49 protein-coding genes and 1 pseudogene (1 of these 50 running past the window's edge) are annotated in these 57,671 nt (G+C 52.2%); 20 read left to right on the top strand and 30 right to left on the bottom strand.

From position 1 onward, the window contains the following. The 3 genes in view from GF617_RS12540 to cecR are tightly spaced (each overlapping or abutting the next) and all read right to left on the bottom strand, a layout consistent with a single transcriptional unit that may run on beyond the window. Positions 1 to 858 carry the 5' portion of an ATP-binding cassette domain-containing protein gene (locus GF617_RS12540; RefSeq protein WP_203451788.1) on the bottom strand. 882 nt of this gene lie to the left of the window's left edge, so the window shows 858 of its 1,740 coding nt (coding positions 1-858); the start codon lies at positions 856 to 858; its stop codon lies beyond the left edge, outside the window. Then, entirely contained in the window at positions 851 to 1,846 is a 996-nt protein-coding gene (hlyD, locus tag GF617_RS12535; RefSeq protein WP_203451787.1) for a secretion protein HlyD, read from the bottom strand. The genes GF617_RS12540 and hlyD overlap by 8 nt, the downstream gene beginning before the upstream one ends. Continuing rightward, a complete protein-coding gene (cecR, locus tag GF617_RS12530; RefSeq protein ID WP_181622756.1) occupies positions 1,843 to 2,520 on the bottom strand; it encodes a transcriptional regulator CecR in 678 nt (225 codons plus the stop codon). Before cecR ends, hlyD begins: the two co-directional genes overlap by 4 nt. Before the next feature lie 249 nt (positions 2,521 to 2,769). Between cecR and rhlE the strand changes: the two genes are divergently transcribed. Next, positions 2,770 to 4,167 carry an ATP-dependent RNA helicase RhlE gene (gene rhlE, locus GF617_RS12525; protein WP_181622757.1) on the top strand — a complete coding sequence of 466 codons (1,398 nt, stop codon included), beginning with the start codon at positions 2,770 to 2,772 and terminating at the stop codon, positions 4,165 to 4,167. Between the two features lie 96 nt (positions 4,168 to 4,263). Further along, entirely contained in the window at positions 4,264 to 6,441 is a 2,178-nt protein-coding gene (gene dinG, locus GF617_RS12520; protein WP_203451786.1) for an ATP-dependent DNA helicase DinG, read from the top strand. Here the strand turns inward: dinG and GF617_RS12515 are convergent. From GF617_RS12515 to GF617_RS12495, 5 genes are all read right to left on the bottom strand, one after another. Beyond that, positions 6,428 to 6,928: a fimbrial protein gene (locus GF617_RS12515; protein WP_203451785.1), complete on the bottom strand. Its 501-nt coding sequence runs from the start codon at positions 6,926 to 6,928 to the stop codon at positions 6,428 to 6,430. The genes dinG and GF617_RS12515 overlap by 14 nt on opposite strands. Continuing rightward, positions 6,925 to 7,893 (bottom strand): fimbrial protein, encoded by a 969-nt coding sequence (locus GF617_RS12510; RefSeq protein ID WP_203451784.1) that lies wholly within the window; start codon positions 7,891 to 7,893, stop codon positions 6,925 to 6,927. Before GF617_RS12510 ends, GF617_RS12515 begins: the two co-directional genes overlap by 4 nt. 22 nt (positions 7,894 to 7,915) lie before the next feature. Beyond that, positions 7,916 to 10,459, bottom strand: a complete 2,544-nt coding sequence (locus GF617_RS12505) for a fimbria/pilus outer membrane usher protein (protein ID WP_203451783.1) — start codon at positions 10,457 to 10,459, stop codon at positions 7,916 to 7,918. A 30-nt stretch (positions 10,460 to 10,489) separates the two neighbouring features. Continuing rightward, a complete protein-coding gene (locus tag GF617_RS12500; protein ID WP_203451782.1) occupies positions 10,490 to 11,164 on the bottom strand; it encodes a molecular chaperone in 675 nt (224 codons plus the stop codon). A gap of 69 nt (positions 11,165 to 11,233) precedes the next feature. Next, positions 11,234 to 11,770, bottom strand: coding sequence for a fimbrial protein (locus GF617_RS12495; protein ID WP_203451781.1), 537 nt, complete (start codon positions 11,768 to 11,770; stop codon positions 11,234 to 11,236). A gap of 274 nt (positions 11,771 to 12,044) precedes the next feature. Here GF617_RS12495 and ybiB point away from each other — a divergent pair, with 274 nt between their 5' ends. Then, positions 12,045 to 13,007, top strand: a complete 963-nt coding sequence (ybiB, locus tag GF617_RS12490) for a DNA-binding protein YbiB (RefSeq protein WP_203451780.1) — start codon at positions 12,045 to 12,047, stop codon at positions 13,005 to 13,007. Positions 13,008 to 13,124: 117 nt separating this feature from the next. Here the strand turns inward: ybiB and ybiJ are convergent, their stop codons facing one another. The 3 genes from ybiJ to mcbA all read right to left on the bottom strand — a co-directional run bounded on the left by ybiJ (position 13,125) and on the right by mcbA (position 14,335). Next, complete coding sequence (gene ybiJ / locus GF617_RS12485; RefSeq protein ID WP_181622765.1) at positions 13,125 to 13,385, bottom strand: DUF1471 family protein YbiJ; 261 nt, start codon at positions 13,383 to 13,385, stop codon at positions 13,125 to 13,127. A 285-nt stretch (positions 13,386 to 13,670) separates the two neighbouring features. Then, a complete protein-coding gene (locus GF617_RS12480; protein ID WP_203451779.1) occupies positions 13,671 to 13,937 on the bottom strand; it encodes a DksA/TraR family C4-type zinc finger protein in 267 nt (88 codons plus the stop codon). A gap of 131 nt (positions 13,938 to 14,068) precedes the next feature. After that, on the bottom strand, positions 14,069 to 14,335 hold the full coding sequence (gene mcbA, locus GF617_RS12475) for a DUF1471 family periplasmic protein McbA (protein WP_203451778.1): 267 nt from the start codon (positions 14,333 to 14,335) through the stop codon (positions 14,069 to 14,071). A 243-nt stretch (positions 14,336 to 14,578) separates the two neighbouring features. Between mcbA and rlmF the strand changes: the two genes are divergently transcribed. After that, positions 14,579 to 15,496 (top strand): 23S rRNA (adenine(1618)-N(6))-methyltransferase RlmF, encoded by a 918-nt coding sequence (gene rlmF / locus GF617_RS12470; RefSeq protein ID WP_203451777.1) that lies wholly within the window; start codon positions 14,579 to 14,581, stop codon positions 15,494 to 15,496. Between the two features lie 33 nt (positions 15,497 to 15,529). On the opposite strand, the gene ybiO is transcribed toward rlmF, so the two are convergent. The 6 genes from ybiO to rhtA form a co-directional block, all read right to left on the bottom strand. Then, complete coding sequence (gene ybiO, locus GF617_RS12465) at positions 15,530 to 17,743, bottom strand: mechanosensitive channel protein (protein WP_181622769.1); 2,214 nt, start codon at positions 17,741 to 17,743, stop codon at positions 15,530 to 15,532. A gap of 136 nt (positions 17,744 to 17,879) precedes the next feature. Beyond that, positions 17,880 to 18,602 carry a glutamine ABC transporter ATP-binding protein GlnQ gene (gene glnQ, locus GF617_RS12460; protein WP_181622770.1) on the bottom strand — a complete coding sequence of 241 codons (723 nt, stop codon included), beginning with the start codon at positions 18,600 to 18,602 and terminating at the stop codon, positions 17,880 to 17,882. Continuing rightward, complete coding sequence (glnP, locus tag GF617_RS12455; protein WP_181622771.1) at positions 18,599 to 19,258, bottom strand: glutamine ABC transporter permease GlnP; 660 nt, start codon at positions 19,256 to 19,258, stop codon at positions 18,599 to 18,601. Before glnP ends, glnQ begins: the two co-directional genes overlap by 4 nt. Positions 19,259 to 19,344: 86 nt before the next feature. Then, entirely contained in the window at positions 19,345 to 20,088 is a 744-nt protein-coding gene (glnH, locus tag GF617_RS12450) for a glutamine ABC transporter substrate-binding protein GlnH (protein ID WP_013097464.1), read from the bottom strand. A gap of 361 nt (positions 20,089 to 20,449) precedes the next feature. Further along, a complete protein-coding gene (gene dps / locus GF617_RS12445; protein ID WP_181622772.1) occupies positions 20,450 to 20,953 on the bottom strand; it encodes a DNA starvation/stationary phase protection protein Dps in 504 nt (167 codons plus the stop codon). Between the two features lie 301 nt (positions 20,954 to 21,254). After that, positions 21,255 to 22,142, bottom strand: a complete 888-nt coding sequence (gene rhtA / locus GF617_RS12440; RefSeq protein ID WP_181622773.1) for a threonine/homoserine exporter RhtA — start codon at positions 22,140 to 22,142, stop codon at positions 21,255 to 21,257. Between the two features lie 354 nt (positions 22,143 to 22,496). Between rhtA and ompX the strand changes: the two genes are divergently transcribed. After that, positions 22,497 to 23,015, top strand: a complete 519-nt coding sequence (gene ompX / locus GF617_RS12435; protein ID WP_181622774.1) for an outer membrane protein OmpX — start codon at positions 22,497 to 22,499, stop codon at positions 23,013 to 23,015. A gap of 134 nt (positions 23,016 to 23,149) precedes the next feature. Here the strand turns inward: ompX and GF617_RS12430 are convergent, their stop codons facing one another. Then, a complete protein-coding gene (locus tag GF617_RS12430; protein WP_181622775.1) occupies positions 23,150 to 24,733 on the bottom strand; it encodes a phosphoethanolamine transferase in 1,584 nt (527 codons plus the stop codon). Positions 24,734 to 25,012: 279 nt separating this feature from the next. Next, positions 25,013 to 25,141 carry a manganase accumulation protein MntS gene (gene mntS / locus GF617_RS12425; RefSeq protein WP_181622776.1) on the bottom strand — a complete coding sequence of 43 codons (129 nt, stop codon included), beginning with the start codon at positions 25,139 to 25,141 and terminating at the stop codon, positions 25,013 to 25,015. Between the two features lie 182 nt (positions 25,142 to 25,323). On the opposite strand from mntS, the gene mntR reads away from it, so the two are divergent. The 6 genes from mntR to GF617_RS12395 all read left to right on the top strand — a co-directional run bounded on the left by mntR (position 25,324) and on the right by GF617_RS12395 (position 31,677). After that, entirely contained in the window at positions 25,324 to 25,797 is a 474-nt protein-coding gene (gene mntR, locus GF617_RS12420) for a manganese-binding transcriptional regulator MntR (protein WP_181622777.1), read from the top strand. Continuing rightward, on the top strand, positions 25,794 to 26,894 hold the full coding sequence (locus GF617_RS12415) for an anion transporter (protein ID WP_203451776.1): 1,101 nt from the start codon (positions 25,794 to 25,796) through the stop codon (positions 26,892 to 26,894). Before mntR ends, GF617_RS12415 begins: the two co-directional genes overlap by 4 nt. A 102-nt stretch (positions 26,895 to 26,996) precedes the next feature. Further along, the gene (locus tag GF617_RS12410; protein WP_181622779.1) at positions 26,997 to 28,034 is read left to right on the top strand and encodes an aldo/keto reductase; all 1,038 of its coding nucleotides are present in this window, start codon (positions 26,997 to 26,999) and stop codon (positions 28,032 to 28,034) included. A gap of 159 nt (positions 28,035 to 28,193) precedes the next feature. Further along, the gene (locus GF617_RS12405; RefSeq protein WP_203451775.1) at positions 28,194 to 29,570 is read left to right on the top strand and encodes a glycoside hydrolase family 1 protein; all 1,377 of its coding nucleotides are present in this window, start codon (positions 28,194 to 28,196) and stop codon (positions 29,568 to 29,570) included. A 51-nt stretch (positions 29,571 to 29,621) separates the two neighbouring features. Beyond that, positions 29,622 to 30,944, top strand: coding sequence for a PTS sugar transporter subunit IIC (locus tag GF617_RS12400; protein ID WP_203451774.1), 1,323 nt, complete (start codon positions 29,622 to 29,624; stop codon positions 30,942 to 30,944). Between the two features lie 16 nt (positions 30,945 to 30,960). After that, entirely contained in the window at positions 30,961 to 31,677 is a 717-nt protein-coding gene (locus tag GF617_RS12395; protein WP_181622782.1) for a GntR family transcriptional regulator, read from the top strand. Positions 31,678 to 31,692: 15 nt separating this feature from the next. Here GF617_RS12395 and GF617_RS12390 read toward each other — a convergent pair whose 3' ends face one another. Then, positions 31,693 to 32,502 carry a glycosyltransferase family A protein gene (locus GF617_RS12390; RefSeq protein ID WP_203451773.1) on the bottom strand — a complete coding sequence of 270 codons (810 nt, stop codon included), beginning with the start codon at positions 32,500 to 32,502 and terminating at the stop codon, positions 31,693 to 31,695. Positions 32,503 to 32,747: 245 nt separating this feature from the next. Continuing rightward, positions 32,748 to 33,668: a L,D-transpeptidase gene (gene ldtB, locus GF617_RS12385; RefSeq protein WP_181622784.1), complete on the bottom strand. Its 921-nt coding sequence runs from the start codon at positions 33,666 to 33,668 to the stop codon at positions 32,748 to 32,750. Positions 33,669 to 33,889: 221 nt separating this feature from the next. Between ldtB and GF617_RS12380 the strand changes: the two genes are divergently transcribed. Then, positions 33,890 to 35,485 (top strand): ABC-F family ATPase, encoded by a 1,596-nt coding sequence (locus GF617_RS12380; protein WP_181622785.1) that lies wholly within the window; start codon positions 33,890 to 33,892, stop codon positions 35,483 to 35,485. 182 nt (positions 35,486 to 35,667) lie between these two features. On the opposite strand, the gene GF617_RS12375 is transcribed toward GF617_RS12380, so the two are convergent. Both GF617_RS12375 and GF617_RS12370 read right to left on the bottom strand, forming a co-directional pair. After that, on the bottom strand, positions 35,668 to 38,031 hold the full coding sequence (locus GF617_RS12375; RefSeq protein ID WP_203451772.1) for a TIM-barrel domain-containing protein: 2,364 nt from the start codon (positions 38,029 to 38,031) through the stop codon (positions 35,668 to 35,670). A gap of 17 nt (positions 38,032 to 38,048) precedes the next feature. Next, the gene (locus tag GF617_RS12370) at positions 38,049 to 39,350 is read right to left on the bottom strand and encodes an MFS transporter (RefSeq protein WP_203451771.1); all 1,302 of its coding nucleotides are present in this window, start codon (positions 39,348 to 39,350) and stop codon (positions 38,049 to 38,051) included. Positions 39,351 to 39,638: 288 nt separating this feature from the next. On the opposite strand from GF617_RS12370, the gene GF617_RS12365 reads away from it, so the two are divergent. After that, positions 39,639 to 40,706: a LacI family DNA-binding transcriptional regulator gene (locus GF617_RS12365; RefSeq protein WP_181622788.1), complete on the top strand. Its 1,068-nt coding sequence runs from the start codon at positions 39,639 to 39,641 to the stop codon at positions 40,704 to 40,706. Here GF617_RS12365 and GF617_RS12360 read toward each other — a convergent pair. From GF617_RS12360 to GF617_RS12345, 4 genes are all read right to left on the bottom strand, one after another. Next, positions 40,703 to 41,959, bottom strand: a complete 1,257-nt coding sequence (locus GF617_RS12360; protein ID WP_203451770.1) for a DUF1479 domain-containing protein — start codon at positions 41,957 to 41,959, stop codon at positions 40,703 to 40,705. The two genes, GF617_RS12365 and GF617_RS12360, sit on opposite strands and share 4 nt — an antisense overlap. A gap of 148 nt (positions 41,960 to 42,107) precedes the next feature. Continuing rightward, positions 42,108 to 42,923 carry a Cof-type HAD-IIB family hydrolase gene (locus tag GF617_RS12355; protein WP_203451769.1) on the bottom strand — a complete coding sequence of 272 codons (816 nt, stop codon included), beginning with the start codon at positions 42,921 to 42,923 and terminating at the stop codon, positions 42,108 to 42,110. Between the two features lie 167 nt (positions 42,924 to 43,090). Further along, the gene (locus GF617_RS12350; RefSeq protein WP_203451808.1) at positions 43,091 to 45,523 is read right to left on the bottom strand and encodes a formate C-acetyltransferase/glycerol dehydratase family glycyl radical enzyme; all 2,433 of its coding nucleotides are present in this window, start codon (positions 45,521 to 45,523) and stop codon (positions 43,091 to 43,093) included. A gap of 5 nt (positions 45,524 to 45,528) precedes the next feature. Further along, positions 45,529 to 46,428: a glycyl-radical enzyme activating protein gene (locus GF617_RS12345; RefSeq protein ID WP_203451768.1), complete on the bottom strand. Its 900-nt coding sequence runs from the start codon at positions 46,426 to 46,428 to the stop codon at positions 45,529 to 45,531. A gap of 128 nt (positions 46,429 to 46,556) precedes the next feature. Between GF617_RS12345 and fsa the strand changes: the two genes are divergently transcribed. Next, a complete protein-coding gene (fsa, locus tag GF617_RS12340; protein ID WP_203451767.1) occupies positions 46,557 to 47,249 on the top strand; it encodes a fructose-6-phosphate aldolase in 693 nt (230 codons plus the stop codon). 81 nt (positions 47,250 to 47,330) lie between these two features. Here the strand turns inward: fsa and moeB are convergent, their stop codons facing one another. Together moeB and moeA are read right to left on the bottom strand one after the other, a co-directional pair. Then, on the bottom strand, positions 47,331 to 48,083 hold the full coding sequence (gene moeB / locus GF617_RS12335) for a molybdopterin-synthase adenylyltransferase MoeB (protein ID WP_203451766.1): 753 nt from the start codon (positions 48,081 to 48,083) through the stop codon (positions 47,331 to 47,333). 2 nt (positions 48,084 to 48,085) lie between these two features. Further along, the gene (moeA, locus tag GF617_RS12330) at positions 48,086 to 49,318 is read right to left on the bottom strand and encodes a molybdopterin molybdotransferase MoeA (RefSeq protein ID WP_203451765.1); all 1,233 of its coding nucleotides are present in this window, start codon (positions 49,316 to 49,318) and stop codon (positions 48,086 to 48,088) included. A gap of 189 nt (positions 49,319 to 49,507) precedes the next feature. Between moeA and iaaA the strand changes: the two genes are divergently transcribed. From iaaA to gsiD, 5 genes are read left to right on the top strand one after another with little or no spacing between them, the layout of a single operon-like run. After that, on the top strand, positions 49,508 to 50,446 hold the full coding sequence (iaaA, locus tag GF617_RS12325) for a beta-aspartyl-peptidase (protein ID WP_203451764.1): 939 nt from the start codon (positions 49,508 to 49,510) through the stop codon (positions 50,444 to 50,446). A gap of 11 nt (positions 50,447 to 50,457) precedes the next feature. Beyond that, positions 50,458 to 52,323 carry a glutathione ABC transporter ATP-binding protein GsiA gene (gsiA, locus tag GF617_RS12320; RefSeq protein ID WP_181622796.1) on the top strand — a complete coding sequence of 622 codons (1,866 nt, stop codon included), beginning with the start codon at positions 50,458 to 50,460 and terminating at the stop codon, positions 52,321 to 52,323. A gap of 23 nt (positions 52,324 to 52,346) precedes the next feature. Beyond that, positions 52,347 to 53,885, top strand: a complete 1,539-nt coding sequence (gsiB, locus tag GF617_RS12315; RefSeq protein ID WP_203451763.1) for a glutathione ABC transporter substrate-binding protein GsiB — start codon at positions 52,347 to 52,349, stop codon at positions 53,883 to 53,885. Between the two features lie 48 nt (positions 53,886 to 53,933). Then, positions 53,934 to 54,854 (top strand): glutathione ABC transporter permease GsiC, encoded by a 921-nt coding sequence (gene gsiC, locus GF617_RS12310; protein ID WP_203451762.1) that lies wholly within the window; start codon positions 53,934 to 53,936, stop codon positions 54,852 to 54,854. A 1-nt stretch (position 54,855) separates the two neighbouring features. Next, a complete protein-coding gene (gsiD, locus tag GF617_RS12305) occupies positions 54,856 to 55,767 on the top strand; it encodes a glutathione ABC transporter permease GsiD (protein WP_181622799.1) in 912 nt (303 codons plus the stop codon). A gap of 56 nt (positions 55,768 to 55,823) precedes the next feature. On the opposite strand, the gene rimO is transcribed toward gsiD, so the two are convergent. Continuing rightward, complete coding sequence (rimO, locus tag GF617_RS12300) at positions 55,824 to 57,149, bottom strand: 30S ribosomal protein S12 methylthiotransferase RimO (RefSeq protein ID WP_203451761.1); 1,326 nt, start codon at positions 57,147 to 57,149, stop codon at positions 55,824 to 55,826. A 113-nt stretch (positions 57,150 to 57,262) separates the two neighbouring features. Here rimO and GF617_RS12295 point away from each other — a divergent pair. Next, positions 57,263 to 57,578: pseudogene (locus GF617_RS12295) on the top strand (transposase); the annotation flags it as partial. Positions 57,579 to 57,671: the final 93 nt, after the last annotated feature.

Genomic DNA, 57,671 nt, shown 5'->3' with positions numbered 1-57,671 from the left:
TTCCGGCATGCCTTGCGCGCCGCGAATATCGTCCGCTGTGGCCGCTTTTTTGAGGATAATGCGAACAGAACGTCCCTGAATCATACCGTCGCTGACGTGAGGTAATTTCAGCACCCGCTGAAGCAGCTTGCGGTTTGACTCCTGCTGGCTGTGCAGCAAAAAGCTTCGTCCGGCCATGCTTTGCGTCAGTTTCGTTGGTTCACCCTGATAAAGCAGTTCACCTTCATTCATCAGCAACACATCACGACACTGCTCTGCCTCATCAAGATAAGAGGTACTCCAGAGAATGAGCATTCCATCACCCGCCAGTTCATGCACCATTTGCCATAGCTCGCGACGTGAAATGGGATCGACGCCGACGCCGGGTTCATCCAGCAGTAAGACTTTCGGCTCACCGAACAGCGTGCAGGCCAGCCCCAGTTTCTGTTTCATCCCGCCAGAGAGTTTCCCGGCCAGTCGGTCGGTAAACGGCCCCAGCGAGGTAAATTCCAGCAAACGGGCAAAGGTTTTCTGCCGCGTTTCACCGGTGACACTGCGCAGGTCAGCGTACAGATTCAGGTTTTCCATCACCGTCAGATCTTCATACAGGCCAAACTTCTGTGGCATGTAACCCATCATGGCGTGCAAGGCGCTGTCGTCTTTGATCGGATCGAGGCCGAGTACGCTGGCACGGCCTTCATCGGGCTTCAGCAAGCCTGCCAGCATACGCATCAGTGTGGTTTTACCTGCGCCATCAGGGCCAACCAGCCCGGTCACATAGCCTTTTTGCAACGTACAGTTGAGCGGGGCAACGGCGGGTTTGTTCATTCCTGCAAAACGCTTGACCAACCCCTCTAGCTGGATAACCGCATCATTCATGTTTTCCCCCGTCACTGAATTTCACGGTGACAGGCATACCCTGACGGAGTGCATCGTCAGCATCGGTCACAATAATACGCAGACGGTAGACCAGGTCAGTACGCAGATCCGGTGTTTCAACGGTTTTCGGGGTGAACTCGGCAGTTGGTGAAACAAAACCCACTTTGCCGTGATAAGGCTTATCTGGTCGGCCATCGGTATACAGCAACAGCTCGCGCCCCGGCTGTACCTGGTCGAGATTCGGTTCATCAATATAGGCACGTACCCATACCGGACGCGTCAGGGAGAGGGTTAAGACGGTACTTCCCGCGCTTAACATGCTGCCTGGTTCTACGGCCCGGGTCATCAGCGTGCCATCGGATGGGGCGACCAGTGTGGTGTCGTGCAGATCCAGCTCGGCCTGAGCGAGTTGCGCCTGAGCCTGTTCAAGGCTGGCTTTGGCCTGGGCAATATCCTGCGGGCGATTACCCGTATGGTACTGGCTCAATTTATCCTGCGCAGATTTCAGCGTAGCCTGTGCCTGGTCACGTGATGAGCGGGCATTTTCAAGGTCGTTAGCAGAAACCGTGCGGCTTTTCCACAACCCCTGCTGACGGTTATAGAAGTTCTGCGCATAGTCGAAGGCGGCCTGCGCTTGTTTGACTGCGGCTGCCGCCTGAGCGATCTCTTCGTCACGATAGCCCGCCAGCATCAGGTCATACTGCGCCTGTGCAACTGAAACCCCGGCTTTGGCCTGCATTAATGCATTTTCATACGGCGCTTTATCCAGCATACCCAGGGTCTGTCCGGTTTTAATGGCGTCCCCTTCATCAACGGTGAGTGATGCCAGACGTCCGCCCACGCGGAAGCTCATGTTCACCGTTCGGATATCGACGTTACCATACAGCGTAAGGGCGCGATCTTGTTGGCTTTGATACCACAGCCAGCCACCAACGCCCGCAACAAGCAGAACAGCAACCGCCAGGATAATGGCGACAGGTTTTTTCATGACTTCAGGCTCCTTAGTGTTAAACCTTGCAGGATCAGATCGAGGTGACAGGTGATGACCTGACTAATCTGCGCAGCTTTATCCTCATCAAATTGTGTCCAGCCAGTGCGTAATAAAATGGTTTCCCGGCCCAGACGGAAAGCGAGTATCTCGCCCAGTAGTGCGTGAGTATGCAAAATGGTTTCGGTATCGTTCGCCTCGCGCCCGGTATAGGCCGCGATGAGTTTCGTCAGGTGGCCATGCATGGGGGCGATGACCTGGTCATGAACGAGTTGGTAGGCGGCAGAAGGCGAGAGTTGCTCGCGTGAGATAAACTTACTCAGGTTCAGCGTATCGTCGTGCGTAAGAAGCCGAATCATATTATGGCAGGCATTGAGGATCAGCTGACGGATTGCGCCACGATCCGGTGATGGCTGGCTGAACAGCGTGGTTGCCTCTTCAACGTGCGGGCGAAAATTTGTACCAATAAAATCGGCAATCCACTGCGCACAGGCGAGGTACAAATCTTCTTTTGAGCCAAAATAGTAGGTGATCGCGGCGATGTTTTGCCCGGCCTGGGCGGCAATATCGCGTGTCGTGGCATGCAATCCATACTCGCCAAACTGCGCCAGCGCGGCGGCGATGAGCTGGCTTTTGGCTTGCTCGCCTTTTGTTGTCGTTGGGGTCGTATTCATGGTGGCACTAAAAATTAATCAATCGATTGATTAAGATTATGACTGTTTTTCCAGCTTGTCCAGTCGAATACAATTTGAGCGGCGGCGGGGAAATATTTCGCAGATGAATCTCAGAGGGATATTTTATGCGCCACGTCACAAAAGCTGCTACACTCCGCTGCTTCGCGACATTGTGGTTTTTGTCCTCTCATATTCGTTATATCTCCCTGAAAACTACACCTGTGATGGTCGGGGCGGTTCGGAGTTTTTATGTCTTTTGATTCCCTTGGCCTGAACCCGGAAATTCTGCGTGCTGTTGCAGAGCAGGGCTACCTTGAGCCAACCCCAATTCAGCAACAGGCGATCCCTGCTGTGCTGGAAGGGCGCGATCTGATGGCCAGTGCGCAGACCGGCACAGGCAAAACAGCGGGCTTTACGCTGCCGCTGCTACAGCTTCTGGTACAAAACCAGCCCCATGCGAAAGGCCGTCGTCCAGTACGTGCTCTGATCCTCACGCCAACGCGTGAACTGGCGGCACAGATTGGTGAGAACGTGCGTGAGTACAGCCGCTATCTCAACATCCGTTCGCTGGTGGTCTTTGGTGGTGTCAGCATTAATCCGCAGATGATGAAACTGCGCGGCGGTGTGGACGTGCTGGTGGCAACACCGGGCCGTCTGCTCGATCTGGAACATCAGAACGCTGTTAAGCTTGATGGCATTGAAATTCTGGTGCTGGATGAAGCTGACCGTATGCTGGATATGGGCTTTATCCACGATATCCGCCGTGTACTGGCTAAACTGCCGGCACGTCGTCAGAACCTGCTGTTCTCCGCGACCTTCTCTGATGAGATCAAAGCGCTTGCGGAAAAGCTGCTGCACAACCCGCTGGAAATCGAAGTGGCGCGTCGCAACACGGCGTCTGAGCAGGTCACCCAGCATGTCCACTTTGTGGACAAAAAACGCAAGCGGGAACTGCTCTCCCAGATGATCGGCCAGGGCAACTGGCAGCAAGTGCTGGTCTTTACCCGCACCAAGCACGGTGCTAACCACCTTGCGGAACAGCTGAATAAAGACGGTATTCGCAGTGCAGCGATCCATGGCAATAAGAGCCAGGGGGCGCGTACACGTGCGTTGGCTGATTTTAAATCCGGCGATATTCGTGTGCTGGTGGCAACGGATATCGCTGCTCGCGGGCTGGATATTGAAGAGTTGCCGCACGTAGTGAACTACGAGCTGCCAAACGTTCCGGAAGACTATGTCCACCGCATTGGCCGTACTGGCCGTGCTGCGGCAACGGGTGAAGCGCTCTCTCTGGTCTGTGTCGATGAACACAAGCTTCTGCGGGATATCGAACGCCTGCTGAAGAAAGAGATCCCACGCATCGCCGTTGAAGGTTATGAGGTCGACCCGTCTATCCAGGCTGAGCCGATTCAGAATGGCCGTCAGTCACGGGGTGGCGGTGGTGGTCGTGGACAGGGTGGCGGTGGCCGCGGTCAACAGCAGCCACGTCGCACTGAAGGCGGTGCGCCTAAAGCGTCAGGGAAGCCTCCGCGTCGTACGGGTGATGCCAAACCTGCGGGTGAAAATCCGTGGCGCAGCGGTGAAGCGAAACCTGCCGGTGAAGGGCAACGTCGACGTCGCCCACGCAAGCCTGCAAGCGCACAGTAATCAGGAAGCCCGGCCGTAAAGCCGGGCTTTTTTTTTGCGACAAGGAACAGAAAGTGCCACAATAGTGGCTGTTTATACAGTATTTCAGGTTTCCCGATGGCTTTAACCGCTGCGCTAAAAGCGCAAATTGCCGCCTGGTATAAGGCGCTGCAACAGCAGATCCCCGACTTTATCCCCCGAGCGCCGCAGCGTCAGATGATCGCTGATGTGGCAAAAACGCTTGCCGGGGATGATGGCCGGCATCTGGCAATTGAAGCGCCGACAGGCGTTGGGAAAACCCTTTCGTATCTGATCCCCGGTATCGCCATCGCCCGTGAAGAGCAGAAAACGCTGGTGGTCAGTACCGCCAACGTGGCCCTACAGGATCAAATCTACAGCAAAGATTTGCCGTTATTGCGAAAACTCATTCCTGACCTGCGCTTTACCGCGGCCTTTGGGCGTGGGCGCTACGTATGTCCCCGCAATCTCGCGGCGCTCTCCAGCAGTGAACCCACACAACAGGATCTGCTGGCATTTCTGGATGATGACTTAACACCGAATAACAAAGCCGAGCAGGATCTTTGCGCGAAGCTGAAAACCGATCTCGACAGCTACAAATGGGATGGCCTGCGTGACCATACGGACAAGGCCATCAGCGATGAGTTATGGCGCAGGCTCAGCACCGATAAAGCGAGTTGTCTGAACCGTAACTGCCATTACTATCGCGAGTGTCCCTTCTTTGTTGCGCGGCGTGAAATTCAGGAGGCGGAAGTGGTTGTCGCCAACCATGCGCTGGTGATGGCGGCGCTGGAAAGTGAGTCTGTCCTGCCGGAGCCAAAACACTTACTGCTGGTGCTGGATGAAGGACATCATTTGCCGGATGTCGCGCGTGATGCGCTGGAAATGAGTGCCGAGATCACCGCGCCGTGGTTTCGACTGCAACTGGATCTGTTTTGCAAACTGGTGGCGACCTGCATGGATCAATTTCGCCCCAAAACCACACCGCCGCTGGCGAATCCTGAACGGCTGAGTGAGCATTGTGAAGAGGTATACAGCCTCATCACATCCCTGAACAACATCCTGAACCTTTATCTTCCCGCGACGCAGGAGGCCGAACACCGTTTTGCGATGGGGGAACTTCCGGATGAGGTTATGGAGATTTGCCAGCAACTGGCGAAGCATCTCGAAAAATTGCGCGGGCTGGCCGATCTCTTCTTAAGCGATCTGAGTGAGAAAACAGGCTCGCATGATGTGGTGCGCTTGCATCGTATCTTGTTACAGATGAACCGCGCGCTGGGCATGTTTGAGTCTCAGAGTAAGCTGTGGCGACTGGCGTCGATGGCGCAGGCATCTGGTGCGCCAGTGACCAAATGGGCGACCCGTGAAACGAAAGACGGGCAGATGCATCTCTTTTTCCACTGTGTCGGTATTCGTGTGAGCGACCAACTGGAAAAGCTGATCTGGCGTCGCGTGCCGCATGTGGTGGTGACATCGGCCACGTTGCGTTCATTGAACAGCTTTTCCCGTTTGCAGGAAATGAGCGGATTAAAAGAGAAGGCGGGCGATCGGTTTGTCTCTCTCGACTCACCGTTTAACCATTGCGAGCAGGGTAAGCTGGTGATCCCGCGCATGACGTATGAGCCACTTATGGAAAACGAAGAGCGACACATTGCTGAGATGGCGGCGTACTTCCGTGAACAACTGGAAAGCAAAAAATACCCCGGCATGCTGGTGCTGTTTGCCAGCCAGCGCGCAATGCAGCTGTTTTTAACCTTTGTGACCGACCTGCGTTTGCTGCTGTTGGTTCAGGGCGATCAGCCGCGCTATCGGCTGGTAGAACTGCACCGCCAGCGTATTGATAACGGAGAACGCAGCGTGCTGGTGGGGCTGCAATCTTTTGCCGAAGGTCTGGATCTGAAAGGGGATTACCTGACTCAGGTACATATCCATAAAATCGCGTTTCCGCCTATCGACAGCCCGGTGGTGATCACCGAAGGCGAATGGCTGAAAAGTCTCAATCGTTACCCGTTTGAAGTGCAAAGCCTGCCCGCCGCGTCGTTTAATTTAATTCAGCAAGTCGGGCGCTTGATCCGTAGCCACGGTTGTTGGGGGGAGATTGTTATCTATGATAAACGCCTTCTGACCAAAAACTACGGTCAGCGGTTGCTGAATGCGCTGCCTGTGTTCCCGATCGAACAACCTGATGTTCCTGCGGTAAAAAAACGCCCGGTAAACATGCTTGCCGGGCGTAAAAAAAACGTCCGTGCGAAGGGGCGTGGTCCTACTGGTAAATAAACGTCACTTGTACCACGCTGTTGAACGTCCCTGCCGTAACGGGCAGGGACGTGGCGTAGTAACGTGCCGCCAGAGGGAAATCTGCCGTGTGATCACTCTGATTGACGAGTACGCTGAAACTTGCCTGGGGGGCAATCGTAATCCGATCCTGGCGATCGGCTAGCTCCAGTGCCAGACCGCCGGCAGAGCCAGTATTGGCAAATTTGGTGGGGTGAACGCTATCCGCCTGTCCTCTGAAGGTCGCCGTGGCGAGCGTGGTCGTGGGCGGGCATTTCGAAAGTGTCAGTTCAACGTTCTTCCATTCTCCGGTGTCCCCCACGTCCCTGAAATCGCTCGATGCCGCCTGCCCTAAATCAACGGTCATATTCTGGCTAGTGCTATCTACCGAGCAGGTATTTGCCAGGATATTGCCTTGCATGTTGAGCAGGATTGCATCTGCATGTGCCTGACCCATCAGCATGAGCAGAAGTAAAATATAATTCCTCATTTGTACCCCAGTGTGATGGTGGCAATGCTGTTGGCTGTGCCTGGCGTGACATCTGGCGAGATTTGTTCATTCGCCAGCGTCTGATTTGCTTGCGCCTCGGCAGCCGTGTCCCTGTAGGTTCCAAACTCCGGGGCCTCACCGTCAAACAGCATGCGAATTCCTACCCCGGTTGCGACACCGCTTTCCGGCGTCAGTTTAATCACGCCGGCAAAGCTGCTTTCATAGCCATTGGCGCTGGTTATCATGACCTGAGGCTGGACGGTATCTGTACACGTCACGTTGACGTCGAAAAGATTCTCGCGCGTTAACGTGCCTGTTCCTGTGAAATCACTCACCGGAAAGTCGCCCAAAACGATAGTGAGATTTTTGGGTGAAACTGAGCAGGTCACTTCGTTGAAATTAATGTTCCCGGCGTACGAGATATTATTGGGATTACCTATCCCCTCATGACCAAACACACCAATACCAAACCGGGTTTGCGCCTGTACCAGCGTGCCGGATGTGACATCGCTGTTGGTCTTCACCAGCTCCAGTGTGACATCAAAGCTGAACGATAACTGACCGTCATCAGAAACATAGCCTATGGGATAATTGCGTGAGTCACACTGTGTACCACCGGCCCCGCTGATGCGCTGCCCCTTATCATTTTTCAGCGCAACGCCAATGCCGGGTACACCGGAATCATAAACTCCCCTGAGTCCAGAGACTTCTGAACCTGTTCCGTAGTAACAGGAGACGATCTCCAGGCCGCTGTCTCCACTCTGATCACAATTTCCAGCCACATGCACGGTTTGTTCTGAGCCGGGTATGGTGGCGCCAATGGGCAGTGTACTGGAGACGGAAACCGAGGCCACGTTAATCATCGCGGGCATATTCGGGCTGGTACAGGTCGCTTTTGCATGTGGCATAAACAGTGCAGTAACGGCCAGAACAAGAAAGAAAAAACATGGTTTTGCTATCTGCATAATGTTGAACCTGAAGGGTGAATCAATGGCACTGCGCAGCAGTGTTAATGATGTTGGTTTTATCGGTCTCATCCGCCAGGGCGTAACGTACCGTGCAGTGTTCATCGGCTTCCTGGCCCCAGGAGACGGTCAGCTGACCACGTTGCGCCAGGCCGGAGAGATAGGTCTGCCCATCATTACCCACGATGAATTCACTGTCTTTATCATCGGTGGTGACCGTTGCGCCAAAAGGCAGTGGTTTGCCGTTTCGCGTGAGCGTCATTAAGGCACGTCGTCCTGTTCGGGTGTTAAAGCTGGCGCGGACCACTGCACCACGGGTTGGCGTAACGACCTGTGCCGCATGGGTGATATCGGCGTCATCGGGCAGGGTTTCGGTATCCAGTGAGAGGGTGTTGTGCCGGTACGCAGTGACGAAGGGAACGACAGTGTACCCACGAAAATCCGTTTCCACGCCGGTCTGGTTAGTGATATGCGTTCCGTGTGTCCCCGGTGCTTTGACCAGTGCAATGGTTTCGCCCAGTGGCTGGCTGAGTGTGATGCCATTAGCGTGAGCAACCACGCCCCCCTGGAGGCCGAGGTTTACTGACTGCTGATAGCTGTCCTGGCTGAGTCCACCGCTGACTTCACCGTATGTGGATTTATAATCAGCATTCATGCTGGTTGAATGGCTGCTCCCCGTGGTACTGAGCCCTTCCTGAACATTCCAGTTCAGATTGTCATCCTCTAGTGCAGTACCGTTGAGCCCGATATTTTGCGTTGTCCCGTCCTGGTTGTTGTTCAGGTTGTAGGTTGCCCAGGTGTTATGCATCCAGTGATCCAGCGGAACAGAAACGCTCAGGGCAAACAGATTGTCGTTACTGACGGCGTTGCCGTCCTCATCACTGTCATTGGTATTCTTATTCATGCTGTAGCTCAGGCTGTAGCTGATACTGTGCCAGCTATTGTTGTAGCTCACACTCATGGAGGTCATATTCTGGCTTTGACTCCAGTAGCGTTCTTTAACCAGGCTGAGTGTGAAAGAGCCCCAACCTTCACCGAGCGTCTGGTCGATAGTGGCTTCGGTGCGCACACGGCGTTGCTGCGGGGCTGACCAGTCGCTGGAGTGGGTGTAAGACTCCATGGTGTCTTCGAGTGTGTAAAAACCTTTGCTGTTATAGCGATAGCCTGCCAGCGAGAAATTCGTCCCTGTTTGCGCAAAATCTTTGCTGTAGCGCGCACGCCAGGACTGACCTTTGCTGGCTTTTTGTTTTTTGAGCTGTGCTTTTGCCCGGGTCACATCAATCGAAAAAGCCCCAAGGCTGCCGATGTTTTTTCCTGTTCCGATCGCGTACGACTGGTAATGGGGGCTTTGCTGCATACCGCCATAAGCAGTAAGACCATAGGGTAAGCCATAGATCGCACTCCCCTGAGCAAAGGGCGTTTTTTCGACATCACTGTCGTAAGAGCGGTAGTGTCCTGCTGTTACGCTGTACTTAAGGTGTTTTTCGCGTTGCAGGACCGGAACGGAAGCATAGGGAACGGTAAAATGGCGCTCGCTTCCGTCAGTCTCTTTAACCGTGACCTGAAGATCGCCGCTGCTACCCGTAGGATAAAGATCGTTAATCTCAAATGCCCCAGGTGCGACCGTATTCTGGTAAATGACGTAACCATTCTGACGGACAACAACCAGCGCATTGCTGTGCGCTGTGCCACGGATAATAGGGGCATATCCTTTTTCGCTGTCTGGCAGCATATCGCTGTCGGAATGAAGCTCTACGCCAGTATAAGGAACGCTATCGAAGACGTCGGCAGGGGAACTGCTTTGCCCGACCGTCAGGCTACTTTTCATGGCGATAATATCGCGCTGGGCATAGGTATAAACGGAAGAGAATTTATGCTGCTCAGTATGGCCTGTTGTGCTGCGATTCCAGGTGGAATAATTGCGTAAGCGCCATGCACCTATATTCAGGCCCGGACGCAGGTTCACATACTGGCTACTGGTATCTTCCGTCCCTTGCTGGCGAGCGTGGTTCTGGCTGGCTGTTGCACTGTAGTTGAGCAAACCAGCAGTGATCCCTTCATCATATTCTTTCGCATCAATGTAGCCGCGAGGAACCTGGCCCAGAGCGGACTGTGGAATACTCAATAATAGCTGCTGGTTTCTGACGCGAAAGGTGGCCGATGCTGCAGGTATAACGCTTAAATCTGCACATTTCCCAGCCGATATGATCTGGGGGAATTTTTGCGTTTTAATGCCCAGGCTTTTTAAATTATCAAGACTAAAGCAGGGCTGGAGTGAATTATGACCGTGTGAATTCTGTTGTAACCTGAAGGTCACGTCACGGGTGTCAATTTTATTATTATTAATAAAAATAGTGACCTGATATGTCCCTGGTGCTTGCCCTGGTCCCGTTTCATAAATGCTAAGATCGGTTTTACTCTGCTGCGGGTTATCAACATCCAGTAATGCCGGGTTAAAATAATCATCAGCCCATACATGTTGCGCAAAAACCGCGATGACAAGGCCACATAATATAGCCAGAAAAGCGGGTAATGAGCAGGTGAAGGGCTTTTTATTACTGTACATGATGATATAAAACGCCTGCGCATCGCTTTTTTAATGAATGGATTTGGACCAGGTATGGCTGATGCTGCCGTAGTCAGTAATAATTGACCAAATAACGGTTTTGCCACTGATGCTGGCAGGCAATGCAAAATGGGTTTCGGTTTCAGGTTCGGCCCAGGTCGCTTTATCCACTTTTTTGCCGTTTAACTGCACTGTCTGGAAATTCATGTAGAAAGGTGTAGGGTTATGAACAATCAGTTCATTACCTTCGCGATGCCATTCCAGTTTATCTGCCACCTCTTCTGGTTTTCCTTTTACTGTTGAAGGGCGATATAACAACTTAATGCGCGTATTAACGGCGATTTGTAACGTATTTGAGCCTTCGGTATGCAGTGAAGACGGAATGGCTTTGATATTTAACCAGAACAATGATTCACGATCTTCGGGTAAATTCCCACCCGTGCGCACAACACGCAAAACGTTATCTTCTTTACCGTCTAAGCGAAAGAGAGGCGGCGTAATCAGAAAGGGGGCTTTGGCCTGATTTTTTCCGCCAGCATCTACCCATGATTGCACCAGGTAGTCTGTTGTATCTGGGTTTGAAAGCCCGATAGAGGATTCTTTTTTTCCGCCCTGATAAACCAGACGAGTACCATTAATAATGACACCAGCGTGGGCTGTTGCTGCAATCAGAAAAAGAGCACTGAATAAATAACGATGGCGCATAGTGATGTCTCAACACAGAGAAGAGAGAGTCGCCATGATGAGATGGCGACTCTCTCCGGGTGAATATGATCAGTTATAGATGACAGTAAACGTTGATACGGAATTAGCAGGGCCAGCCGTTATTGTCGATTTTGTTTGAATATAGCGAGCACCAAATGTCAGATCGTTTACCGTAGTTCCTGACGTTAACGGGTACTGGCTGGAAGGGGTATACAAACTGACGGGTTGGTCCGCAGAGTCGAGCAACTGAATAGCCACACCTGTTGCTGCACCTGCATCGGGTGTTAATGCGAGTGTTGTATTATTGTCAGTATCTGGCGTACCACCAAAATTAATTGCAGCAGATGTCACGGTTTCCGGGCAGTCTTTTAATTGAATATCAAACTTAGTTAATGTGCTGGTGGAGCCTGCACCGGTAAACACAGTTTTGGATACCTTTCCTAATTCAACATTCAATGGACTACTCAAACCATTTACGACCTGGCAAGCGGAATCGATAATCTCTCCGGTGAAGTTAATCTGGCCTTCACCATTTGTTGCTGCAAATGCGGATGCGGAGCATCCTATTGCGGCAGCGATAAATATACTTAACGCAACCTTATTCATAGTTAATCCTGTTGTTTTCCTTTCACTTAAGATTTTTCGCGATAACCGCAAATAACACACCACTCTTTTCCGTTTGTTATTTAATCAGAATTATCATCGGCAGAAACCTGTAGGGTGATGTACTAATAATTAAATAAAGACTTGTAAAAATTTTCTTTTTTCAAAACAGGGAATTGTAGATGTGGTCATTGAGAAGGTGAGGGTACACAAAAAACTATCGGCGGCGGCTTCTTCAGGGCTATATTGTTAACAAGATGTCGCAAGGAGAAATGTCGTGGATTATCGCAAAATTATCAAAGAGGTAGGGCGCGGGAAAAACCACGCGCGTGATCTTGACCATGAAACTGCACGCACGCTGTATACCCATATGCTGAATGGCGATGTACCAGAGCTGGAGATGGGCGGGATCCTGATTGCGCTGCGCATTAAAGGTGAAGGCGAAGCGGAGATGCGCGGGTTTTATGATGCCATGCAGGCGCAAACACTGCGCTTAACGCCGCCAGTGGCAAAGCCGATGCCGATTGTGATTCCAACTTACAATGGGGCGCGAAAACAGGCGAACCTGACGCCGCTGCTGGCCATTCTGTTGCATAAAATCGGATTTCCGGTTGTGGTGCATGGCGTAAGTGAAGATCCAACACGTGTCCTCACGGAAACAATTTTTGAGTTACTGGGTATCATGCCAACGTACCATGCGGGTCAGGCTCAGGCCAAACTGGATGGACATCAACCCGTCTATATTCCGGTCAGCGCGTTATGCCCGCCGCTTGAAAAACAACTGGATATGCGCTGGCGCATGGGGGTGCGAAACAGTGCTCATACGCTGGCAAAACTGGCGACACCTTTTGCTGAAGATGCTGCACTCCGCCTTTCCAGCGTTTCGCATCCTGAGTATGTCACCCGCGTGGCAAACTTCTTTGACAGTACGGGGGGCAGGGCGTTGCTGATGCATGGGACAGAAGGTGAGGTCTATGCCAACCCGCAACGATGTCCGCAACTCATGCTGATTGATTCGACTGGAACACGCGCCTTACTGGAACGTGGTGAAGAGAATATGAATGTGGCATTGCCGCTGGCAAAAGATCCACAAACAACTGCGCACTGGATTGAACAATGCCTTGCCGGAAGCCAGCCTGTTGCACATTCGATCAAACTTCAGATGGCTTGCTGCCTGGTGGCAACCGGTGAGGCTGATACGGTGGAAGCCGGGTTGCGCCGTGTGGAGCAGTCATTTTAGGCAAAAAAAAGCCCGTCCAGTGGCGGACGGGCAAGCAAGGGTAACAACAACAGGGTCAATGAGGGTTGGAGCATCTCGCCAGAGGGTATAGCGAGGGTGGAGCAGAATGTCGTTCGGTTATTTGTAGATAACCGCAGTACCGCTAAGTTTGTTGTTGGTGTTAGCGGAAGTGATGGTGTAGCCGCTAGCACCTGCAGCGGATGCTTTCTCTGCCAGTTTAGCTTCCAGGCCATCCAGCGTGGTTGCGCCTTCTGCGCTCACAACACCGATTTTATTGAGAGTCTGAGCCTGAGCATTAGTCACAGGTTCTGCAGCGAATGCGCCGAAAGACAGAGCAGACAGGGCAACAGCAGCAACAGCATATTTGATGGTTTTCATAGTTAATCTCTCGCAGGTTATTCTGTTAATGGGACGATGTTCCGTCGATGTGATAAGTATCACGTTTTTTTGCGAGAGATAAAATCGAAGAGAATTGACGTCGTTGCTCAAAAAAATTGAATGACAAATAAGTTATTGAATATTAATAAATTCAGGATATCGATTTACACTTCTTGTCGCTGCGCTTTACAGAGCCGTTGAGAAGGGCACATTTTGCTACGCGACTGGTATAAAATCGTGAGCGTAAAGGAAACCGCTTGCGCGGTTAACTTAGGTAAAGGAAAGTCAACGTAGCTGGCTATCTTTAGATCCTCTGCGATTATATCCTGCATGTGTTTTATTTTTTGAATCTTTATTCTGCTGGCATGCAATGCATAACCTGACACCAGGAATGGCTTTACGTCGTGCCTCGGGAATGGGCTCTCCACATTCTTCGCACTCATGCAAACTTTCACCGTGTGGTAATTCGCCACGCGCACGCGCAACAGCATCTTCAATCGTACTGTTGATCTGTTCATTTACAGCGTCGTCATTGACCCAACCTGATGCCATTTTGTGCTCCTGAAAGACGTTTCGATCTCATAACAAGGATATGGGGTTAAAAATTGTACAGTCAAGGTGGGGGAAAAAAAGAGAACTGCATCTGGTGAACAGATGCAGCGAGGTGACGGGGAAGAAGGGGGTTATTTGTAAATGGTTGCCGTGCCGTACATGTGGTTATCGCCGCTAGCGGAATTCACCACGAATCCTTTTGCGCCTTCCTGACGTGCTTTTTCAGCCAGTTTGGCCTGCAAATCGTCAAGGTTGCTCGCGCCACTGGCCGAGATAGTGCCAGCAGCGCGTAGCTGACTGGTATCGGTGTTATCTGTCAGTGACTGAACTGACCAGGCAGAAAATGACGCTGTGGCCAGTGCACCAGCGATGACAACAAGGGTCAGGTATTTCTTCATAATCACATCCTCATCGGGGAACAACGGGTGATTCCTTCTTAGTTTAGAAGCTGTGGGAGTGTGATTTGGCGCAAATATTTGATGATGATCTGCTTATTTTTTGAACGATATATACTTACAAAATATTGACAAATCATAGACATACAGGTTGTTGATTTTCGGTGGATTATTGCAGATGAAAGAGAGTTATTTACCGTAACAGCAGCAGAGGGTATCTTACGCCGCTGTTAAAAGGAGAATGCCATGACTGCCCAAAAGCCGGGATTGCACCCGCGTAACCGCCACCGTAGCCGCTACGACATGAATGCGTTGTGCGAAAGCTATCCTCAATTACAGGATTACATCGTACAGACGCCTGCTGGTGAGCCGTCGGTTAACTTTGCTGACCCGCTGGCGGTCAAAGCACTCAATAAAGCCCTGCTGGCCCATTTTTACGGTGTTGCGCACTGGGACATTCCCGAGGGCTTTCTGTGCCCGCCAGTGCCAGGGCGCGCTGACTACGTACACCATCTCGCCGATTTGCTGGCGGAAGATCATGCCGGTGTTATCCCACAGCAGGCGACCATCCTGGATATTGGGACCGGCGCGAACCTGATTTATCCTTTGATTGGCGTCCATGAGTACGGCTGGCGCTTCACCGGTAGTGAAATTGGGGCTGAGGCATTCTCCAGTGCACAGGCTATCATCAACGGTAATGCCGGATTGACGCGCGCGATCCGCCTGCGCAGACAAAAAGAGGCATCGGCGATTTTCACTGGCATCATTCATAAAAATGAATTCTATGACGCCACTCTGTGTAACCCACCGTTCCATGACTCAGCGGCAGCCGCGTGTGCAGGTAGCGAGCGCAAACGTCGTAATCTGGGTCAGGCGCAAGATGCCGCTCTGAACTTTGGTGGTCAGCAGCAAGAGCTGTGGTGCGAAGGTGGCGAAGTAGCGTTTATTGAGAAGATGATTGCTGAAAGTAAACAGTTTGGTCGTCAGGTTAAATGGTTCACCACGCTGGTGTCTCGTGGAGATAACCTGCCACCACTTTACCGCGCCTTAACCGAAGTCGGAGCAGTGAAGGTGGTGAAAAAAGAGATGGCGCAAGGGCAGAAACAGAGCCGCTTTATCGCCTGGTCATTCATGGATGATGCAAAACGCCGCAAACCGCTGTAACCGATAATCGGCCGGGCAGTGTTGCCCGGTCGCCTATATTGTCGGCTCTTGTGGCGGGAGCGGAGCGACAGGTGAAGGTAATACCTGGTACGTTTGCACAGGCATGCGTATCTGTGCCAGGTCAAAATGCTTTTTCACCATACTGTCGAGCGCAAACCGTACCGTCCATTGTTTAAGCGGTTGCGTGGTGAACGACACCCGCAAGGTAAAGGCGGTGTTGGTCAGCCCGACGATACCAGCGAATGACGGCTCACCAATCACCAGGCCGCGAATCTCTTCCATTTCCATTAACTCTTCTACCGCCGCCTTCAGGGCCTGCTTCGCTTTATCAGCGTCTTCATGTCGATCCACATCGTAATTCGCCACCACGGAGCCAATGCCACGTACAAAATTGGCAAAAGTGGTAATCGATGACCACGGAATGATGTGATACGCCCCGGTATCCTGCCGTACCCCGACAGAGCGGATGGACATCCGTTCCACTGTGCCGGTTAATGGCCCAATGGTGACCAGATCCCCTGTATTCATTCCGTTTTCAAACTGGATAAAAATACCGGTGATAATGTCTTTGACCAGGGTTTGTGAACCAAACGAGATTGCCAGCCCAAGTGCACCAGCCCCTGCCAGCAGAGGGGCGATATTCACCCCGATTTCGGATAACACAATCATGATCGTAATGGTGCTGATGATGACCGCCAACGCATTGCGAAACAGCGTCAGGAGTGTGCGTGCCCGCGCACTGGGAAGTGGCCTGCCATGGATATCCGATACCAGTCGGTTTTCTATCAGGCTTGCCAACACAGTCCAGCCGATGGCGGAGAAGAACAGGATCAGTGCGATACGAATCAGGATATCGACAGTCTTTTCACCTGCACCGTTATGCAGCCAGTTCCAGAAATCAAACAGTCCCCATGCATTCAGAAGCAGCATGACAGCGATACAAACGGTGAGAATACGGGCCACTTTCAGCGATACGGACACCCAGCCGTTGACCCGTTTTTGCAGTTCAGGATAGTTACGCTGAACCTGAGCTGACAGGGTAATGGTTTTTGAAATCCAGCGAGACAACAGACCAGAAATGAACGCTGCGATGCCAATAATAGCCAGGCTTTTAAACGTCGCCCCCATCATGAATTTCAGGCTATTGCCCGGATCAAACAGGGAGAAGAAGCACAGAACGATAAAGTAAGCGCTCGCCAGCCAGTGCCACACCAGCGCAAACGCGCGAATGAAAAGGCTAAAGAAGGAGAGTGAACGGTCGGCCAAATGTAGCAAGCTCTGGGTGATGGCCCTTTTATTATGAAAGATGAGGTACAGCGACCAGACGGTGATGCAAAGCATGATCAGAACATTGGCCAGCGCGCCAAACTGGACATTCACCTGGTTGGAGGTGATGGGGACGGCGACCAACAACCCATAGCCAATTAATCCACTTAATACGCTCAGGCGAACGGCCCAGTATTTAGCGCTTTCATCCTGGATGGCGAAGGGGCGTAGCTCTGGCACGCGCGGGCAAAAAATTAACCGCAGCAGCGCTTTGAAAAACTCAATCAGGGCAAAAGCATTCAGGAACAGCGCCTGCTGAAAGGCGATGGTTTTACTGCCCGCGTTAAGGCTGTCGCTGGCGATCTGCCCGACAAACAGAGTGAGTGCCAGCAGCAGTAAATCAATGATGAATGCCCCGGCAATCATGAGCGGTAAATGAAACCAGCTACTTCTCTCGCGATTTTTCTTGCGTCCCCACAGGCCCATTTTGCGATAAAGCGGCCATGCACACAGGCGTGCTAACCAGTAAAAGGCAAATACGATCGCGGCGAGCATCAAAAAATGGCTTACCGCAGTCATAAAGGTTTGCGAGTTAAAGGGCTTGTGGGGAGAGCCAATCAGGTTGCGGTAGAGTTGGGCGAATCGGGAGGAGAGGGCATCACCATAGTGACGGCTGACATCGGTAACATTCTCCAGAACCGTTTTTTGTTCTTGTACGAGAGGCGGCGTAATAACAGGAACGGGTTCCTGTGGCGGTGTGGCTGCGACTTTACGCAACTGTCCAATTAACTCCTGACGGGAGGTATCATTTTCCAGAACGTCTGCCAGCGCGCTATAGGCGGCTTTTTTTTGCTCAACATTTGGTTCCGGAGCCGGTGTGGTTTGCTGCGTAGCCGCAGTTCCGCTGGTGACGCCGGGGATCGTAACGGCGAGCGTAGAGGAGCAAAACAGGCTCAGTAACAGCAACAGGATCCACGGCACGGCGTCCTCCGGTAAAAATGTTGAGCAAAATGATAAGTATAGAGCTCAGGACGCGAAGGGAGATTTTTGGGAACAATCTGGCAAAAAAAAACCGGGTTGCGCTCAACGCTGACCCGGCTTTGTTTTTGCGAATTTCTCAGGAGACGTGCTGCAGGAACTCCTGCAAACGCTGGCTCGGCGGATTGGCGATCAGTGCCTGAGGGTCGCCATCTTCAGCGATGCGGCCTTTATCAATGAAAATCAGGCGAGAAGCCACTTTCTCAGCAAAGCCGATTTCGTGGGTGACGATGACCATTGTCATCCCTTCTTCCGCCAGATCCTGCATGACTTTCAGCACCTCGTGGCGCAACTCGGGATCGAGTGCTGAGGTTGGTTCATCAAACAGCATCATTTTAGGTTTGACTGCGAGCGCACGGGCGATTGCCACACGTTGCTGTTGACCACCTGAAAGCTCTGAAGGGTAGTGATGCGCACGTTCTGCCAGACCGACTTTTGCCAGCAGATCTTTCGCCAGTGCTTCCGCCGCTGCTTTACTTGCGCCACGTACGCGCAGTGGCCCAAACATCACGTTTTCCAGCGCCGTGAGGTGCGGGAACAGATAAAACTGCTGGAACACCATGCCAGCTTCCTGACGAATCAGACGGTCATCAACTTTCGGGTCGTTCACTTTCAGGCCATCGACAATCAGATCGCCACTGGTGATCTCTTCCAGCTTGTTGATGCAGCGCAGCAGGGTAGATTTACCGGATCCGGATGGCCCGATAATAACCACGACTTCACCTTGCTTAATGTCTAAATCGATATTGTGCAGCACCTGGGTTGGTCCAAAGTGCTTGGAAACGTTTTTAAATTCAATCACAGGATTTTCATCCTTCTTTCAAGACGACGCAGAATAAAGCTCAGAACCAGAGTGATAATCAGGTAGACAACGGCTACCGCACTCCAGATTTCCAGTGCACGGAAGTTGCCTGCAATGATCTCCTGGCCCTGACGGGTCAGCTCAGCAACACCGATAACGATAAACAGCGACGTATCTTTAATACTGATGATCCATTGGTTACCCAGCGGCGGCAGCATACGGCGCAGCGCCAACGGCAGAATAACGTGGCGAATAGTTTCGCGGCGGGAAAGACCCAATGCCAGGCCTGCCTCACTGAAACCTTTATGAATCGACAACACTGCACCACGCGTGATTTCCGCAATGTATGCACCCGAGTTGATCATAATAGTGACAACGGCTGCACTGAACGGATCGATGCGCAGGTCGTTAAAGGCCATAGGCAGGGCAAAGTAAATGAACATAACCTGGACGACAATCGGCGTTCCGCGGATCACTTCAATGAAGACCAGTGCGATGTGGTTTGCAATCCAGCCACCGTAGGTGCGAGCGAAACCAGCCACGAGGCCGATAATCAACCCGCCAACCAGACCGAGGACCGAAATCCACAGGGTCATTTTGGCGCCTTCAAGCAAGATAGGAATGGCAGGCCAGATGGCGCTCCAGTCAAACTGCATGATAATTTCCTGTTACTGTTACCGTGGTTCAAAAATAGCAGGGGCGAAAGGTCGCCCCTGAGTGTTCTTCTTTTTTTTAAGAATAGTTATTTAGGTTCTGTACCGAACCATTTTTTGTAAATTTCGTTGTACGTGCCATTCTCTTTCAGGGTTTTCAGCGCGCCGTTCACTTTGGTACGCAGGTCGTCGCTGCCTTTCGGGAAAGCGATTCCGTACTGCTGGGCTTCCAGAGACTCACCCACCGCTTTGAACTTGCCGTTGCCTGCTGTTTTGATGAAGTACAGGATGTTTGGCGTATCGTGCAGAACCGCGTCAGCACGGTTAGTGCCGAGTTCCATATAGGCATTATCGATGTTCGGGAACTGACGTAGGTCTTTGGTTTTGATATTTGCTTTTGCGTAATCAACGGAACCCGTACCGCTCTTCACAGCAACCACTTTACCATCGAGATCTTTAACGCTTTTCACGTCGTTGTTGTCAGCTTTCACCATCACCAGCAGGCCGCTTTTGTAGTAGCCGTCAGAGAAGTCGATCGCTTTTTTACGTTCGTCGGTAATGGTGATACCCGCGAGTGCCAGGTCAACGTTTTTGGTTTGCAGTGCCGGAATGATGCCGCTGAAGTCCATTGGCTTCAGGGTGTAGTCCAGTTTGAGTTCTTTTGCGATAGCCGCCCACAGATCCACGTCAAAACCAACGTACTTGTCGCCCTGCTTGAATTCAAACGGAACGAACGCAGTGTCAGTTGCCACAACAAGTTTGTCGGCAGCCTGAGAAGACACCGCAAAAGCCAGGGTAAGTGCAGCCAGTGAAACTTTTAATACAGACTTCATAGCATTTCCTTTTATATCCACGGGGCGATCCCCTGCGAGAACGATTGGTATCATGAAAAAATCGTGCCAACTTTACAACCTGTTGTTTTGCAAAGGGGATGGTGTCACATATTGCACAATAAATGTGGCAAAGATGCTGAATTGCACCAATGTGAAGCACCATTTTGGTGCATTGCATTTAGGGCAGGTAGCAGGGGGCTATTTAGCGCATGTTCTGGCGAAAAAACAATCTTCCGTTAACGATTGTGTGAGGTGATTATTACATTTCATTCACTTTTGCAGCGAGGGGGAGAAAAATATGCACCATAAATGTGCAAAGCCCCCGCCAGAGGGCGAGGGTTTGATAGTAAATTCGTATGGATTACTCAATGTTAGATTCGATAAACCACAGGAATTTGTCCAGGTCGCGAGAAGCTGCTGTAAAGATATCAGCCGTGTCTTCATCCTTCGCTTCACTCACCGCCTTGCGAACGTCGTTAGCGACGATGGCATAGCGATCCGCCAGCTCTTTCAGGTGATCCTGTACGGTATGGATGTCCAGCGGGTAGCTTTTCAGCGGGGTTTTGCTATTGATCACCTGCGTTGTACCGAGCGCAACGCCCCCGAGTTGTACCGCACGTTCTGCCATGGTATCGAGGTGGTCGGTGAGCGCGGTACGGAAGCCATCCAGCATTTCATGTACAGCGATAAAGTTTGCACCACGCATGTTCCAGTGGGCCTGTTTGGTGATCAGTGACAGGTCAATGAACTGGACAACCTGGCGATTCAGCAACTCGATCGTCGCTTTTTTATCGCTATCTGATACATCGTTACGGGTATAAAGCAGATTAGACGCTTTCGTTTTTACCAATTTAGCGGTACTCATAATCTCATATCCTCTTGATGTTAGTGTCCCAGGTAATTAACGAAAATGAGTATAGCACCAGACTTGAGGTATGTGGTTTTGGTGCTGCCTATCAGTTTAATAGTAAGAAGTGAGTTGAAGTGTTTATTTAAATAAAAACAATAATTTAGTTAATTTTTATTAACGTGTGGAACATTTTGTTTATGCTGCGTGAACGTGCGGTTTTTATTTTAAAATAATAACAGAAGTGTTAGTAAATAATACGTGATCTCATTATGGCCTCTATTCTGCATGGCAAATTTGCCATGCAGAATCATGCGCATCAATTTATATCTATTTTTTCAACTTTACTTTCGCGCCGCAGAGTGAGCGTCGACCCCATCGATGCGGCGATAATCGAACAGAGTGCCAGCGTCTGAGTGAATGTCAGGGTTTCACCCAGAAAGACCATACCTGAGATAGCCGCCAGTGCAGGTTCCATGCTCATTAGCGTACCAAAAATACGTGTGGGCAGGCGGGTCAGGGCAATCATCTCCAGAGAATAGGGAAGTGCTGTTGACAGAATGGCGACAGCTATTCCGATCGGCATGACTGACCATTGCCAGATAGATGCTGTAGCCTGCGCCATTCCGAGTGGCACAAAAATAATGGCAGCAATTAATGAACCCAGCGCCACTGTTGCCGGGCCGTGTTCTTCTCCGGCTCGCTGACCTGAGAGGATATAGATGGCCCAGCACGCCCCAGCACCCAACGCGAGTGCAGCGCCGGTCAGGTCAATTTGCGAGACATCCTGACCCAGTGGCAGCAGGAACCATAATCCCAGAACGGCCAGAACCACCCAGATAAAGTCCACCGGACGACGAGACGAAAAAAGAGCAACGGCCAACGGGCCGGTGAATTCAAGCGCAACGGCGATCCCAAGCGGTATGGTCTGTATCGAGAGGTAGAACATATAGTTCATCGCTCCCAATGACAGCCCGTAGAAAAGCAGAGGCAAACGCTGCTCTTTCTTAAAGCGGAGCCGCCACGGTTTAAAGATGACCACGAGTATCAGTGTACCAAGGGCAATACGCAGCGCTGTGACGCCCGGAGCTCCAACAAGCGGAAAGAGTGATTTCGCAAGCGATGCGCCGCTCTGGATGGACAACATGGCGATGAGTATTACAGCGATCGGCAACCAGACCGATGCTTTGCGGGGTAACCCTGGCATCCTTTCTCCTGTCAATTTATGTCAAATAAAGTAAAAGCCGCAGTGTAATAGAAATATGCTGCAACGGTTGAGACTACGTTGAAAAAAAAACGTGTGAAATCCGTAAAATGGTTAAGCGTTGATGGATTTATCAGCTGTCAGATTAGGAATAATCTGGATGAATGTAGCGACAAGGGCGCGCAGTATTAGCGTTTTGAAGTGGGAATTCTATGTTATTTGAAGGAGATAGCTTCTTCTGGAAATGTTCTGTTACAGGAAAGGCTCCTTTAGACATTACGAATCACAAAGAGTTTCACAAGAATTTTTGATATATTTAAAACTTACGGATTTACTTGAAGCACATTTGAGGTGGTTATGAAAAAAATTGCATGTCTTTCAGCACTGGCCGCTGTTCTGGCTGTTTCCGCAGGTACTGCTGTAGCTGCTACTTCTACCGTTACCGGTGGTTACGCTCAGAGCGATATGCAGGGCGTGATGAACAAAGCTAACGGTTTCAACCTGAAATACCGCTACGAGCAGGACAACAGCCCGCTGGGTGTGATCGGTTCCTTTACCTACACTGAAAAAGACCGTTTCGACGACAGCGCTTACAATAAAAGCCAGTACTACGGTATCACCGCAGGTCCAGCTTACCGTCTGAACGACTGGGCAAGCATCTACGGTGTTGTTGGTGTGGGTTACGGTAAATTCCAGCAGACTGAAAACGAATCTGCTAACCGCACTGCAAGCACCAGCGACTACGGCTTCTCCTACGGCGCAGGCCTGCAGTTCAACCCAATTGAAAACGTTGCTCTGGACTTCTCCTATGAGCAGAGCCGTATCCGCAACGTTGACGTTGGCACCTGGATCGCGGGTGTAGGTTACCGCTTCTAATCACTCCGGTGAGCCAGTAAAAAATCCGCCCAATGTGGCGGATTTTTTTATGTCTGTAAAAGTAAAACGGCAACCCGAAGATTGCCGTTTTATAGTATTTGTCCCCTCGCAGGAGAAGGGACAGGCTGCACAAATCAGCGACTTTTTATATCGAAGATATCCGTGCCCAGGTGGTTATAGTCAACTTTCTGTAACTTAAAATTGGTAACGTAAACTGGCGGGGCTTTTTGCCCGGAGATAAAACGATAATCGTTAGGGATTTGCGTGGCGGAAATCCCCGTCCACTGTGAGAAGAAGCTCAAAAAATCGTTCGCAGAGCGACGTGCTTTAACAATACGATGGGCTTTATCATCACTGGAGAGCACCATAAAGGGAACCTGGAAGTTCTGCTGGAATTTGTCATCGTGCGCCAGGTATTGAACTTCTTTTCCGCGTTCCTTAAATGCCAGCCCGTGGTCAGAAAAATAGACCATCGAGAAACTGTCACCGGTATTACGCAACTGGTCATACAGCTTACTTAGCAGATCGTCCGTCTGCGTCATGCTGTAGAGGTAGCATGACGTCTCCTTCGATTGAACGAATTCGTTGTATTTCCCCTGAGTACGATCGCAAGCCTGTGGATGTGAGCCCATTAAATGCAGAACGATCAGTTGTGGCTGCGTGTGCTGCGTGGCAAAAACCTGGGCTGTCATTTTCAGCAGAGCTTCGTCTTTGGTGTTTTTATCGGCTTCAAAATCACCATTCTTCAGGAACTGAACCTCATCAGCACGTTTTGCAATGCTGGCGATAGCGGTATCATATTCGCCAATTTGGCCTTGGTTCGAGAACCACCACGTCTGGAAACCTGCACGGTTTGCCAGCGTGACAAAGTTATCCTGATATTGCGGTTTATTATCAACTACCCGGTTTAACGTTAATCCCAGCGATTTTTGCGTGGAACCACTGGCCGCAATGTAATCGGTAAACAGGTAACCATTCACCGAGCTGGCAAAGGGTGTGTTATCCCAGTGGCCACCAAATGCACCCAGCGCATCACGGCGAGCGCTTTCACCAATGACCACCACGTATGTGTGATACTTCGGTTTAACGGCCAGTACGTTCCAGGTGTCCTTCATTTGCGACAGTTCTGCCATTCGCGACTGTTCATCGAGAACTTCCTGGTTATTGACCACGACATCTTTTACAAAGCGGAACACTGGATAGCCGGTATCCTTGAACTTAAATACGCCACCCCAGGCAAGATTTTGAACCGGCGTGACAAAAAAGGTTGCCACGCTAAACACCAGGCACAGGCTCTCAACTTTTCCCCATGCTTTTTTCTCTTCCGGTTTACGACGAACGGCGATGACGCCGAGTGCAAAAATGAAAAGACCTACTACGTAGCTGTACCACGGGAAGATGGTCAGAATTTCCGTCGACTCTTCCATGTTGGTGGAATGCAGCGCCAGCAGGGTATTAAAGTTTGGCGAGCCATAGGCCTGGCCAAAAGGAAAATAAAGTGCCGCGATCAGCGAACAGATCCCTACCACTATCTTCTGCACTCGGGGTGTGCCACGCCACAGCAAATGGAGTACGCACGTAAAGGCGACGGCGTACAGCAGGCTAAAGGGATAACCAAGTGCAAAGTTAATCAGCAGTGATTGCAGAAAATAGAATCCCGTCCACGGGCTTAAGGCCCGGCTGCGGGTAACAAGTGTTTCTTTCAGGGTTAAATTCATAGGTCACTATCATAAAAACGCCATGTGCTAACCCTGGCGTCGAGGGTCAAAACCTGCCTGACAGTGCGTGGAGAGGGAATGAGGGTCCGCTTCAGCGAGCCGCAAATTGTGCAGGGCTGCAAGAAGATAGTGCGAGCGATAAATAAGATCAACAGTTGCTAAGCAGATGTTTTGCGAAGGGGATTACAAATCCGTAAAAAAGATCGGGAAATTTGAGGTGAACGCGCAGTTTGCACGAGAATTGTGACGAAAAAATGAAGCGGCGTACCGCGACGCCGCTTAGTGGGATGGTTTATCGTTCTGCTGTGGTTTGTTGCCAAACATATCGCACAGCATATTCAACAGCATTAAGCGTACTTTAAAGGGAGAGTGAGTAAACACGTTCATGCACCTCTTGAATTCGTTCATATGACCTCCTGATTTTTGATCCCTTCGATCCGTGAAGGGTGACTGCATTACATACAGATATAGCACAGGCTATATTGTATAGCTACGGCTATTTCGTTAATTTTTTGTGCTTGTTCCGCGATGGTTTACAATGGCGCTCTCGTTATACGGCGCTGGAAGCGTCACCCCATTGAGGAAGCACAATGAACCGTCGCGCAGGTAAGCCAACAAATAAAAAAACGACGCAACTGGTTAATGTTGAAGAGCATGTCGAAGGATTTCGTCAGGTCAGGGAAGCACACCGTCGTGAACTGATTGATGACTACGTTGAGCTGATTTCCGACTTGATTCGTGAAGTCGGGGAAGCACGGCAGGTTGATATGGCAGCACGTTTGGGTGTTTCGCAGCCAACAGTCGCTAAGATGTTAAAGCGTCTGGCTTCTGTTGGTCTAATCGAGATGATCCCCTGGAGAGGTGTATTTTTAACGCCAGAGGGTGAGAAGCTGGCGCACGCGAGTCGTGAGCGTCATCAGATAGTCGAAAACTTTTTACTGGTGTTGGGCGTAAGCCAGGAGATTGCGCGTCGGGATGCGGAAGGGATGGAACATCATGTGAGCGAAGAGACGCTGGTGAAGTTCCGTGAATTTACCCTTAAGTATGGGCCTTCTGTTGAATGAGTATCCCAGGACTGCGGGCACTTGCCCGCGATCGTTTTTTCCATCTTTTATTACTCATTGGTGCAGGATTAAGTTTCTTTGTTCCATTTGCACCTGACACCTGGCCTGCTGCTATCGACTGGCGGACGATAATTACCCTCAGCGGGTTAATGATGCTGACCAAAGGTGTGGAGCTCAGTGGCTATTTTGATGTACTGGGACGTAAAACTGTCCGCCGTTTTGCCACTGAGCGCAAGCTGGCGTTGTTCATGGTATTGTCAGCCGCACTGCTGTCGACATTCCTGACCAACGATGTGGCGCTGTTCATTGTTGTCCCGCTCACTCTCACGCTACGTAAGCTTTGTGCCATTCCGGTCACGCGGCTGATCATCTTTGAAGCTCTGGCCGTGAACGCCGGGTCACTCTTAACGCCCATTGGAAATCCGCAGAATATTTTGCTCTGGGGCCGCTCTGGCCTATCGTTCGCCGCATTTACCTGGCAGATGATGCCGCTGGCACTGGCGGTCATGGCCTCACTGCTGCTGGTCTGCTGGTTTGCGTTTCCGGCTAAAAAACTGCAGTACCATAGCAGTAATACAGCCCCACAGTGGCAGCCGCGTCTGGTGTGGAGTTGTCTGGCACTGTATATCGTTTTCCTCACGGCACTGGAGATGAAACAAGAGCTGGCGGGCGTTCTACTGGTTGCGTGTGGGTTTTTGTTCCTCGCAAGGCGCGTCCTGGTCAGCGTCGACTGGACGCTGTTGCTGGTGTTTATGGCGATGTTTATCGATGTGCATCTGCTGATTCAGTTGCCTGCATTACAAAACGCCCTGCATAGTGTTACGGGCCTGTCGCAAACCGGTCTGTGGTTGACGGCGGTGGGCTTGTCGCAGTTTATCAGCAATGTTCCCGCAACCATTTTACTGCTTAATTATGTGCCTGCTTCGACCTTGCTGGCCTGGGCGGTTAACGTCGGCGGATTTGGCCTTCTGCCGGGTTCGCTGGCAAATCTGATTGCCCTGCGTATGGCCAACGATCGTCGCATCTGGTGGCGTTTTCATCTGTGGTCGCTGCCCATGCTGGTCTGGGCCGCGTTGATTGGCTTCCTGCTACTTTAGAGAAATGGGCAAGAAATAGACAGAAACGCCACATTCGCAATGAGGGGCGGGAAGGTATAACTCTTCCTGTACCCATCGAACGAACATTGCGAGGAGCGTTGTATGCGTTATCAAAAACTGGGCAATACCGGTCTGTTTGTTTCTGAGTTGTGCCTTGGCACGATGACTTTTGGTGGTGAAGGCGGCATGTGGGGAAAAATAGGCCAGTTGCAGCAGCGTGAGGCTGACCAACTGGTGGGCCGTGCGCTGGATGCTGGCATTAACTTTATCGATACCGCAAACGTCTACTCGGAGGGCCGCTCTGAGGAGATCACGGGTCAGGCACTGAAAAATCTCCATATCCCGCGTGAAAATGTTGTGGTTGCGACCAAAGTATTTGGTGAAACAGGGACGGCTGGGGTGAACTCACGCGGCAGTTCGCGTTTCCACATCATGAACAGCGTCAAAGAGAGCTTGCGTCGTTTACAGCTCGATCATATCGATCTCTACCAGTTACATGGTTTTGACCCAGCCACTCCCATCGAGGAGACGCTGTACGCTCTGGATAATCTGGTCCAGCAGGGTCATGTGCGTTATATCGGTGTGTCGAACTGGGCAGCCTGGCAAATCATGAAGGCGCTGGGGATTGCCGAGCGCCTGGGTCTGTCCCGTTTTGCGTCGCTGCAAGCCTATTACACCATTGCCGGGCGTGATCTGGAGCGCGAACTGGTTCCGATGATGCAAAGTGAAGGCGTTGGGTTGATGGTCTGGAGCCCGTTAGCTGGAGGGCTGTTGAGCGGTAAATATGGCCGTGATGGTCAGAGTGAAGCCGGCGGGCGTCGTCTGGAGTTTGATTTCCCGCCTGTGGAGAAAGATCGTGCATTCGATGCGGTTGATGTGATGCGTATGATTGCTGACCGTAAAGGTGTGTCGGTGGCGCAAATCGCGCTCGCATGGCTGCTGCATCAAAAAGTGGTCACCAGCGTCATCATTGGTGCAAAACGCCCGGAACAACTCGATGACAACATTGCAGCAACCACCGTTTGTCTAAGCGAAGAAGAGCTAAAACAACTTGATACGGTTAGTGCTCTGCCGCGTGAATATCCAGGCTGGATGCTGGAACGCCAGGGCGAGTATCGTCGCAACCAGCTCGCGCAGTAGTCATTTTATAACGTGCTTTCAGGCCGGGTCCGCATAGCGGATCCGGCTTTTTTATTTAATACGGCTCACAAAAAACGATCCTTTCTTTTGCCTGGTTTTTCATTCTTGTCTATATGACTAGTCATAATATTTAAATGACTAGTCATATAGGGAGAGACCATGAATCAATCACTGCCAGCTAATTTCTTGTGGGGAAATTCAGTTTCCAGCATGCAGACGGAAGGGGCGTGGAATGAAGGCGGAAAGGGAATGTCGGTGTATGACATTCGCGAGGCCGCTGAGAATACCTCTGACTGGAAAGTGGCGACAGACTCGTACCATCGTTATAGGGAAGATTTCGATTTGATGCAGGATCTGGGCATGAATTGCTACCGTTTCCAGATCGCATGGAGCCGCGTTTGCCCTCAGGGTGATGGCGAGTTCAATGACGAAGGGATCGCGTTTTACGATCGCTTTATTAACGATCTGATTGCCCGTGGCATTGAGCCCATGATTTGTCTCTATCATTTTGACATGCCACTGGCGTTGGCACAGGAATACAACGGTTTTAACGATCGCCGTGTGATGGCGGCGTTTATCCGCTACGGCAAAAAGATGATCGACTGCTACGGCGACCGCGTGAAGTACTGGCTGACCTTCAACGAGCAGAACATTTTCCATATGCCGGAAGCCTTCAGGATCTCCGGCTATATGAAAGGGGAGAAAACCCTGCGCGAGTTGTATGAGCTTCAGCACCACACGATGGTGGCGCATATGGCATTGACCGAGTACTTGCATCAGGCCAGACCGGGGCTGTTAATGGGCGGTATGCTGGCACATCAACTGGTTTACCCGGCAACCTGCAAACCGCGCGATATTTTTTGTGCACAACAGTACGACGAATTCCTCAACCAGAACCTGCTGCGCGTTTTTGCAGGCCAGGGCTACAGCCCGGCGGTCATGGCGGTGGTAGAACAGCTTGGCTTTAGTGATATCTATCGTGCTGAAGATCTGGCTCTGCTGGCAAGAACCAAAAACGATTACATGGCATTCAGTTACTACGCCAGTAAAACCCTCGACAGCGATGCTATCCCTGACGGGACGCCGGTGAACGATTACCTGCTTTATGGCGATAAAAATAATCCCTACCTGAAAGCAACAGAGTGGAACTGGCAAATTGATCCTCTTGGTTTTCGCACCATTATCACGCGCTATTACAACGACTGGCGCATGCCGGTATTCCCGATTGAAAACGGTATTGGGGTGATTGAATCATGGGATGGGATTCACCCGATCGAGGACGATTACCGTATCGATTATCACCGTAAGCACCTTGAGGCGATGCAGGCCGCGATGTTTGAAGATGGCGCGCAGGTTATTGGCTACCTTGGCTGGGGGTTGATCGACATTCTCAGTTCGCAGGGGGATATGCGTAAACGTTACGGCGTGGTCTATGTGAACCGCGAAAACCATGATCTGAAAGACCTTAAACGCGTGCCGAAAAAGAGTTATGCGTGGTTAAAACAGGTTATCCATACCAACGGACGCGAGATGTAAGTTGTACGCTGCCGGGCCGTTTTTGTGACTGATAAATGGGAAATATCCGCTATGTCTGAAACAAAAATAACACCGAATATGCAGTCTTTTGTCGACAGATTTGTTGAGTTTTCAGCACGCCTGGCAAACCAGGTGCATCTTCGCTCCCTGCGTGATGCCTTCGCCACGGTAATGCCGATTTTTATTCTGGCGGGCCTGGCAGTGCTGGTGAACAATGTGGTGTTTCCCTGGATCTTTGAGGGCGACACGCTGACACAGTTTAAGGTGTGGGGCGAGGCTATTATCAACGGTACGCTGAATATAGCGGCGCTGTTGCTGGCTCCGATGATCGCCTGGTCGCTGGCGCGCAACAAAGATTTCGACAATCCGGTCTCGGCAGTGGTGATCGCCGTCAGCAGTTTTATCATTATGATGCCCATGCATCTGCAACTGACTCCCGTAGGAAGCCAGACAACGGTGAACGTCACGCAGGTGCTGACGTTTGCCAATATAGGCTCCACCGGGATTTTTGCCGGAGTGCTGATTGGCCTCCTTTCTACTGAGGTCTTTATTGCCATTTCGCGGTTAAAAGCGTTGCAGATCTCACTTGGGGAGAATGTCCCTCCGGCGGTCAGCAAATCCTTTACCGCACTGATCCCGACTATCCTCACGCTCTCTTTATTTGCGGTGCTGGCCGCCTTGCTGGCGAATGTGATGCATACGGATTTGATCCACCTGATCACCACCTTTATTCAGCAACCCTTACGACTAATTAATACCAGTCTGCCCGGTACTATTTTTATCTATAGCTTTGGTAACTTCCTGTTTACGTTGGGTATTCACCAGTCAGTGGTGAACAGTGTGGTGCTGGAGCCATTTTTGCTCATCAATACGAATGAGAACATGCTGGCTTTTGCTAACGGCCAGCCTGTTCCTCATATCATCAATAACATCTTTGTCCCAACATTCGGTATGGTGGGCGGAACCGGGAGCACCATTTCACTCCTGCTGGCGATTTTTATCTTCTCGCGGCAAAAATCTGCAAAACAGGTGGCGCGGTTATCCCTGGCGCCGGGATTATTCAATATCAATGAGCCGGTTATCTTTGGCTTACCGATTGTCTTTAACCTGCCGCTGATGATCCCGTTTGTCCTGCTGCCAGCGATTGGCATTTACGTTGCCTGGCTATGCACCACGCTGGGATGGATGTCGCGCTGTGTGGTGATGATCCCCTGGACGACACCGCCCATTCTTAGCGCATGGCTGGCGACGGCAGGGGACTGGCGGGCGGTGGTGGTGCAGTTGGCAATCATTGTATTTGGTGTATTCTTCTACCTGCCTTTCCTCAAAATTGCCGAGAGAGTGGCGTTAAAAAACAGCGGGATAGAAAACTAATCGTAAGGAAAGGACGATGGCGGCTAAGTACATCACCATTGCACGGGAAATCAAGAAACGCATTATCAGCCAGCAGTATGCCGCTAGTGAGCCGTTGCCAGACCAGTTTGCGCTGGCAGCGGAGTTCAGTACCAGCCGTATGACCATTCAACAGGCGATGCGCCAGTTGATTGTCGAAGGTCTGGTATATACCCGTCAGGGGCAGGGGACGTTTATTCGTAAGAATTTCCTGCAACTCTCGCAATGGGATCTCTCTGGTAGTGACTATTTTGGGGCGACAAAAACATGGGAACATCTTGGAACAGTCACAAGCCAGGTTGTGCACTTTGAACTGCGTTTCCCGAACGAGAAAGAGCAGGCATCCCTGATGATAAACGGTGATGCGCCAGTCTATGATTTTGTCCGTCTGCGTTTATTGAATGGTGAGCCGATGTCGCTGGATTCAACCGTAATGCCGCTGAACCTGGTTCCGGGGTTGAACAAAAGCCACCTCGAAAGCTCGGTATTCCGTTATGTGCAAGAAACGCTAGGGCTCAAAATTATGGGATCATACCGTGTTGTGCGTGCACTCAAGCCGAATGCCCTGGACATGCAGCACCTGGTTTGTGAGCAAACCGATCCGGTTCTGGAGGTTGAGCAGGTTATCTATCTGGAAGATGGCACACCGCTAGAGTATGCGCATTGTCATTATCGTTATGACCACGGTGGGATCGTGATTGTGAACAACGGGTAAGTATTTACCCGCATCTCAGGCGCATGACTCAAAGTAATTGTCGGTATCTTTTATGTAGAGATCGTTCTGGCACAGATAGTGAATTTGACCTGGTTTAAATGTGAAACGCATTTTTTGCAGGAATGAGCGTTTAATTTTGCTGGTATTTGTTCGGGAAAGACCATAGTCATGAATAATTTCATGGATATGACGAATGTTTTGCGCTGAAACATAAACAGGTGTTTTGGTTAATTGAATAAGTTTACTGATCCAGATGTCATCCGCGCAGGGGCATACTGTCAAAAAGTCTTCATTATCATGAAAATATTGAGGAATCATATTTTTTTTAAGTACGACGCCACCAAGTCCCGTAATAATATAGTCCTGATCTATCACTTTTGGTGTGGTAATTAACGGGAAATTTCTATAACTATCAAGAATATCTTTTTTCTTTTTTATCGTTTTTCTGACGCGAATAGCCACGACGTATTCTTGATTATGGTGATAAAAATCACTCAGCAGGTTTTCAGTCCACACATCGTTATAAATAGCGTCGTCATCAGCATAAATCAGTATATCGTCTCCTGTTGCTTCTCGCAGAGCAGGGAACAACTTACGGCACGGGCCTGTGTTTTTAACCCAGCGGAAAGTAAGGTTTATGCCTGTTTGTCGGATCTTTTCTGCCCACACGGGTTCTTCGGTGATGCCTTCATCACTGAGGTATGGCTCTCTGGATACCCAAACAACGATCTGATCCACCGTTTTACTCTGGTTCGCAAGTGACCATACGGTTTGCGAACAGAGATAAAGACGCGATTTTGTAGTTGTTAAATTAATACTGATCATCGTAAGAAACGTGCTCCAGAAAAATTATGCAATTACAAATAACGCAGAAAACACCGGGCTATAAGTGGCTGGATGATATCACTGGGAAGAATAGATGTAACCCCATCTGGCTAACATAAAATGGCCGTAATGAGACATATAGCATCTTTAATACATTTTTCTGGGAGATATAAATACGGAACACAAAAAAATAAAAACCCCGATGATTCGGGGTTTTTTAGGAACGCTTTAATAAGCAGAACGGATTAGTTTAAGCGTACTGGCATACCAGAGCGGTTTTGAATAGCCTGATCAACAATCGTGCTTTCAACGTCCTGCTGAGCTGTGACGGCTTGTACCGCTTTAGTCAGAGTCACAGGTACGGTTTCGTTATTGTTAATCTGATCTTCGCTAGTGGAGAGCGGGTTATGAACTTCAATATAACGGCTACCATCTGGCTCTGACGTTGCTTTTACTGGTTCGTTGATGAACTGAACGCGCGTGCCAACTGGAACGTTTTCAAACAGGAATTTGATGTCGTCGTTACGCAGACGCACACAACCATGGCTCACACGCAGACCAATACCGAAGTTGGCGTTGGTTCCGTGGATCGCGTACAAGCGGCCAATGTAGAGAGCATACAGACCCATAGGGTTATCCGGGCCGGCAGGAACAACGGCTGGCAATGGTTCGCCTGCTGCAATGTATTCTGCGTGCATTTTGGCGGTTGGCGTCCAGGTTGGACCCGCTTTTTTACGCTCAACTTTGGTGGTCCAGTTCATCGGGGTATCTTTACCCAACTGGCCGATACCAATTGGCAGAACGATGACCGTGTTTGTCCCTTTCGGGTAGTAGTAAAGACGCATTTCGGCGCTATTAATGACGATACCTTCATGAACGGTATCTGGCAGAATCAGCTGCTGAGGAATGTTCAATACCGTACCGGCTTTCGGCAGATAAGGGTCTACACCTGGATTGGCTTCCAGCATGTTGGACAGGCCTAGCTGATACTCAGCGGCGTAATATTCCAGCGGCTGGGTGTTTCCTTCCTCAATGGTGACGACCTGGTTTTGACCTACCAGACGGCTACCGTCTGTCGGCAGTGGATACGTCACCGCAGAAGCGGTTTTGCAAAAACCTACTACGGCAAACGCCGCCGCTAAAAGCGTTGTTAATTTCATGTTCATGTTGTGCGAGGTATCTGGCCACTCAGGCGATTAGTTGATAAGTCTGAATCATTGATGGGAGCGCATTATATGTGCATTCCCGCTAACAGGGAAATCAGATGTGTACGAAATCACACTTTTTTCGGTTTTGTTATAGTTTAGTGGCGAATTGCAACACGGGATCTCATTTCGGAATTGTGGCATAATGCCGTGTTTATCACACTTTTTCGCAGGAATCTCCCGTGTTAGTTACCAGCAACGTCACTATGCAGTTTGGCAGTAAGCCGCTGTTTGAAAACATTTCCGTCAAGTTTGGCGGCGGCAACCGTTACGGCCTGATTGGTGCCAACGGTAGCGGCAAATCTACCTTTATGAAGATTCTGGGTAGCGATCTCGAACCTACACTGGGCAACGTGTCGCTCGATCCGAATGAGCGTATCGGTAAGCTGCGTCAGGATCAGTTCGCCTTTGAAGAATTTACCGTACTCGATACCGTGATCATGGGACACGGAGAGCTGTGGGAAGTGAAACAAGAACGTGACCGCATCTACGCCCTGGCAGAAATGAGCGAAGAAGACGGCTACAAAGTGGCTGATCTCGAAGTACTTTATGGCGAAATGGACGGTTACTCTGCTGAATCTCGTGCGGGCGAACTGCTGCTTGGCGTGGGCATTCCTGTTGAACAACATTATGGTTTGATGAGTGAAGTGGCCCCAGGCTGGAAACTGCGTGTGTTGCTTGCGCAGGCGCTGTTCTCTAACCCGGACATTCTGCTGCTCGACGAACCAACGAACAACCTGGACATCGATACCATTCGCTGGCTGGAGCAGACGCTGAACGAGCGTGACAGCACCATGATTATCATCTCGCACGACCGTCACTTCCTGAACATGGTCTGTACCCACATGGCGGATCTGGATTACGGCGAACTGCGCGTTTACCCAGGCAACTACGACGAGTACATGACGGCGGCAACTCAGGCGCGTGAGCGTCTGCTGGCTGATAACGCCAAGAAGAAAGCGCAAATTGCTGATCTGCAATCCTTCGTGAGCCGATTCAGTGCGAATGCGTCAAAATCCCGTCAGGCGACCTCACGTGCTCGTCAGATTGACAAGATCAAACTTGACGAAGTGAAGGCCTCCAGCCGTCAGAACCCGTTCATCCGCTTCGAGCAGGATAAGAAACTGTTCCGTAACGCGCTGGAAGTGGAAGCCCTGGCTAAAGGGTTCGATAACGGCCCATTGTTTAAAAACTTCAACCTGTTGCTGGAAGTGGGTGAGAAGATTGCCATTCTGGGAGCGAACGGCGTGGGTAAATCCACCATGCTGAAAACGCTGGTTGGCGAACTTCAGCCTGACAACGGGACGGTGAAGTGGTCTGAGAATGCGCAGATTGGTTACTACGCACAGGATCATGAATTTGAATTCGAAAATGATCTGACCGTATTCGACTGGATGAGCCAGTGGAAGCAGGAAGGGGATGACGAGCAGGCTGTTCGTAGCATTCTGGGGCGTCTTCTGTTCAGCCAGGACGATATTAAAAAGCCTGCCAAAGTGCTTTCTGGTGGTGAAAAAGGCCGCATGCTGTTTGGCAAGCTGATGATGGAAAAACCGAATATTCTGGTCATGGATGAACCAACCAACCACCTGGATATGGAATCGATCGAGTCGCTGAACATGGCGCTGGAAATGTACCAGGGGACGTTGGTCTTCGTGTCCCACGACCGTGAGTTTGTTAGCTCGCTGGCAACCCGTGTGATTGAAATTACGCCAGAACGCGTGGTGGACTTCACCGGCAACTACGAAGATTATCTGCGTAGCAAAGGCATCGACAACTAATTTCCCGTTGTCTTTATACGCAGCAGATGCGTTGGCTTCACCTGTTCACCCCGGTCACTTACTGATGTAAGCGCCCGGGGATTCACTGGCTTACCGCCTTCCTGCAGCGCGAAATACTGAGGGAAAGGAGTATTGCTCCTGTTCCCTCTCCCACCGGGAGAGGGTGAGGGCATCAGGCCGTACTACACCACCCATTCACCACCTTCAACACCATTCACCAGCAGCTTGCGTTTTTCCCCTGTCGGTAATGATACCTTCAGCGCTTTCCACGCCGGACGATAATCCCCGCGCGCATTCACCTTCAGATTGATGGTTGCCCCATCGCACACCATCTCCCACTCAACCCACAACGCGTTGCCTGTCTGATATCCCCAGCTTTCGCCATCATCTTCGAACAGCAAACCTGATGTCGTGCCGACACCTTTGACAGGGAACAGCTTCAGTTCACGCGCGTCATCTTTTTCCGCGCAGACATGGGTGATGCGTTCGCTGAGCGGCAACCCCGCCCCTGCGCGAACCAGAAGCGGGAGTTTTTCCAGCGGGGCGTCGAGGACAATCCACTGAGCACCCGAGAACCATTCGTGGGTGTAGAAATCGTACCAGCCGGTTTCGTTATCCGGTAACCAGACGCGGCGCTCACGTTGCCCGGCTTCAACCACGCTTGCGACCAAAACGTCGCGGCCCAGCAGGAAGTCGTCACACTCGTCGAAGGTCTGCGCATCATGTTCGTGATCGAGGAAGGTCGGGCGCAGCATTGGCTCATCGTCGGCATGTGCCTGCCAGAGCAGGGTGTAGAGGTAAGGTAGCAGACGATAGCGCAGTTCAATCGCGCTACGGATCGCAGGCGTAACGCCCGGATACATCCATGGCTCATTAACGGTGTGATCGTCATTCCAGGAGTGAATGGTGAAACGTGGGTGCATCACGCCGTTTTGTACCCAACGAACGAACAGCTCTGCATCCGGCTTATCACCGGAGAAACCGCCGACGTCATGACCGACGTTAAACAGCCCTGACAGGCTCATTCCCAGCCCCATGCGGGTGTTATAGCGCAACGTATCCCAGTTGGTGCGGTTGTCGCCGCTCCAGGTCTGGACATAGCGCTGCATCCCTGCGCAGCCGGAACGTGAAATCAGATACGGGCGTTTTTCTGGCGCAAAACGCTGCTGTGCTTCCAGCGAAGCACGCATCATCAACAGCGGCATCACCGGACGGATGTGCTTAATCGCAATCTCCTGGCCAAAGCCATGGCAGCGGGCTTCTCCGTCCCACACTTCAAATTCATTGTTATCGTTCCAGGTGGAGTCGATGCCCATCTCCAGTAACTGAGTGGTAACGCCTTCTTGCCACCACTGGATCGTCTGTGGGTTCGTAAAATCTAGGTTTGAACCTTCGTCATCCCAGAAGCTTGAACGTTCTGGGGCGTCGGTTTCGGAGTCACGAATGAACAACCCTTTTTCCGCCACTTCGTTATAGCGTGGGTGATCCTGCAACAAACAGGGTTTGATATTTGCCGCGAGTTTCAGCCCTGCGTCATGGAAGGCCTGGCTCATCACTTTCGGCTGCGGCACTTTGTCGTAGTTCCAGTTAAAGACGTAGCGTTTACCGTTGATGGAGGTATAGCCGGACGAGAGCTGGAACGAATCGCACGGGATCGCGTGTTCTTCGCACAGGCGAATAAAGTTCATCAGCTGGTTTTGCGCGTCCGGCGCATCGGTGTAGTGCATGGTCGAGCCGCTATAACCCAGGCTCCATTTGGGACCGAACAGGGTTTTACCGGTCAAACGCACAAAGGCTTTGGTGACATCCAGCACCCGTTTACCGGTAAACATGTAGTAATCAATGTCACCCGCTTCCGCTTGCCAGCGGCGATAAGCGGTGTGGTAGTTATCAATTTCGTTACCCAGATCCAGCCAGCAGCTGCTCAGGTTATCGTAGAACAGGCCATAGCTGACGTCATCGCGGCGCGCGATAGTGAACGGAATATGTTTGTACAAAGGGTCTGTGCTGACGGCGTTATACCCCATTGCATCCAGGTTACGCATCTCATAGCGTTTACCGTTGCGTTGTAAATCACCGGCCTTTTCGCCCAGGCCATAAAAACGTTCATCCTTGCGACGGCTCAGGTAGTGCGCCACGCCGTCGCCGTGGGCATTCAGCAAATAGGCACTCGTCGGGCGATCGTTGACCAACGGCTGCCACTCACCCGCGTCGCTGCGATAATGCCACTCCAGCCACAGTGGCTGGTGCACCGTCACGCGCAGTTGTTCTGTTGCAACGGTAAGCATGTCGTCCTGCTGAGTAAGCTGCCAGGCCGGGCAAGAAAATCCACTGAGATCCTGGCGATCGCGCCCTTCCCAGGGCACATCTTTCTCCGGGGCGATACTCCAGGTTTTGTCCAGAGCCAGTCCGCCTTTGCGCTTAATCAGCACACGAAACAGATTCTCTTCCAGCACATACAGACACAGATGATGTTGGTTATCGAGCAGCAGTTCCAGATGGTTCGCCGTCTGCTTATTGAGGGTCCAGCTTTTCAGGGTTTTCATATGCAATACATCCACTATCAGGCGCGCTTGGCGCGGCGTTCAGCAATAAATGCTACCAGGAAGAAAGCGCCAATCAGGTCGAAGAACCCCATGGCGATAAACAGCGGGTTAAAGCCGATTTTGTCGGCGGTCACCCCAATCAAAAGGGAGAAAAGGAAGCTCGCGATCCACGCAGCCGAGCCGCGCATACCATTGACGGTCGCCATCTGGCCTTTATCGAATGACTCCACGACCAGCGCGCTCAACATGCAGGAGATGATCTGATGCCCGAAGCCACCAATTGAGATCAGTACGATGGTGATATACGGATCACGCGTAATGGCGACGGCGGCCAGGGAGATCATCAAAAATGCGCCAGTGACGGAGCTCGCCACCACAGAGTTAACACGGGTGCAGCCAAACACGCGGGTGTACAGGCGTGTAAGGTATCCACTCACAACACTGCCCAGGTCGGCAGCAAGGAACGGCAACCAGGCGAACATAGCTATTTGCTTCAGATCCATGCCGTGTTCTTTGGCAAGGTACAACGGAACCCAGAAGCTCAGAACGGCCCAGGCTGGCTCCGCCATAAAGGCCGGGATGGCAATACCATAGAAGCGCTTATTCCTGGAGACGGTTTTCAGCGCGGTGAGGAAAGGCAGTTTCACGGCGGGCGGTTCATTATCCTGCTTGATAAACGCCAGCTCGTCTTTGCTCAGATTCGGATGCTGCTCAGGGTTATGGTAGAACGCCCACCACAGGATCACCCACAGCAACGCCAGCACGCCGGTAAACATAAACGCACCCTGCCAGCCAAAGGAGGCATGCGCGAAGTAGATGATCGGCGGGGCGAGCATTGCGCCAATTGAGAAGCCGACTCCCGCCCAGCCAGCGGCAATCGGGCGCTCTGATTTCGGGAACCATTCACCAATCGTTTTGGCGTTAGCCGGCGTCGCCGCCGCTTCTGATGCCCCCATAAAGAAGCGCAGGATAGCCAGATGCAGCCAGCTTCCGGCTCCTGCATGGAAAATACACATCAGTGCCCACAGACCGGCGCACACCATAAAACCAATTTTCAGCCCAATGACATCGATCAGCCAGCCGCACAGGGGCTGGAAAATGGTATAGGCAATCTGGAACGCGCCCACAATCCAGGAATACTGTTCGGTGGTGATGCCCATGCTCTCTTTCAGTTCCGGAGCAAGGATACCGAGAGAGTTACGGGTGATGTAGTTGACGGTTACGCCCAGCAAAAACAGTACCAGCACATACCAGCGCAGGTTCTTTATGACGCGGCGAGTTTTGCTCGTCGCCACAGTGTTGTTGATGTCCTGACTCATTTCGTTCTCCACAAGACGGACGGGTAGGGGATAAGGTTTAGGTGTCATACATATTTTTTAACTATTTGATAGTTATCTGTTTTGTTGTTTAAAGCTGATATACAACTAGTATGGAAGATGTGTGACAAGTTCACCTTAAGGGAGAAAAAGAACTGGCAATAGTGGATTTTGTGCAAACTTTCTCATAACTACCGTTAATCGTTTGGCATGATGCATTCCATGACCGATAGTGCCTGATATTTACGTCATGAAAATTTTTTCATTTAGCAAACGGAGCGAGATCACAAAATGGATAAAAGGCTAAAAATTGCCGAGATTGCCGCTCGCACAGCGCTTTCCATCAGCACGGTTTCGCGTGTACTGGCAGGAAAAGCCAATACCAGCGAAAAGGCGCGTAGCAAGGTGCTGGAATGTGCACGGCAACTGGGCGTTATGGAGGGGCTGGCTGCTGGTCGCTTGCTGCTCAACAGTCTGGTGGTCTTTGCTCCACAGCGCGCGTTTGATGAGCGGTCCGACATCTTTTACTACCGCGTGATCCAGAGTGTCAGTAAAGGTCTGGCCTCACATGAAGTACGGTTGCGCTATTGTGCGCTGGAAGAGAATGACAGTGACGCGCAGCTGTTTCTGGCACGAATGAACGAGCCAGATACCCAGGCCGCAATTCTGCTGGGGATAGACGATCCGCATATTCACGATCTGGCGGTAGATATCGGCAAACCCTGCATGTTGATTAACTGCCGGGACCGCCTCATGCGCCTTCCTGCAGTTGCGCCCGACCACCGCGCGATTGGCGAACGTGCTGCTGAATACCTGTTTGAAATGGGGCATCGTGAGGTAATGAATGTGCTCTGCCTGCGGCGCTACACCATGGAACTGCGTCTGTCGGGAATGCGTGACGCATGGCAGGCACATAACCTGAAGTTTACGGATAAACGTGATCTGCTGGTGATCCCGAGTTTCAGTGCCAAAGAGACAGAGCAACGGGTCAGTGAGTGGCTGAGTCAAAGCAAAAACGTGCCTACGGCCTTTCTGGTCGGAGGGGATTTTATGGCCGCAGGTACGATAAGCGCCCTGCAAAAAAAGGGGTTACGCGTGCCGCAGGATGTCTCAGTGATGAGCATTGACGGCTTTAACCTGGCGGCTATTCAGGATGTACCATTAACCGCCGTACATGTCCCGCGGGATGAGCTGGGTACGGAAGCGGTGCATATGCTCCAGCAACGGCTGATGCGCCCGGATGCAGCTGTCGGAACCCTGTTGCTGAACGGTTCACTGGCGGTGCGGGAGTCCGTCCGGCGGATACGTCAGGGAAAACGACGCACCGCCGTTGAGCGGGAAGGGTTATACGATGTTTAGGCCATACCCAGCGCGCGTTTGCCGTGGATGTTCAGATCGTCCAGGGTGAAGCGGTCCTGCCAGGTTTTTTCATAATCTTCACGCGGGAAATCCCCCGGCGAAGCCCCGGTTTCCAGTGCTGCTTTGACTTTCTTCGCGTAGGCGAGGTTTTTCTCACACATCGGTGCGGCAGGGATGTACATCACATTGCCCCAGCCTTGCTGGTTTTCGACAGGCGCAACAGAGTGGATCACATCGCAGTGCCACCAGACGGAATCACCGGCTTTCAGAGCAGGAATGCTGGTGAGTGCTTCGATAAGCAGTGGATGCCATTTTTCGGAAATGGGCAGCACGCGGCCAGGGGCAACACCGCACAGCTCATCTTCCGGTACATCGTCCAGCAATGGGCGCAGCAGAATATATGCCATCGCTTCCGGGATCGGAACCACATGCAGCAGACCTTGATCCGGGATCATATCGGAGAGCGCAGTCCAGCCCTGGAAGGTGCGGAACACGGAACATTTCGTGGTGTTATCCACGGTGTACTCTTCAACGTCGGTGCGATGCGCCGCATTCCACGGATCGTATTGATCCACATTGCCGTCAAAGACGCGGGCGAACACCTGCTGGTAAGCCGGAAGTAGCCAGCGTTCCAGCGCTCCGGAGTCGGTGTGTGCTCCCAGCCCTTTTGACGTGGTTCCTGGCGGGCGGCGGCGGATACGATCCGGGTAAATCACGCTGACATCCGGGTTAAACCACTGTTTACCGTTGCTCTCGAATGTCCATAAACGGTTCAGGAACGACTGGACCTGCGCCATCTCTTCACTCTGGCGTGCCTGCATTTGCGCCTGTGACCAGTAGATCGGGTAAATCTCCGGGCGTGAAGCGGTTAATGTGCCGAAGAAGTTATCGCCAGGCCCTTTGTAGACCGCATCAAACTGGTTGAGATCAAGATAGTCGAGCATGGCGTTATCCCACGCCAGCGCTTGCTCGCGCGGGAAATGACCTTTGATGACGGCACAGCCCCGGCGTTTAACGGCATCACGCTGTGCTGCGGTGATACTGCCGTTTTTGACATCTGCAAACGGGATCACCGGCCAAATGGATCCGCCTTTGCTTTTCAACGTATGTATTTCGGCCACGCGGGTCGCAATTTTGTCGCTGAGCGTATCGAAAACCGCCTGAACGTCACCGATCTGCACACGTAACTCACGTTTCATCTGACGGATCGCGGCTTTGTGGTCCGCTGGCAAAATCTCACTGGTAAACGTCATAACTGCCTCGCATCTTTCATTCGAAAGTAAAAATATCTACAAGTGATACTTTAAGTTAAAAAATGGTTAATGCAAGTTTAAAATCTTGACGTACAGCACAGGATGAAAAAAGAGTGTGTTGCCGGGGAATGACACCGGCAACGGGGGATCAGGCGTCGAACGGGGAAGCGGTATCGAGCACGGCCTGAATGACATTCAGTGCGCCCTGGTGGTTGTTATCGTCAGTGGCAAAATGGCTGATCGCTTTGATGTTTTCTGCGGCATTACCCATGGCAAATGAATACTTCACCAGCCTGAGCATTTCGGCATCGTTGCCGCTGTCACCGATGGCGACACACTCCTGTGGCGAGATTTTCCAGCGCTTCAGTAACCGGCTGATGCCATTGGCTTTGTGCAGGCCTGGGATAATCAAATCGACAAAGCCAAACCCGCTGGTGACAGGTTTCATAATGCCGTCCAGCGACACATGCAGCTTATCGATTAAACCAGGGATATCACTGTCTGGCAGATTCAGGGAGAACTTGAACAGCACATCGTCGATCTCACGGTAATCGCTGATGCGTTTTAAGCGGTGATAGTGCTTTGACATCAGTGCCACAAACTCTTCCGGCGCGGTATTGCTCACATAGGCGCTGTCCAGACCGCAGGCCACGAAGTTAAGCTGTTTATCCTTGAGCAGTTCACCAATCACAATTTGTGACTCATGACGAGTCAACTCGCCATGGAAAATCTGTTCCCCGTGTTCGAAAACCAGAGCGCCGTTTTCTGCCACAAAAGAGATCTGTTCTTTCAGTTCCGGGAAGAAGGAGATGAGCTGGTAATACTGGTTGCCGCTGGCGACAACAAATTCAATATTACGGGCTTTAAGTTGCTCGAATTGCGCCTGAAAGCGGATACGATCGTACTGCTTGGCATCATCAAGAAAAGTTCCGTCCATATCGGTGACGATAACTTTAATGGTCATACATTGCGCTCCTGAATATTACTGCGACCAGCAACATTCTAATAACAACGTGACCTGAACCACAAATTTATTTCATTCGAAAGTAAAAGCAAAACGGCAACCGACGTTGCCGTTTTAGTGTTTTTATCCTCTCCCGCCAGTTGAGTGCCGGGGTGAGGGGGACTCTGTTACAGCGTATGTTCTGTACGCGCAATAATATCGTCCTGCGCATCTGGTGACAGGGCAGTGAAGAACGCTGAGTAACCCGCTACGCGCACCACCAGATCGCGATACTGGTCCGGATGTTTCTTCGCTTCCAGCAGCGTTTCACGGGAGACAATGTTGTACTGAATATGCCAGCCTTTATGTACTTCAAAGAACGTACGCAGCAGTACCATCAGCTTCTGGCGGTCGCTGTCATTCTCCAGCGTTGACGGATTCAATTTCTGGTTTAACAGCACGCCGCCCAGAATGGCTTCCGTTGGTAATTTACCGACGGAGCCGATGACTGCAGTTGGGCCGAGATGGTCTGTACCCGATGCCGGGCTTGCCCCTTCAGCCAGCGGCGTGTGCGCTTTACGTCCGTCCGGTGTCGCCATGGTGGCTGCGCCAAACGGCACGTTAGCTGAAATTGAGGACGTACCGGCGTAGTAGTTCCCTCCAATTGGGCCACGGCCATAGCGCGGGTTGTGGTACTGCTTCAGCTCTTCGATATAGGTTGCATAGGCACGGGTGAGCAGTAAGTCCACACTGTCATCGTCGTTACCGTACTTCGGTGCACCGTTGATCAGACGTTGGCGCAACTGTTCGTGAGTCAGCCCTTCGTAATCATCGGCCAGTGCGGCAGCAAGCTGTTGCTGGCCGATCGCACCCTGTTCGAAGACCAGTTTCTTCACAGCAGCCAGGCTGTTACCGAGGTTAGCAATGCCGACCTGGAGACCTGAAACCCAGTCATACTTCGCGCCGCCTTGCTTAATGCTCTTCGCGCGTTCAATACAGTCGTCGACCAGGGCCGAGCAGAGAATATCGTGCACGTTCTCTTCCAGCATGGTATCCACCACGTACTCAATCTCGATGGATTTACGCGTGTAGTAACGGATCTGGGTATCCCAGGCCGCCATGACCTCGTCGAAATTATCGAAATTACCGGCAGAAAGAGCCTTTTCCTGAGGCAGGAAGACTTTTCCGCTGGTGGCATCGCGGCCGCCTTCCAGTGCGGCCAGCATCACGCGGGCGAAGTTAATAAAGCTCATGCCCGTACAGCGATAGCCCCACTTACCACCCACTGCGGTTTCGATACAGCCAATGGCGGCATAGTCGTAGGCATCTTCTCTCTCTATGCCGAGTTTGATGAATTCCGGGATCACGATTTCATCGTTGTTAAAGGCGGGCATACCAAAGCCACAGCGAATGACCTGCACGCAGGCATCGAGGAAATCGTTGCTCATGCCAGCATGGTAACGCACGCTCAGGTTTGGCTGTGTTGAGCGCAGGCGGCCGCAGGATTCCAGAATGGCGTAAGAGAGTGGATTCACCGCATCCATTGGCTCGCCATTGATCAGCGTTTGTCCGCCGATGGTGACGTTCTGGTACAGCGGGCTACCCGCAGAGGCTTTAGAGTGCGAGCCGGAGCGGATCTTGTTCACTTCCAGCAGCTTCAGCCAGCAGCTGTGCAGCAGCTCGATGGCGTGCTCGCGGTCAAGGCTCTGGTTCAGTTCCACGTCGCGGCGATAGTACGGATAGAGATACTGGTCCATACGGGCAAACGATACGGAGTGACCGTTGGATTCAATTTGCAGGATCAACTGGATGAAGTAGCACAGCTGTAGCGCCTGCCAGAAGGTTTTTGGTGGTTCGTGGGCAATCACATCGCAGTTTTCGGCCATTGCCAGCAGTTCATCGCGGCGGCTTTCACGGGTTTCGCTGGAGGCCATTTCGCGCGCCAGGCCAGCAAAACGTTTGATATGCAGGCTCACCGCTTCCAGCACAATATCGATCGCTTTCAGGAATTGATCGCCGTGCAGGTCTTCCAGGCAGGTCAGGTTGATGCGGGAACGACGCTCGTCCACCTTGCGGCGCATGCCATCAAGACCTTCCTCCAGTACCAGCGGGAAGTTAACGGCCAGGTGTGCATCGCCTGATGTCATGTTGCCTTCGGCTTTGATAATACCGGTTTCCAGCAGACCTTTTTGCTCATCAGTAAACATGCCGTAGCAGCGATCCTGTACGGTCTGACCACGCCACCAGGGGCAAATCTCATGTAAAACGCGTTTATTCTCTTCGCTTACCGCAAAGCCTGCACCAGGACGATCAGCCAGATCATCAATCTCTTTTTCTATCCAGGAGACGGTGTATTCCGGGAAGATGGGCGCGGCGCGCACTTCACTTGCCTGGTTACCGATAATCAACTCATCGTGTTTGATCCAGATGGTGCGTTGTGCCAGGTGATGCGCCAGGGCCAGTGCACGACGCACCGGGATAGGCTTGTCCATATGCTGTTGGTACATCTCGGTATAGTGCTGCGCGCGTTCGGTACAGACCGGCGGCTTAACGATATGCACCAGGGCGGTTTTGTGTGCCTTAATACGGTCGCTGAGCGTGTTGAGATTCAGAGTAGTCATCATATTTATCCTCGTAAGGTCGCGGTTAACCCTTTCTGGCAGGCATACTGCTGCGCAAAGTCCAGTAGCGCAGGGTTATCCAGCGGTTTATCAGGGGCAGAGTAAGGTTGGTCGAGCAGGGTGTATTTGTTCATGCCCAGCGTGTGATAGGGCAGAAAATGGATGTCGTGAACGTTCAGTTCATCGGCGGCAAAATCAGTAATAGCGGTAATGGATGCTTCATCAGCGTTAAAGCCCTGGATCAGCGGTACACGGATAGTAATCTGTTTTCCGGCGGCAGCCAGGCGTTTCAGGTTATCCAGAATCCGTTTTGCCGATCCGTCCGTCCACTGTTTGAAAACGTCACCCTCGACGTGTTTCAGGTCGGCCAGGAACAGATCGATATAGGGCAGGGATGGTTCGATATAGTGCCACGGCACGTGCAGGCAAGTTTCGACCGCCGTATGTATGCCCTGATCGTGGCTGGATTTAAACAGGGAAAGGGCGAGATCCGGGTTCATAAAGGGTTCGCCACCGGAGAGGGTGATCCCGCCGCCGCTTCGATCGTAAAATGGTTTATCGCGCAAAACGGTCGCCATAATCTCCGCGACCTGCTGCTCTTCGCCGCAAACGGTGAGTGCCTGCGTCGGGCAACATGAGGTGAGGGTGTCGAGCGTCTCTTCGCTCAGTTTTTCGCGGTGGATGACCAGCCCATTCAGCGTGCGATCGATAATGCCCGGCGCCGCCTGTTGGCACAGGTCGCACCCTTCAAGACACAGGCGAGCGTCAAACAGCACATCCCGCGTGCGGGAACGGCTTTCCGGGTTCTGACACCAGCGACAGCCCAGTGAGCAACCTTTCAGGAACACCACGGTACGAATTCCGGGGCCATCGTGGGTAGAATAACGCTGAATATTGAAGATCATTTTTTCGCCTCTCGTGTTGCATATGAAGATTAAATTACTTTCGAATGAAAGCTATCTTGATGTGGGTCAACTCTTGAGCGGGTTTTGCCGTGATAGGGTTAGTGCAGGCTAATTTTGAGGGTTACATCATGGAACTTTATCTCGACACATCCGACGTTGCGGCAGTTAAAAAGCTGGCGCGTGTTTTCCCGCTGGCGGGGGTAACAACCAACCCAAGCATTGTGGCAGCCGGGAAAAAACCGCTGGAGGTGTTACTGCCGGAATTGCATGACGCAATGGGTGGGAAAGGGCGACTGTTCGCTCAGGTGATGGCAACGACCGCTGAAGGTATGGTAGAAGATGCGCGCAAACTCCGCGCGATTATTCAAGACCTGGTGGTGAAAGTCCCTGTGACGGCAGAAGGTCTGGCGGCTATCAAAGTGCTGAAGGCCGAAGGGATCCCGACGTTGGGAACGGCTGTCTATGGTGCAGCCCAGGGCATGTTGTCTGCTCTGGCGGGAGCAGAGTACGTCGCACCTTACGTTAACCGTGTCGATGCCCAGGGCGGTGACGGGATCCAGACCGTTGCGGAATTACAGCAATTGCTGACGCTGCACGCGCCACAGTCAAAAGTGCTGACGCTGCACGCGCCACAGTCAAAAGTGCTGGCGGCGAGCTTTAAGACGCCGCGTCAGGCGCTGGATTGTATGCTGGCGGGATGTGAGTCGATTACATTGCCGCTGGATGTCGCACAGCAGTTTATCACTTCACCAGCGGTTGATGCCGCTGTCGCGAAGTTTGAACAGGACTGGCAGAGCGCGTTTGGGCGAACGTCGATTTAATTGATGCGGCCTGATGCCCACACTCCCTCACAGGGAGAGAGGGCAAACACGAAAACGGCAACCCGAGGGTTGCCGTTTGTTTTAGCCCCCACACACCTCACACCCAGGGTTTCGCATCAGTTTCATCTCACGAAACTGGCAGGTCATCGCGTCATACATCACGATTTTCCCCGCAGCCGGTGTGCCGTAATGGGCTAACACTTTGATGGCTTCCATGGCCTGCAACGACCCTATCACCCCGACCAGCGGCGCCATCACCCCCGCTTCCACACAGGTCAGCGCATTTTCACCAAACAGACGGCTTAAACAGCGATAGCAGGGCTCATTCTCGGCGTAGGTAAATACGCTGATTTGCCCTTCCATGCGGATAGCCGCGCCGGAAACCAGCGGAATTTTATGGGCAAAACAGCCTGCATTCAGCTGATTGCGAATGGCGACGTTATCGGTGCAGTCCAGCACCAGATCGTGCCGGGCAATTTGCGCGAACAGCGCGTCGTCATCCAGCATGGTATCAATGAGCGTGAACTGAACGTGAGGATTAATACGTGCCAGAGCCTGGCGCGCAGAGTCGACTTTCGGTTCGCCAACGGTCGCGTCGCTGTGTAGCGTCTGACGTTGCAGATTGGAGACCGACACCGTATCGAAATCCAGCAACGTCATACGGCCTGTGCCCGCAGCAGCCAGATACTGTGCGGCTGCGCAGCCCAGCCCCCCCAGTCCGACAACCAGGACGTTAGCGGCCTTGAGGGCTTCCTGACCGTCAAAATCGAAACCGCGCAGCACAATCTGGCGGTTATATCGCAGCATCTCCTGATCGCTCAGTTCTACCGCCATGATTAGCCTCCGAACAGGTGGTTGAAGGTTTCCACCTCTACCCATTCACCGACATCCACATTGCCGCGCTCACGCTCAAGCACGATAAAGCAGTTCCCCTGGCTGAACGAACTGAAAATATGCGAACCCTGATGACCCGTAGTGCTGACTTCCAGCTCTCCATCGGCGTTGCGCGCCAGTATACCGCGCTGGAAATCGAGACGCCCCGGCGATTTCTTCAGCCGTGTTGCCGTTCGCACGCGCAGGCGTTCCGGAAGCGGGCTGGCGGTGTTACCAGAAAGTTTTGCCAGCAGCGGCTGCACCAGTTGATAGAAGGTCAGCGCCGCTGAAACCGGGTTACCCGGCAGGCCGCAGAACCAGCTGTGTTTCAGTTTGCCAAATGCGAAAGGTTTGCCCGGTTTGATGGCCAGTTTCCAGAAGCCGATTTCGCCCAGCTCGTCGAGAATGGTTTTGGTGTAATCCGCTTCGCCTACGGAGACGCCACCTGAACTGATCACCACGTCAGCGGAGGCATCCGCTTCAATAAAGGCCGCACGCAGTTTCTCCGGGTCATCCGGAATGATCCCGAGGTTAACCACTTCACAGCCCAGTTGCTCCAGCATCAGATGGACCGCCAGACGGTTGGTGTCATAAATCTGACCGTCATGCAGTGGCTGCCCTGGCAACTGTAATTCATCTCCGGTTGAGAAAAGCGCCACGCGAACTTTACGGATAACGTCAATATCGGCTATACCGAGCGATGCCAGCACGGGCAGTTCGGCGACCGTCAGTTTTTGTCCGGCCGTGAATACGGTTGCACCGCGCGTAATATCTTCACCCGCCCGGCGGATGTTCTGGCCGGCTTTAACACTGGCAGTAAAGCGGACACCGCCTTCGGTTTGTTCGGTTTCTTCCTGCATCACCACGGCATCACAACCCGCGGGAACCGGCGCACCGGTCATAATCCGCACGCAACTGCCTGCTGGCCATTCACCGCTAAACGGCTGACCGGCGAACGCTTTACCGGCGACAGGCAACGCGGCTCCCGTCTGGATATCCGCCAGGCGTACCGCGTAACCGTCCATTGCGGAGTTATCGAATCCTGGCACGTTGAGTGGGGAGACGATATCGCGCGCAACAATACGACCAAAACAGCGCGCTAACGGCAGTGTCTCCTGATCGTGCAACGGGGTGATGCGATCGAGCATCTGCGTGAGTGCCGTCTCAAGCGACATCAGTCCGGCGGTAAAATCCATGGGTGGCTCCTGCGGGATAACAACGAAAGCGCCCATTATGGCAGAAAAGTGCCACTAACTGTATGACCCCATGGGCTTAGCCTTTACATCGCAGTTGCGTCTTTCTATATTCAAAAATCATCTGAAGTTTCATCGACGATAATGATATTTATAGAAAAAGCAGCAAGTCAGGCTGATGGGTGATGTGAAATGGTCAATGCGGTAATCGCAATTCATGGCGGGGCCGGGGCAATCACCCGTGCGCAGCTCAGTCCGGAGCAGGAAAAGCGTTATATTGACGCGCTTTATACCATTGTGGAGACCGGCCAGCGCATGCTGGAAGCTGGCGAGAGCGCGCTGGATGTTGTTACCGAGGCGGTACGTCTGCTGGAAGAGTGCCCGCTTTTTAATGCCGGTATCGGTTCCGTGTTTACCCGCGATGAAACACACGAACTGGATGCATGCGTGATGGACGGAGCAAGCCTGAAGGCGGGAGCTGTCGCCGGAGTGAGTCATCTGCGTAATCCCGTTCTTGCTGCGCGACAGGTCATGGAACACAGTCCCCATGTCCTGCTGACAGGTGCAGGTGCAGAGCAATTCGCTTTTGAACAAGGAATGGAATCGGTATCGCCGGAGACATTTTCCACGCCTGAACGTTATCAGCAGTTGCTGGAGGCGCGTTCAGCCGGCGTGACTCGCCTGGATCACGCCGCTCCGCTGGATGAACGCAGCAAAATGGGCACGGTCGGTGCAGTTGCCCTCGATAAAGCGGGCAACCTGGCGGCGGCAACCTCGACGGGCGGAATGACCAATAAATTGCCGGGACGGGTTGGCGATAGCCCACTACCCGGAGCGGGATGCTACGCCAACAATGCGACGGCGGCTGTCTCCTGTACCGGAACGGGCGAAGTGTTTATTCGGGCTCTCGCCGCTTATGACATTACCGCGCTGATGGATTACGGCGGGTTAAGCCTTGCCGAGGCCTGTGAGCGTGTGGTGATGGAAAAATTGCCCGCTCTGGGGGGGCGCGGGGGATTAATTGCCGTCGATCACGAAGGAAACGTGGCGTTGCCCTTTAACAGCGAAGGAATGTACCGCGCCTGGGGGTATGCCGGGGATGAACCCAGCACAGGAATTTATCGTGAATAAGGGGGTACAACGTGCCGCACAGTGAGGAACTGGACAGCCGGGAAGTTCTGGCGGTTCATCAGCTGAATATTGCGTTTCAGGAAGAGCGGCAGTTCATCCCCGCAGTAAAAAATCTGTCGTTTTCGCTTAACCGTGGAGAGACGCTGGCGATTGTGGGGGAATCTGGTTCTGGGAAATCGGTCACGGCGCTGTCGTTAATGCGTCTGATTGAGCAGGCGGGTGGTAAGGTCAGCTGCGACAGCATGCTGCTGCGTCGACGTAACCAGCAGGTGATTGATTTATCTGAGCTTAGCTCGTCGCAAATGCAGGGCGTGCGTGGCGCGGACATCGCAATGATTTTCCAGGAGCCGATGACCTCGTTAAATCCGGTTTTTCCGGTGGGCGAGCAGATTGCCGAGTCCATCCGTTTACACCAGGGATTGAACGGTGATGAAGCACTGCTTGAAGCAAAACGCATGCTTGAACGCGTACGTATTCCCGAAGCGCAGGCCATGCTGTCACGATACCCGCACCAGCTTTCCGGCGGTATGCGCCAGAGAGTCATGATTGCGATGGCGTTATCGTGCCGCCCTGCGGTGCTTATCGCCGACGAACCGACGACCGCACTGGATGTCACGATTCAGGCTCAGATCCTGCAACTGATCAAAGTACTCCAGCAGGAAATGGACATGGGGGTGATCTTTATCACCCATGACATGGGCGTGGTAGCGGACATTGCGGACAGCGTGCTGGTGATGTATCAGGGCGAAGCGGTAGAAATGGGCAGCGTAGAGCAAATCTTTCATGCGCCAGTTCACCCTTATACTCAGGCGCTACTCGCCGCTGTGCCGCGCCTGGGCGAGATGAAAGGGAGCGATCTTCCGCGACGTTTTCCGTTGGTTTGCCAGGCTTCCCCTGAACGCCAGTACGCAGAACAAGATACCGTCGTTGCGGGTGAACCGATCCTTCAGGTCCGCGGTCTGGTGACCCGTTTTCCCCTGCGCAGTGGGCTCTTTAATCGTGTGAAGCGCGAAGTCCATGCGGTTGAGAATGTCAGTTTTGATTTATGGCCTGGTGAAACGCTGGCGCTGGTGGGGGAATCGGGTTGCGGTAAATCCACCACCGGGCGAGCCTTGCTCAGGCTGGTGGGATCCCAGGAGGGGAGTATTACCTTCAATGGCGAGCGTATCGATACCCTTGCACCCGGCAAGTTGCAGCCGTTACGACGAGATATTCAGTTTATTTTTCAGGATCCGTATGCCTCCCTCGATCCTCGTCAAACGGTAGGGTATTCGATCATGGAACCGTTGCGGGTTCATAACCTGCTCCACGGTGACGCGGCTCAGCGGCGTGTAGCGTGGTTGCTGGAGCGTGTAGGGTTACTGCCTGAACATGCCTGGCGTTATCCGCACGAGTTTTCTGGTGGTCAGCGTCAGCGTATCTGCATTGCCCGGGCGCTGGCGCTGAATCCGAAAGTGGTGATCGCCGATGAATCTGTCTCGGCGCTGGATGTCTCCATCCGGGCACAGATTATCAACTTACTGCTCGATTTACAGCGGGATATGGGTATCGCCTTCTTGTTTATCTCCCACGATATGGCGGTGGTGGAGCGCATCAGTCATCGCGTGGCGGTGATGCTGATGGGTCAGATTGTTGAGATTGGCCCCCGCAGAGCGGTGTTTGAAAACCCGCAACATCCGTACACGCGCAAGCTGATGGCGGCAGTGCCGGTTGCTGATCCTTCACATCGCCACGGGCAGCGTGTGTTACTGCAAGATGAGATGCCAGGCAATATTCGTAAACGGGGTGAGTCGATGGAGCGTGTCACGCTTCGTGAAGTTGGCCCCGGTCATTTCGTTGCACCGCCGCGTCAGGACAATGCATTCTCGCGGTTATAACTTACAACAGGCAGGAGAACACAATGGTTAAATTTGTTGCTCGTACATGGCTGTTAGCCGCGAGCGTGACGGCAGCCCTGACCGCAGCACCCGCGTTCGCTGCCAAAGATGTGGTGGTTGCCGTGGGGTCCAACTTCACGACACTGGACCCCTACGATGCCAATGACACTCTGTCGCAGGCTGTGGCTAAATCTTTCTATCAGGGTTTATTCGGGCTCGACAAAGAGATGAAGCTGAAGAATGTCCTCGCGGAGAGCTACACGATATCGGACGACGGGCGTGTGTATACCATCAAACTCAGAACCGGTGTGAAGTTCCAGGACGGGACGGATTTCAATGCCGAAGCGGTAAAAGTTAACCTTGATCGCGCCAGTAACCCGGAAAACAGCCTCAAGCGCTATAACCTGTACAAAACCATTGCCAGTACCGAGGTGGTTGACCCGTCGACGGTGAAAATTACCCTGAAAGAGCCGTTCTCAGCGTTCATTAATATCCTGGCGCATCCGGCAACGGCGATGATCTCGCCTGCTGCACTCAAAAAATATGGCAAAGAGATTGGTTTTCACCCGGTGGGAACAGGGCCATATGAACTATTGACCTGGAATCAGACCGATTTTGTGAAGGTGCAGAAATTCGCCGGGTACTGGCAGAAGGGGTTGCCAAAGCTGGACACGATTACATGGCGTCCGGTCGTGGATAACAATACCCGTGCCGCGATGCTGCAAACGGGTGAAGCGCAGTTTGCGTTCCCGATCCCGTATGAGCAAGCCGCGATTCTGGAGAAAAACAGCAAGCTTGAGCTGGTGGCCAGCCCGTCGATCATGCAGCGCTATATCAGCATGAATGTCACGCAAAAGCCGTTTGATAACCCAAAAGTGCGTGAGGCGATAAACTACGCCATCAACCGCCAGGCGTTAGTGAAAGTGGCGTTTGCCGGTTACGCAACGCCAGCCACGGGCGTATTGCCGCCAGCCATTGCTTATGCGCAAAGCTATCAGCCGTGGCCGTACGATCCCGCTAAAGCGAGAGCATTGTTAAAAGAGGCCGGTTTCCCGAACGGTTTCAGCACCACACTCTGGTCGTCGCATAATCATAGCACTGCGCAAAAGGTGCTGCAGTTCACCCAGCAGCAGCTGGCGCAGGTAGGAATTAAAGCACAGGTGACGGCGATGGATGCCGGACAACGTGCGGCTGAGGTGGAAGGCAAAGGACAGAAAGAGAGCGGTGTGAGAATGTTCTACACCGGCTGGTCGGCTTCAACCGGTGAAGCCGACTGGGCGTTGTCGCCGCTGTTTGCCTCCCAGAACTGGCCGCCGACGTTGTTTAACACCGCGTTTTACAGTAATCCGCAGGTAGATAAAGACCTTGCCGATGCCCTGAAAACCACAAAACCTGAAGAGAAAGCGCGCCTCTATAAAGACGCGCAGGATATCATCTGGAAAGAGTCGCCGTGGGTTCCGCTGGTGGTGGAAAAACTGGTATCAGCCCATAACAAGGCGCTGACCGGGTTCTACATCATGCCGGATACGGGCTTTAGTTTTGATGACGCTGATTTGAAATAAGAAAACTCACTCCCGCAGGCGGCGGTCTGCGGGATGAGAGGGAAAGGCATGCTGAATTATGTTTTTAAACGCCTGCTGGGGCTAATTCCTACGCTGCTCATTGTGGCGGTGCTGGTGTTTTTGTTTGTCCATTTGCTGCCGGGCGATCCGGCCAGATTAATCGCAGGGCCAGAAGCTGATGCGTCAGTGATTGAGCTGGTCCGTAAACAGCTGGGTCTTGATCAGCCACTTTATAAGCAGTTCTTGCATTATATCGGGAACGTTTTGCAGGGGGATTTTGGAACCTCGATGGTGTCGCGTCGTCCGGTCTCCGAAGAAATTGCCAGCCGCTTTATGCCGACGTTTTGGTTAACGATTGCCAGCATGAGCTGGGCGGTGCTGTTTGGCCTTGCCGCCGGGATTGTCGCGGCCGTCTGGCGAAATCGCTGGCCGGATAAGCTGGGTATGGCGCTTGCTGTGACGGGGATTTCGTTTCCGGCGTTTGCATTGGGAATGTTGCTGATGCAGATCTTCTCCGTTGAGTTGGGCTGGCTGCCTACGGTCGGGGCTGATACCTGGAAGCACTATATTCTGCCCTCATTGACCCTGGGGGCGGCCGTGGCTGCGGTGATGGCGCGCTTTACCCGCGCGTCGTTTGTTGACGTTCTGAGTGAGGATTATATCCGCACAGCCCGGGCAAAAGGGGTCAGCGAAAAATGGGTCGTGCTTAAACATGGTTTTCGTAATGCCATGATCCCGATGGTGACAATGATGGGGCTGCAGTTTGGCTTTCTGTTGGGCGGCTCGATTGTGGTGGAAAAAGTGTTTAACTGGCCAGGTCTGGGGCGTCTGCTGGTGGATTCGGTCGACATGCGTGACTATCCGGTCATTCAGGCTGAAGTCCTGCTTTTCTCTCTGGAGTTTATTCTTATTAACTTAGTGGTGGACGTGCTCTATGCCGCCATTAACCCGGCTATCAGGTATAAGTAAGATGCGATTGTTGAACTGGCGTCGTCAGGCCATTTTAAACGCTATGCCGGGGCTAAAGCCGGACCATATACGAACCCCGTGGTTTGAATTCTGGCGACGGTTCCGCCGCCAGCCCGTCGCGATGACAGCGGCGCTGTTTGTGTTGCTGTTGATCCTGGTGGCGATCCTGGCCCCGTGGATCGCCCCATTTGATGCGGAAAACTACTTTGACTATGACCGCCTGAACGACGGGCCTTCAATGCTGCACTGGTTTGGCGTGGACTCCCTCGGGCGCGATATTTTTAGCCGTGTGCTGGTGGGGGCGCGGATATCGCTGGCGGCAGGGGTCTTTGCCGTATTGATTGGCGCGGCGATAGGGACGGTACTCGGTCTGCTGGCAGGGTATTACGAAGGCTGGTGGGACAGGCTCATTATGCGGATCTGCGATGTACTCTTCGCGTTTCCCGGCATTTTGCTGGCGATTGCGGTCGTCGCCATTATGGGGAGTGGCATGGCGAATGTGATCATCGCTGTAGCGGTCTTCTCTATTCCCGCCTTTGCCCGTCTGGTGCGCGGAAATACGCTGGTGCTCAAACAACAGACCTTTATTGAATCGGCCCGCAGTATGGGAGCAAATGACGCAACGATCCTGTTCAGCCATATATTGCCGGGCACAGTTTCGTCCATCGTGGTCTATTTCACGATGCGTATTGGGGTGTCGATTATCTCTGCGGCAAGTCTGTCGTTTCTGGGATTAGGTGCGCAACCGCCGACGCCGGAGTGGGGGGCGATGCTCAACGAGGCAAGGGCAGATATGGTGATAGCCCCGCATGTGGCGTTATTTCCGAGTCTGGCCATTTTCCTGACCGTGCTGGCATTTAACCTGCTTGGCGATGGGCTTCGCGATGCGCTTGATCCGAGGATTAAGGGATAAAAGAGGTCACTGGAATTCCCTCTCCCCTTGGGGGAGAGGGTTAGGGTGAAGGGGAATTAAACCCGGCTACCCCACAGGTCATACTCGTCAGCGTTTTCAACTTTCACGCGCACGATATCACCCGGTTTTACGTTCGTTTCACCGTTCAAGTACACCGCGCCATCGATTTCCGGGGCATCCGCCATACTGCGGCCAATTGCGCCTTCTTCGTCCACTTCGTCGATGATCACCAGGATCTCGCGGCCCACTTTTTCCTGTAAACGCTCCGCAGAGATCTGCTGTTGTAGCTGCATAAAGCGATTCCAGCGCTCTTCTTTGACCTCTTCCGGAACCTGGTCTGCCAGTTCGTTTGCTGTTGCACCGTCTACCGGGCTGTACTTGAAGCAGCCGACGCGATCCAGACGCGCTTCAGTCAGGAAGTCGAGCAGCATCTGGAAGTCTTCTTCGGTTTCACCAGGGAAGCCGACAATAAAGGTGGAACGCAGAGTCAGTTCCGGGCAGATCTCACGCCACTGTTTGATGCGTGCCAGCTGGCGGTCAACGGAGCCTGGGCGTTTCATCAGTTTCAGAATACGCGGGCTGGCGTGCTGCAGCGGGATATCCAGATAGGGCAGGATTTTGCCTTCCGCCATCAACGGAATGACATCATCAACGTGCGGATAGGGATACACATAGTGCAGACGCGTCCAGATCCCCAGTTTCGCGAGTTGCTCACACAGACCGACCATGCTGGTTTTCACTGGTTCGCCATTATGGAAACCAGAGCGATGTTTCACATCCACGCCGTAGGCAGACGTATCCTGAGAAATGACCAGCAGCTCTTTCACGCCAGCATCAGCCAGACGTTTCGCTTCCGCCAGAACTTCGCCAACAGGACGGCTAACGAGATCGCCGCGCATGGACGGGATGATGCAGAAGGTGCAGCGATGGTTGCAGCCTTCAGATATTTTTAAATACGCATAGTGGCGTGGCGTCAGTTTTACACCCTGTTCAGGCACTAAGCTCAGGAACGGATTGTGCTTTGGTTTTGGCACATAGTGGTGTACGTGTTCCAGCACCTGCTCGTAACTGTGGGGGCCGGTAATTTCCAGTACCTTCGGGTGAACTTCACGAATTTGATCGACTTTCGCACCCAGACAGCCTGTGACGATCACCTTGCCGTTCTCCGCCAGCGCTTCACCGATAGCTTCCAGGGACTCCTGTACCGCGCTGTCGATAAAACCGCAGGTGTTGACGATCACCATGTCGGCGTTGTCGTAGCTTGGGACCACGTCATAACCTTCAGTGCGAAGTTCGGTCAGGATGCGTTCAGAATCCACCAGGTTTTTCGGGCAGCCCAGGGAGACAAAGCCGATTTTCGGCTGGTGCGTAACATTGCTCATAGGTTAAAAATTGTTCGATTTTTGGAATGGTCAGGGCGTGGATTCTACAGAGGTTGGGAGGAAATTTGTACTGAAGAATTGCAGGCTGTAGGGGATTTCGGTGTCAGTATCCGGGTTACCCCCTGAAACTGGAGATGGACAACGACCCCGAACTGGTCTTGCTTACGCTGGTACTGCGGGCAGAAGGACACGGAGTGATGCGGGAATTTATCAAACCGGGAAAGCCAAAGCAGAGTACCTTTATCGAACGATTTAACCGGGCGTACCGGACAGAAATTCTGGATTTTTATCTGTTCAGAAGCCTGAATGAAGCGTGGGAAATTACAGAGCGCTGGTTGACGGAATTCAACAGTCAGCAGTCCTATGAATCCCTGAATACGTTGACATTGGAAGATAGCTGAAAAACCGGAAATCTCAAAAAGTGAGTGAAATTAAAACTGATGTTTGAATCGCCACAGATAATCTAGACACTTCCGAGCCGCTGATAATATTGTTTTTCGTATTCAGTTGGTGGCATATGAT

Origin of the sequence: Lelliottia sp. RWM.1 (genome assembly GCF_016859735.1) — a bacterium.
Lineage (GTDB): Bacteria > Pseudomonadota > Gammaproteobacteria > Enterobacterales > Enterobacteriaceae > Enterobacter.
The sequence above is the reverse complement of the archived record's forward strand: the minus strand, read 5'-3'. Positions and strand labels throughout refer to the sequence as shown.

Bases quoted from the DNA above. Each gene is read 5' to 3' on its own strand.
- hlyD (WP_203451787.1), bottom strand. From the start codon at position 1,846: ATGAAAAAACCTGTCGCCATTATCCTGGCGGTTGCTGTTCTGCTTGTT.
- cecR (WP_181622756.1), bottom strand. From the start codon at position 2,520: ATGAATACGACCCCAACGACAACAAAAGGCGAGCAAGCCAAAAGCCAG.
- rhlE (WP_181622757.1), top strand. From the start codon at position 2,770: ATGTCTTTTGATTCCCTTGGCCTGAACCCGGAAATTCTGCGTGCTGTT.
- dinG (WP_203451786.1), top strand. From the start codon at position 4,264: ATGGCTTTAACCGCTGCGCTAAAAGCGCAAATTGCCGCCTGGTATAAG.
- GF617_RS12515 (WP_203451785.1), bottom strand. From the start codon at position 6,928: ATGAGGAATTATATTTTACTTCTGCTCATGCTGATGGGTCAGGCACAT.
- GF617_RS12510 (WP_203451784.1), bottom strand. From the start codon at position 7,893: ATGCAGATAGCAAAACCATGTTTTTTCTTTCTTGTTCTGGCCGTTACT.
- GF617_RS12505 (WP_203451783.1), bottom strand. From the start codon at position 10,459: ATGTACAGTAATAAAAAGCCCTTCACCTGCTCATTACCCGCTTTTCTG.
- GF617_RS12500 (WP_203451782.1), bottom strand. From the start codon at position 11,164: ATGCGCCATCGTTATTTATTCAGTGCTCTTTTTCTGATTGCAGCAACA.
- GF617_RS12495 (WP_203451781.1), bottom strand. From the start codon at position 11,770: ATGAATAAGGTTGCGTTAAGTATATTTATCGCTGCCGCAATAGGATGC.
- ybiJ (WP_181622765.1), bottom strand. From the start codon at position 13,385: ATGAAAACCATCAAATATGCTGTTGCTGCTGTTGCCCTGTCTGCTCTG.
- GF617_RS12480 (WP_203451779.1), bottom strand. From the start codon at position 13,937: ATGGCATCAGGTTGGGTCAATGACGACGCTGTAAATGAACAGATCAAC.
- mcbA (WP_203451778.1), bottom strand. From the start codon at position 14,335: ATGAAGAAATACCTGACCCTTGTTGTCATCGCTGGTGCACTGGCCACA.
- rlmF (WP_203451777.1), top strand. From the start codon at position 14,579: ATGACTGCCCAAAAGCCGGGATTGCACCCGCGTAACCGCCACCGTAGC.
- glnP (WP_181622771.1), bottom strand. From the start codon at position 19,258: ATGCAGTTTGACTGGAGCGCCATCTGGCCTGCCATTCCTATCTTGCTT.
- glnH (WP_013097464.1), bottom strand. From the start codon at position 20,088: ATGAAGTCTGTATTAAAAGTTTCACTGGCTGCACTTACCCTGGCTTTT.
- dps (WP_181622772.1), bottom strand. From the start codon at position 20,953: ATGAGTACCGCTAAATTGGTAAAAACGAAAGCGTCTAATCTGCTTTAT.
- rhtA (WP_181622773.1), bottom strand. From the start codon at position 22,142: ATGCCAGGGTTACCCCGCAAAGCATCGGTCTGGTTGCCGATCGCTGTA.
- ompX (WP_181622774.1), top strand. From the start codon at position 22,497: ATGAAAAAAATTGCATGTCTTTCAGCACTGGCCGCTGTTCTGGCTGTT.
- GF617_RS12430 (WP_181622775.1), bottom strand. From the start codon at position 24,733: ATGAATTTAACCCTGAAAGAAACACTTGTTACCCGCAGCCGGGCCTTA.
- mntS (WP_181622776.1), bottom strand. From the start codon at position 25,141: ATGAACGAATTCAAGAGGTGCATGAACGTGTTTACTCACTCTCCCTTT.
- mntR (WP_181622777.1), top strand. From the start codon at position 25,324: ATGAACCGTCGCGCAGGTAAGCCAACAAATAAAAAAACGACGCAACTG.
- GF617_RS12415 (WP_203451776.1), top strand. From the start codon at position 25,794: ATGAGTATCCCAGGACTGCGGGCACTTGCCCGCGATCGTTTTTTCCAT.
- GF617_RS12410 (WP_181622779.1), top strand. From the start codon at position 26,997: ATGCGTTATCAAAAACTGGGCAATACCGGTCTGTTTGTTTCTGAGTTG.
- GF617_RS12405 (WP_203451775.1), top strand. From the start codon at position 28,194: ATGAATCAATCACTGCCAGCTAATTTCTTGTGGGGAAATTCAGTTTCC.
- GF617_RS12400 (WP_203451774.1), top strand. From the start codon at position 29,622: ATGTCTGAAACAAAAATAACACCGAATATGCAGTCTTTTGTCGACAGA.
- GF617_RS12395 (WP_181622782.1), top strand. From the start codon at position 30,961: ATGGCGGCTAAGTACATCACCATTGCACGGGAAATCAAGAAACGCATT.
- GF617_RS12390 (WP_203451773.1), bottom strand. From the start codon at position 32,502: ATGATCAGTATTAATTTAACAACTACAAAATCGCGTCTTTATCTCTGT.
- ldtB (WP_181622784.1), bottom strand. From the start codon at position 33,668: ATGAACATGAAATTAACAACGCTTTTAGCGGCGGCGTTTGCCGTAGTA.
- GF617_RS12375 (WP_203451772.1), bottom strand. From the start codon at position 38,031: ATGAAAACCCTGAAAAGCTGGACCCTCAATAAGCAGACGGCGAACCAT.
- GF617_RS12370 (WP_203451771.1), bottom strand. From the start codon at position 39,350: ATGAGTCAGGACATCAACAACACTGTGGCGACGAGCAAAACTCGCCGC.
- GF617_RS12365 (WP_181622788.1), top strand. From the start codon at position 39,639: ATGGATAAAAGGCTAAAAATTGCCGAGATTGCCGCTCGCACAGCGCTT.
- GF617_RS12360 (WP_203451770.1), bottom strand. From the start codon at position 41,959: ATGACGTTTACCAGTGAGATTTTGCCAGCGGACCACAAAGCCGCGATC.
- GF617_RS12355 (WP_203451769.1), bottom strand. From the start codon at position 42,923: ATGACCATTAAAGTTATCGTCACCGATATGGACGGAACTTTTCTTGAT.
- GF617_RS12350 (WP_203451808.1), bottom strand. From the start codon at position 45,523: ATGACTACTCTGAATCTCAACACGCTCAGCGACCGTATTAAGGCACAC.
- GF617_RS12345 (WP_203451768.1), bottom strand. From the start codon at position 46,428: ATGATCTTCAATATTCAGCGTTATTCTACCCACGATGGCCCCGGAATT.
- fsa (WP_203451767.1), top strand. From the start codon at position 46,557: ATGGAACTTTATCTCGACACATCCGACGTTGCGGCAGTTAAAAAGCTG.
- moeB (WP_203451766.1), bottom strand. From the start codon at position 48,083: ATGGCGGTAGAACTGAGCGATCAGGAGATGCTGCGATATAACCGCCAG.
- moeA (WP_203451765.1), bottom strand. From the start codon at position 49,318: ATGGATTTTACCGCCGGACTGATGTCGCTTGAGACGGCACTCACGCAG.
- iaaA (WP_203451764.1), top strand. From the start codon at position 49,508: ATGGTCAATGCGGTAATCGCAATTCATGGCGGGGCCGGGGCAATCACC.
- gsiB (WP_203451763.1), top strand. From the start codon at position 52,347: ATGGTTAAATTTGTTGCTCGTACATGGCTGTTAGCCGCGAGCGTGACG.
- gsiC (WP_203451762.1), top strand. From the start codon at position 53,934: ATGCTGAATTATGTTTTTAAACGCCTGCTGGGGCTAATTCCTACGCTG.
- gsiD (WP_181622799.1), top strand. From the start codon at position 54,856: ATGCGATTGTTGAACTGGCGTCGTCAGGCCATTTTAAACGCTATGCCG.
- rimO (WP_203451761.1), bottom strand. From the start codon at position 57,149: ATGAGCAATGTTACGCACCAGCCGAAAATCGGCTTTGTCTCCCTGGGC.